Source organism: Streptomyces sp. NPDC041124 (assembly GCF_055592385.1).
In genome coordinates this window covers 169449-224578 of record NZ_JBVIYR010000004.1, presented here as the reverse complement: position 1 = coordinate 224578, position 55130 = coordinate 169449, and the positions used below count along the sequence as shown (strand labels likewise).

Genomic DNA, 55130 nt, shown 5'->3' with positions numbered 1-55130 from the left:
GTCGACGACCACCTCCCACTGCTTGCCGTGGTCGACGGGCACCACGAAGTCCAGCGGCTTGGGGGAGGCGTTGAACATCAGCAGGAAGGAGTCGTCGGTGATCCGCTCGCCCCTCTGCCCCGGCTCGGAGATCGCGTTTCCGTTGAGGAACACCGTCAGCGCCGACGCCCGCGCGGAGTCCCAGTCCCGCTGGGTCATCTCCGCGCCCTCGGGAGTGAACCAGGCGATGTCGGAGAGGTCGTCGTGGGTGCCCTCCACGGGCCGCCCGTGGAAGAAGCGGCGCCGCCGGAAGACCGGGTGGTCCTTGCGCAGCCACACCATCGCCCGGGTGAACTCCAGCAGCCGCCGGCGCGGGTCCTCCTCGCCGTCCTCGCCCTTGCCGGGACCGGGCCAGTCGAGCCAGGCCAGTTCGTTGTCCTGGCAGTAGGCGTTGTTGTTGCCGCGCTGGGTGCGGGCCATCTCGTCGCCGTGGCTGAGCATCGGCACGCCCTGGGAGAGCATCAGCGTGGCGATGAAGTTGCGCATCTGCCGGTCCCGCAGGCGCAGTACGTCCGGGTCGTCGGTCTCGCCCTCGGCCCCGCAGTTCCAGGACCGGTTGTGGCTCTCCCCGTCCCGGTTGTCCTCGCCGTTGGCGTCGTTGCGCTTGTCGTTGTACGACACCAGGTCGTGCAGGGTGAAGCCGTCGTGGCAGGTCACGAAGTTGATCGAGGCCAGCGGGCGCCGCCCGTCGTCCTGGTACAGGTCGGAGGAGCCGGTCAGCCGGGAGGCGAACTCCGCGAGCGTGCGCGGCTCGCCCCGCCACAGGTCCCGCACGGTGTCGCGGTACTTGCCGTTCCACTCGGTCCACAGCGGCGGGAAGTTGCCGACCTGGTAGCCGCCCTCGCCCACGTCCCACGGTTCGGCGATCAGCTTCACCTGGGAGACCACCGGGTCCTGCTGCACCAGGTCGAAGAACGACGACAGCCGGTCCACCTCGTGGAACTGCCGGGCCAGGGTCGCCGCGAGGTCGAAGCGGAACCCGTCGACGTGCATCTCGGTGACCCAGTACCGCAGCGAGTCCATGATCATCTGCAGGACGTGCGGGGACCGCATGAGCAGGCTGTTCCCGGTGCCCGTGGTGTCCATGTAGTAGCGGCGGTCGTCGGTCAGCCGGTAGTACGACGGATTGTCGATGCCCTTGAAGGACAGGGTGGGGCCCAGGTGGTTGCCCTCGGCGGTGTGGTTGTAGACCACGTCGAGGATCACCTCGATGCCCGCCTCGTGCAGCGCCTTCACCGCCGACTTGAACTCCAGCACCTGCTGACCCCGGTCGCCCCAGGACGCGTAGGCGTTGTGCGGGGCGAAGAAGCCGATGGTGTTGTAACCCCAGTAGTTGTTCAGGCCCATGTCCACCAGGCGGTGGTCGTTGACGAACTGGTGCACCGGCATCAGTTCGAGCGCCGTCACCCCCAGTTCGGTCAGGTGCTCGATCAGCGCGGGGTGCGCGAGGCCCGCGTAGGTGCCGCGCAGTTCCTCCGGCAGCCCCGGGTGGCGCATCGTCAGCCCCTTGACGTGCGCCTCGTAGATCACCGTGTGGTGGTACTCCGTACGGGGGAGCCGGTCGTCACCCCAGTCGAAGTACGGGTTGACCACGACGGAGGTCATCGTGTGCGGCGCCGAGTCGAGGTCGTTGCGCCGGTCGGGGTCGTCGAAGTGGTAGCCGTACACCTCCTCTCCCCACCGCACCGACCCGCTGATCGCGCGCGCGTACGGGTCGAGCAGCAGCTTCGCGGAATTGCACCGCAGCCCCCGCTCGGGCGCGTACGGCCCGTGCACACGGAACCCGTACCGCTGCCCGGGCATGATCCCGGGCACGTACGCGTGCCGCACGAACGCGTCGCTCTCGCGCAGTTCGATCGCGGTCTCAGAGCCGTCGTCGTGCAGCAGACACAGCTCTACTCGGTCCGCGGCCTCCGTGAAGACCGCGAAGTTCGTTCCGGCGCCGTCGTACGTGGCACCGAGCGGATACGCCTCGCCAGGCCAGACCTGCATGGATACGACTCTTTCAGGTGTACGGCGCCGGTGGGGCGCCTTGGCTCCGAGTGTTCCCGTGTCTCCCCGAAAGGCGGGAACAACCTTCTACCCACGCCCGGCCGCCGACGACCCGCGCACCCGCCGCACTCGCTATGAATCCGCTCACTCCCGGGCGACGGTCGGCGGGAACGGTCGCACGGATACGGGAAGTTGGGAAACGACCCTGTCCATCGGGCTGCACCGTGCGCCACTGGCGGAGTACTCTCCTTGATCGTCGGGACGGGGAGTGCTCGGGGGAGCGGAAGGCGGTGCGCGGGTGGGGTCGGGAGGGCTGGAACTGCCCCCTGGTGGCGAGGGTCACGAGGGGAGCGGCTCCACGGACGTCCCGCCCGGTGCGGTGTCCCTGGCACGGCCGATGGACGCGGGTTCGATCGGGCCGGAGCTGGACTGGGACGCGGACGCCTGGCGCGAGGTGCGCACCCGCGCGCAGCGGGCCGGCCGCGCCTACATCTGGCTGAACCTGGTGGAACAGCGGCTGCGCTCGGTCGTGGCCGCCGTGCTGCGCCCCGTCTACGAGCCGGTGCACGGCGACGACTGGGTGGTGGCCGCGGCCGGGCCCGCCGGACAGGAGTGGGTGCAGCGCGCGGTCGCCGTGCGCGAGGTCAGCCGCCGCAAGGGCTACCTGCTCGACCCGGCCGACGACAACGTGCTGTCCTTCCTCACCCTGCCGCAGCTGCGCGAGCTGATGGTCCAGCACTGGCCCTGCTTCGAGCCGTACTTCGACGACCGCAGGGACGTCGAACTCGCCCTGGACGAGCTGGAGGTCACCCGCAACGTGGTCTCCCGCAACCGAGCGCTGTCCGAGGCGGTGCTGAGCCAGGCCGAGCGGGCCTCCGCTCGGCTGCTGGAGATGCTCGGTGCGGGCGGCGACGTGCCGTCGGCGCGCCGGCTGCCGGTCGACGCGGTGGAGGACCTGGTCGGCGACCGGTACGCCGACGTCGTCGCCGTCCACCCCGACCGGGTGCGGCTGCTGCGCCGGTTCCCGGCCGAGGACATCTTCGGCGGGGCCCGCCGCCTGGACGCCCTCGGGATCGGGCTCAACCTGCTGGTGCAGAACTTCTCCGGACGCCGTCTGGTCCGGCTCGCCGAGTCCGGCTGCCGGGTGCGCCTGCTGTTCCTGAACCCCGCCTCCAGCGCGGTCAAGCGCCGGGAGCGCGAACTGGGCATCAAGCGCGGGGAGCTCGGCCGCGCCGTCGAGATGAACATCCTCCACATGCGGCGCGTCCGGTCCCGGCTGCGCGACCCGGGCGCCTTCGAGATCCAGGTCTACGACGAGACGCCCCGCTGCACCGCCTACCTGGTGGACGGGGACGGCTCGGACGGCATCGCGGTCGTGCAGAACCACCTGCGGCGCGCCCGGGGGATGGAGGCGCCCGTGCTGGTCCTGCGCAACGGGACCAAGGTGGTCAAGCCGGGCGAGGCCGAGGAGGGCGCCCTGTTCCCCACCTACCGCGAGGAGTTCGAGCTGATGTGGGCGGATTCGCGGCCCGTGTCGTGAACTGCCCGCACCCGGGCCGGATGCGGGGGGGGGCCGTCGCGGCCGGTAAGCGGAATGCGGTCCTCTGATTGTCAGTGGCGCGTGGCAGGGTGGAGATCACTGGGGGAACGCACCACACAGAAGGGGGGCAGCCATGGGCTGGCACCGGGAGCCGCTGATCGGCTTCGACCTGGAGACGACGGGTACCGACCCGCACGAGGCACGCATCGTCACGGGCGCCGTGATCGAGGTCAGGGCGGGGGAGCCGATGGGCCGCCGCGAATGGCTGGCCGACCCGGGCGTGCCGATCCCGGAGGACGCGGTGGCGGTGCACGGCATCAGCACCGAGCGGGCGGCCGCCGAGGGCCGCCCGGCCGACCAGGTCGCCGACGCCATCGCCGGCGTGCTCACCGACTACTGGAGGACGGGCGTCCCGGTCGTCGCCTACAACGCCGCCTTCGACCTCACCCTGCTCTCCGCCGAGCTGCGGCGCCACCGGCTGCCGTCCCTGCGGGACCGGCTCGGCGGGGCGGATCCCGCGCCGGTCATCGACCCGTACACCATCGACCGCTCCGTCGACCGCTACCGGCGCGGCAAGCGGAACCTCGAAGCGGTCTGCACGGAGTACGGAGTCGTCCTCGACGCGGCGCACGACGCGACCGCCGACGCCCTCGCCGCGGCCCGGCTGGCCTGCGCGATAGCCGTCCGCCACCCCAAGGTCGCGGCCCTCGGCCCGGCGGAACTGCACCGCCGGCAGATCGAGTGGTACGCGGCGTGGGCGGCGGACTTCCAGGCGTTCCTGCGCCGCAAGGGCGACGCGAGCGCGGTGATCGACGGCACCTGGCCGCTGCGGGAGCCGGCCGGGGAGCGGGTCTGAGCCGTCCGGTGGGGCCTCAGAAGGGGTACCAGCGGACCGTCTCGTCGCCGTCCCGCAGGGACGCCACCCGGCGTACGAACTCGGCCAGGGCCTGGGGATTGCCCGGCGCGTGCTGGGCGACCCAGGCGCAGCTGGCGGTCTCCCGCGCGCCCCGCAGCACCGAGCAGCCCTCCCAGGCGCGCACGTCCCAGCCGTAGGTCCCGGTGAAGGAGGCGTACGCCTCGTCCGCAAGCCCGTAGCGGTCGTGGGAGAGCGCCATCACCACCAGGTCGTGCTCGCGCAGATCCGACGAGAAGGTCTCCAGGTCGACCAGCACCGGCCCGTCCGGCCCGACGTGCACGTTGCGGGGCAGCGCGTCGCCGTGGATCGGCCCCGGTGGCAGCTCGGGCGTCAGTGCCGCCGCGGCCGCGGCGAAGCCGTCGCGCCGCTCGCGCAGATACGCCGCGTCCGCCGGATCGACCGTGTCGCCCGCCAGGCGCAGCCAGCGTTCCACCCCGCCCAGCAGCTCGCGGGGCGGCAGTGCGAAGGGCGGGGCGGGCAGCGCGTGGACCAGCCGCAGCAGTTCGGCCAGATCCTTCGGCTCCGTGGGCCGCACCGCTTCCGGCAGCCGGTGCCACACGGTCACCGGGTGACCCTCGACCAGCAGAGCCTCGGGCTCGGCCGCCCGCACCGCGGGCACCCCCTCCGCCGCCAGCCACTCCGCGATGTCCAGTTGCCGGCGGGCCCGCTCCAGCAGCTCCGGGTCGCGGCCCACCTTGACGACCAGACCGGCGGCGGCGAACACCGCGTTCTCGCCGAGGGCGAGGAGCCGCGCGTCGCCCGCCCCGCCGGGCAGCACTCCGGCCGCCGCGAGGACCTCCCGCGCCCGTGCCTCGTCCATTCGTCCCCTCCATGTCCGTCCGCGTGCGACCGCCGGGATCCGGCCATCCGTCGGTCAGTCTCGCATTCCCACAGGTGGGCGGCGTGCGCGGTGCCTTGACGAGGCGGACCGCCTTCACGACCATGACCGGGCCCACCCCCGCGCCGTGCAAAGGGGCTGATCGCTTGACATCGGTGACCGAGGCGAGGAGATCCACGCCCCGCGCACCCGACCCGGGTCGCCCACGGGGCCGCGCCGTCGACCACGGCCCGTGGTTCCTGGTGCTGCCCGCGCTGATCCCGGTCCTCGTGCTCAGCGTCGGTCCGCTGCTCTACGGCATCCTGCTGGCCTTCACCGACGCCCAGTCCGGCCGCACCGAGCCCACCCGGTGGATCGGCACGCTCAACTTCCGGGACCTGGTGCAGGACACGCTGTTCTGGGAGTCGTTCCGCATCGGCCTGGTCTGGGCGGTGGGGGTGACGGTCCCGCAGTTCCTGCTGGCCCTCGGCCTCGCCCTGCTGCTCAACCAGGACCTGGGACTGCGCTGGCTCGCCCGCGCCCTCGCGATCGTCCCGTGGGCGATGCCCGAGGTCGTCGTCGGCATCATGTGGCGGATCGTCTACAACCCGGACGCCGGCCTCCTCAACGAGACGCTGCGCGACATCGGCCTGGGCGACGGCCGGGACTGGCTCAGCGGGCTCGCCACCGCCCTGCCCGCGGTGATCGTCGTCGGTGTGTGGGCCGGAATGCCCCAGACCACGGTCGCGCTCCTCGCCGGGCTCCAGAACACCCCGCGCGAGCTGCACGAAGCGGCCGCCGTGGACGGCGCCGGCGCCTGGCGCCGTTTCCGTACGGTCACCTGGCCCGCCATCCGGCCCGTCGCCCTCGCGATCACCGCGCTCAACCTGATCTGGAACTTCAACTCCTTCGCCCTGGTCTACGTGCTGACCAACGGCGGCCCCGGCGGACGCACCCGGCTGCCCATGCTCTTCGCCTACGAAGAAGCCTTCCGCTACGGCCAGTTCGGCTACGCGGCGGCGATGGGCTGCGTCATGGTCGCCGCGGTCTCGATCGCACTGGCCGTCTTCCTCGCCGGCCGGCTCAGGGGAGGTGACAGGGCATGAGGACCTCCGCCGCCGCCCGCGCCGGCCAGTACGCCGCGCTGCTCGCCTACCTCGCCTTCCTGGCCTTCCCGTTGCTCTGGCTGGTCTCCACCGCGTTCAAGCCCCCGGCCGAGCTGGCCGCCCTGCACCCGACCTGGATCCCCCGGGACCCCACCCTCGCCAACTTCCGGCAGGCCTTCGACGAACAGCCACTGCTGCGGGCCGCCCTCAACTCCCTGCTCGCTGCCGTCTCGGCCGCCGTCGTCGCCGTCGTCGTCGCCACCCTGACGGCCTACGTGATGGCCCGGCACCGCACCGCGCTCGCCCGGGCCGCCACGGGCTGGGTGGTGGTCAGCCAGGCGTTCCCGTTCGTCCTGCTGATCATCCCGCTGTTCCTGGTGCTGAAGAACCTGCACCTGATCGACTCGCTCCCCGGCCTGGTGCTGGTCTACGTCGTCTGGGCGCTGCCCTTCGCCCTGTGGATGCTCACCGGCTACGTCCGCGCCGTACCGGCCGAGCTGGAGGAGGCGGCGGCCGTCGACGGGGCCGGCCGGCTGCGGATCCTGCTGTCGGTGACCGGGCCGCTCCTCGCACCGGGGATCGTGGCGACCGCGCTGTTCGCCTTCGTCACCGCGTGGAACGAGTTCTTCTTCGCCCTCGTCCTGCTCAAGTCCCCTCAGAGGCAGACCCTTCCGGTGGTCCTCACCCACTTCATCGGTGCCGAGGGAGTCGCCGACCTCGGCCCGCTGGCGGCCGCCGTGTTCCTCGCGACGCTGCCCTCCCTGGTCGTCTTCGCGATCATCCAGCGGCGGATCACGGGCGGCATGCTCGCCGGGGCGGTGAAGAGCTGATGCGGACGAGGTTCCTGGTGGCGGCCCTCGCCGTCGTCCTGCTCCTGGCGGGCTGCTCCTTCGGCGGCACCCGCGACGACGGCCGGATCGTCCTGCGCTTCCAGTCCCTGGCCTGGCAGGACGAGTCGGTCGAGGTGACCAGGGAACTGGTCCGGGAGTGGAACGCCGGCCACCCGGACGTCCGCGTGGAGTACATCCAGGGAAGCTGGGACAGCGTCCACGACCAGCTGCTCACCTCCTTCGAGGGCGGCGAGGCCCCCGACATCGTCCACGACGCCTCCGACGACCTCGCCGACTTCGCCTACGGCGGCTACCTGGCCGATCTGACCGACCTGCTGCCCGAGCGGCTGAAGTCCGACATCCCGGAGAGCAGTTGGGAGACCGTCACCTTCGACGGCGGCGTCTACGGCGTGCCCTTCCTCCAGGAACCGCGCGTGCTCGTCGCCGACGCGAACCGGCTGAAGGAGTCGGGAGTCCGCGTACCGACCCCGGAACACCCCTGGACGTGGGAGGAGTTCCGGCAGGTGACGAAGCGGCTCAGCGGCGGGGGGAGGTACGGGGTGGCCTGGCCGCTCAAGGAGCCCGTGTCCGCCACGCTCAACCTGTCCCTCTCCGCCGGCGGGAAGCTCTTCCACCGGGGCCCCGACGGCAAGGTGACCGTGCGGTTCGAGGAGGGCGACGAGGTCGTCCCGCGCACCGTCCACGCACAGGTGAACACCGACCGCAGCGCCTCGCCCACCACGCTCGGCAGCGGCGGCTCCGACACCCTGCCCGGCCTCTTCGCCGGGACGTACGCGATGGTGCCGCTCGGCTTCTCCTACCGTCAGCAGATCGCCCAGCAGGCCCCCGAGGGCTTCGACTGGCAGGTGCTGCCCGCCCCGGCCGGAGCGGACGGACTCACCCAGGGCGTCAGTCCGCAGACGCTCTCCGTCGCCGAGGACTGCCCGCACAAGAAGGAAGCCGCAGCGTTCCTCGACTTCCTGCTCCAGCCGGAGAACATGGTCCGCCTCGCCCTCGGGGACTGGATGCTGCCCACCGGCCGCCGGGCCCTCGCCGACCCGGCCCTGCACACCGACGAACACGGCTGGGCCACCGGCACCGCGCTGGCCGGCCGTCTGCGCCCGGCCCCCGCACAGACCGTGCGCGGCTACCCCGAGTGGAAGGACAAGGTGGCCACCCCGGCCTTCCAGGAGTACTACAGCGGCGCGATCGGCCTCGACGGACTGCGCGAGCGGCTGGAGGAGGACGGCAACCTGGTGCTCGCCCGCTACCAGCGCTGAGCGCGGCCGTCCGAAAACCCGTTGCCCGCCGTCACGGCGGTCACCTAGCGTCCTCGTCGTGGGAGCCTTCAACGCGATCTACCACGCCGGTCCCGGCCGGGGCTGCACGCACTCCATGCGGATGCGCCGCGGTCCCGGAGCCCTGACCGGCCCGGGGAGCCAGGCCCGCTGATCCAGCCGGGCCGCCGTCCGCACGCCTCCCCCTGCTTTCCGCCGTCCTCCGGTCAGGGCACTCGTCTGCCCTTTTTCCCACGGAAGACAAGGACCGCAGGCCATGGCCCGCCCCACCCCCACCTCGCGCGCTCTCTCGCAGAACTTCCTCGCCGATCGCGCCACCGCCCGGCGCTTCGCCCGCCTCGCCGTCCCGCACGGCGGGCCCGCCCCGCTGCTGCTCGAAGTCGGCGCGGGCAAAGGCGCGCTGACCGACGTCCTCGCCCCGCTCTGCCGGGAGCTGCACGCCTACGAGATCGACCCGCGGCTCGTGCCCGCGCTGCGCGGCCGTTTCTCCGCCGTACCCCACGTCCGCGTCGTCGGCGCCGACTTCCTCGCCGCGCGTCCGCCACGCACACCGTTCTCCGTCGCCGGGAACGTGCCGTTCTCCCGTACCGCGGCCGTCGTCGACTGGTGTCTGCGCGCACCCCGCCTCACCGACGCCACCCTCCTCACCCAGCTCGAGTACGCCCGCAAGCGCACCGGTGACTACGGCAGCTGGACCCGGCTCACGGTGCTGACCTGGCCCCGCCACGAATGGCGGCTGCTCGCGCGGGTCGGCCGTCACTCCTTCCGGCCCGTGCCCCGGGTCGACGCGGGTGTCGTCCGCATCGTGCGCCGTCCCGTGCCGCTGCTCGACGCCGCCGCGTCCGACAGCTGGCGGAGCCTGGTCGACCTGGGCTTCTCCGGGGCCGGCGGCTCGCTGCACGCCTCCCTGCGCCGGGCCCACTCCCGGCGGCGGGTGGACGCCGCGTTCCGGGCGGCGCGGCTGGACGCGGGGGTGCTGGTGGGGGAGGTGGCGCCGCAGCGGTGGCTGCGGCTGCACGAGGTGCTGGCGCCGTGACCGGAAACAAGTTGCACGAGACGTATCGTCTCGTCTACGGTGCCGGTATGACCACTCCCGCGCACATCGCCATGTTCTCCATCGCCGCCCACGGGCACGTGAACCCGAGCCTCGAGGTGATCCGCGAGCTCGTGGCGCGCGGGCACCGGGTGACCTACGCGATCCCGCCCCACTTCGCCGGCAAGGTCGCCGAGACGGGCGCCGAACCCAGGCTGTGGAACTCCACGCTGCCGGGCCCCGACGACGACCCCGAGGCCTGGGGCACCACGCTGCTGGACAACGTGGAGCCGTTCCTGGCCGACGCCGTCCAGGCGCTCCCGCAGCTCATCGAGGCGTACGAGGGGGACACCCCCGACCTCGTCCTGCACGACATCGCCTCCTACCCGGCGCGGGTGCTCGCCCACCGCTGGGGCGTGCCCGCCATCTCCCTCTCGCCCAACCTGGTCGCCTGGGACGGGTACGAGGAGGAGGTCGCCGAGCCGATGTGGGAGGAGCCGAGGAAGACCGAGCGGGGACGGGCCTACTACGCCCGGTTCCACGCCTGGCTGGAGGAGAACGGGATCACGCGGCACCCCGACGACTTCGTCGGCCGCCCCGCCCGTTCGATCGTCCTGATCCCCAAGGCGCTCCAGCCGAACGCCGGCCGGGTGGACGAGAGCGTGCACTCCTTCGTGGGCGCCTGCCAGGGCGACCGCCGCGCGGAGGGCGACTGGCAGCGGCCGGCCGGCGCGGAGAAGGTCGTGCTGGTGTCGCTCGGGTCGTCCTTCACCAAGCAGCCGGCCTTCTACCGTCATTGCGTGGAGGCGTTCGCCGGGCTGCCCGGCTGGCACCTGGTGCTCCAGGTCGGCAGGCACGTCGGCCTCGACGAACTGGGGGACGTGCCGGACAACGTCGAGGTGCGCTCCTGGGTGCCGCAGCTCGCCGTCCTCAAGCAGGCCGACCTGTTCGTCACCCACGCGGGTGCCGGCGGCAGCCAGGAGGGGCTGGCGACGGCCACGCCGATGATCGCCGTGCCGCAGGCGGTGGACCAGTTCGGCAACGCGGACATGCTGCAGGGACTGGGTGTGGCCCGGCACGTCCCGGCCGGGGAGGCGACCGCGGAGGTGCTGAGGGCGGCGGCCCTCGCCCTGGTCGACGACCCGGACGTGGCCCGGCGGCTGAAGGACATCGCCGCGGACACGGCGGGCGAGGGCGGCACGGCCCGTGCGGCCGACCTCATCGAGGCCGAGCTGCCCGAGCGGCGCTGACCCCCGCCGCCTGCACTGTCCCTCCGGTGCCGCGGGGCCCGGGAGGCACCATTGCCCCCCGCGCACGAGAAGGGCCCGGCGGTACTCCGCCGGGCCCCGGTGCCTCACCGGATCACACCGGCACGCGCTCACCCTTGCCGCCCCGGGCCCCCGGCGCGGCTGCCGCCACCGCCTCCGGCGACTCGTCGTGGGTCAGGTCCGGCATCCGGTGCAGCCACTTCGGCAGGTACCAGTTGCGCTCGCCCAGCAGCGCCATCACCGCGGGGAGCAGCACGCCCCGGATGATCGTCGCGTCGATCAGCACGGCCGCCGCCAGGCCGACGCCCATCTGCTTCATGGACTGCATGGACAGCGTCCCGAAGATCGCGAACACGGCGACCATGATGACCGCGGCGCTGGTGACCACACCGGCCGTGGTGACCACCCCGTGCTGGATCGCGTCCCGCGTGGTGCGGCCCCGCATCCGTGCCTCGCGGATCCGGGAGACGACGAACACGTGGTAGTCCATCGACAGGCCGAACAGGATCACGAACAGGAACAGCGGCAGCCAGGTGATGATCGCGCCGACGCCCTCCGCGCCCACCAGGGAAGCGCCCCAGCCGTGCTGGAAGACCGCCACGAGGATGCCGTACGCGGCGCCCACCGACAGCAGGTTGAGCACGATCGAGGTGATCGCGACCGTCAGGGAGCGGAACGACAGCAGCATCAGCAGGAAGGCGAAGACGACCACGAAGACGAAGACCGGGACCACGGACCCCACCAGCTGGTCGTTGAAGTCCTTCGAACCGGCGACCTGCCCGGTGATCGGTGCCTCGACACCGTCCACCGTGCCGAGTGTGGCGGGCCGTACCTCGTCACGCAGCGTGTCCAGGCTCGCGCCCGCCTTCTCCTGGTCGGAGCCGCCCACCAGCGGTACGTAGACGAAGGCGATGTTCTTCTCGTCGTGCAGCCTGATCTCGACCGGCCCGCGCGAGGCGCCCGATTTGACCGCCTGCTCGCGGAAGTCGGCGAGCGCGGCCTTCACCTCGGGGGCGTTGATGTCGTCCGCCCTGACGACCACCTCGGCCGGCTCGGAACCGCCGGGGAAGGCCTCGTTGACCCGGTTGTAGGTCTGCACGATCGGCAGCGAGTCACCGAACTCCTGGTCCAGCGTGAGGTTCTGGGTCTTCATGCCGATCGCCGGAGCGGCGACGGCGAGCAGCGCGCCGGTCGCCACCACGGCCGCGACCAGCGGCCTGGCGAGGACCCGCTTCAGCACCGCGGTCCAGAACCGGCTGTCGTTGCCGCCGTTCGCGCGCCGCTTGCGCAGGAACGGCAGGCGGCCCTTCTCGACCCGCTCGCCCAGCAGCGAAAGGAGCGCCGGGAGGACGGTGACCGACCCGACCATGGCGACCGCCACGACCATCAGCGAGGCCAGACCCATCGCCTCGAACTCGGCCAGCCCGGTGAACAGCATGCCCGCCATCGCCACGCACACGGTGACACCGGAGACGACGATCGCCCGGCCACTGGTCGCCGCGGCGATCCGCAGCGCCGTCTGCGCGTCCCGTCCGGCCGCCCGCTCCTCACGCTCACGGCGCAGGTAGAACAGGCAGTAGTCGACACCGACGGCCAGACCCACCAGCAGCATCACCGAGTTCGCGGTCTCGCTCATCGGCTGGAGGTGGCTGACCAGGCCCATCAGACCCATTGTCGCCATGATCGCGGTGATCGCCAGCGCCACCGGCAGCAGCGCCGCCACCAGCGCGCCGAACGCGATCAGCAGGATGCCGAGCGCCACCGGCACCGCCGAGTACTCGGCCTTCTTGAAGTCGGCGCCGAAGGCGTCGTCGAACGTCTTCATCATGCTGGCGCCGCCGATCTCCTCGATCCGCAGCGAGCCGTGGTCCTTCTGGACGTCCTCCACGGCCTTCAGCACCGGCTCGACACGGTCACCGGCCGTGTCGGAGTCGCCGCGCATGTCGAACTGGACGAGCGCGCTGCGCCCGTCCTGCGAGATGGTGTCGCTGTCGTACGGCGAGGTGACCTCGGTGACCTGGCCGGTCTTCTCGACGGCCGCGACGACCGCGGTGACCGCCGACCGGAACTCCTCGTCCGTGGCCGTGAGGCCCTCGTCCTTCGCCTGGACGAGCACGGTCTCACTGGCCGGCTCCTCGATGCCGGCGTCCTCGACGATGCGGGCGGCGGTGCTGGTCTCCCCCTTGAGCTGGTCGCTGTTGCCGACGTCGACGCGGCCCGCGGCCGAGCCGAGACCCATCGCCAGCACCACGAACAGCACCCAGATACCGACGGCCGCCCAGCGGTGCCGGGCGCTCCAGCCGCCGGCCCGGGCCGCGAGGCCCCGTACCCGCGAATCTCCGTTCCCCATGACGGGCTCGCTCCCTCGTGTTCGGCAGCGACCCCCTGCCGCCACCTGACCTTTCGAAGGTATGGGCCGCGTCAGCGTGTCTCGTCGTGCTGTCCGGTGAAGCTCGGGGGAGCGGAGTCATCCCATCGGCGTTCCCGCCCTCCCCACTGCGGAGGACAGCTGTCCCCTACATGTACCCCGACATGTGAGGGCCGGAGATCAGGGTCAGGACCGATGCGGATCACGCCACCCGGCTTCGTCACCGTTCTATCGTGTGGAGCATGGCGACGAGATACGCGGCGCTGCTGCGCGGCATCAACGTGGGCGGCGGCCGGAAGGTCCCGATGGCCGAACTGCGCACCCTCATGGAGGGCCTCGGCCATGACGAGGTGCGCACCCACCTCCAGAGCGGCCAGGCGGTGTTCGCCTCCGGCCGCGGGGACGAGGAGCCGATCGCCGCCGAACTGTCCGCGGCGATCGAACGCCGCTTCGGTTTCGCGGTGGACGTGATCGTCCGCGACCACGCCTACCTGAAGGCCGTCGCCGAGGCCTGCCCCTACCGGGCCGGCGAGCTGGAGCCCAAGCAGCTCCACGTCACCTTCTTCTCCGCGCCCGTCACACCCGACCGCTTCGCCGGGATCGACCCCGACGCCCACCGGCCCGAGGAGTTCAGCCTCGGCGACCGCGCCCTCTACCTCTACGCCCCCAACGGCCTCGGCCGCTCCAAGCTCGCCGAGCACCTGTCCAGACCGCGCCTCACCCGGGGCATCGTCGCCACCAGCCGCAACTGGAACACGGTGACGAAGCTCGTGGAGCTCACCGAGGGCTGACCGGCCGGGACCCGCCGCGATGGGACCAGTGACCGGGCCATGAAGTGGACCGATCCACGAGCACGGCACCGAGGACTTCGACGCCGTGATCGCCGCGTCGCTCACCGAGCTCGGCCTGCCCGGCGACCTGGCGGCGGCCGCACACGACCCCGCGGACGCCGACGCCGTGCGCCGCAGCCACGAGGCGGGCGCCGAGCCGGACACGGGCGCCTACGTGGGGACGCCCACCCTCCACCCCTCCACGTCGACGGCACGGTGTGGTCCGGGCCCGTCCTGCGGGCCGTACCCCGGGGCGAGCGGGCGGCCGCCCTCTTCGACGGTTTCCGGGTGCCGGCCGGCGACCCCGACCTCTTCGAGCTGAAGCGCACCCGCACCGGCGGCCTCTCCTTCGGCTGAACGGCGCGGCCGGCGGGTCAGGCGCCGACCGCGGCGAGCAGCGGCACCCGCGCCGCGTCGTACCGCTCCAGCAGCACCCGCGCCACCTCCGGCGCCGGACCCAGCACGTCCGCCAGGACGTCCGCCTCGGCCGCACCGCGGGCGATCCGGTCCGGCAGGCGGCCGGGAGCCAGGACGTACGGGGCGACGGCGACGCGTGCGCAGCCCAGGGCGCGCAGTTCGCGGACCGCCTGCTCGGTGCGGGGCAGGGATGCGGAGGCGAACGCAGGCCGCACGGCGCACCAACCGGTGTGCCGCCACTCCCGCGCGGTTTCTGCGATCACTGCGATCGCCTCCGGGTCGGAGGACCCCGCCGAGGCCAGCACGACCCCGGTCGAGGACTTGTCGGTGGGCGTCAGGCCCGCCTCGTACAGCCGCCGCTCCAGGGCCGCGAGCAGCAGCGGGGACGGGCCGAGCACCCCGGCCTGGCGGATCCGCAGCCGGGGCGGGGCCTCGGCCAGCACCGCCGGGATGTCCGACTTGGCGTGGAAGGCGCGGGTCAGCAGCAGCGGAAGGGCCACCACCTCACGGACCCCCTCGGCGTCCAGGGACTCCAGCACCCCCTGCACGGAGGGCACGTTGAAGTCCAGGAAGCCGGTCTCCACCCGCAGTCCCGGCCGCAGCGACCGCACCCGCCGCACCAGGTCGTGCACGGTCGCGGCGTGCCGCGGGTCGCGGCTGCCGTGGGCGACGACGAGAAGTACCGGACGGTGCATGGCGTGCCTCAGCTCTTCACCAGCAGACCACGGCTGCGCAGCACCCACCGCTCCAGGGGACTGAAGATCAGCAGGTCGATGGCGATACCGACGGTCAGGATCAGCCCGATGGCCTCGAAGACCATGGCCATGTCGCTGGCGTTGCGGCCGTTCTCCAGCAACTGGCCCAGGCCGATGCCGAGGTCCGGGAAGGACGCGATGATCTCCGCGGCCATCAGCGAACGCCAGGAGAACGCCCAGCCCTGCTTCAGACCGGCCACATAGCCGGGCAGCGCGGCCGGCAGCACGATGTGCCAGGTGCCCTTCAGTCCGGTCGCGCCCAGCGTGCGGCCGGCCCGCAGGAACAGCGGAGGCACCTGGTCGACGCCGGAGACCAGGCCGTTGGCGATCGAGGGAACCGCGCCGAGCAGGATGACGGCGTACATCATCTGGTTGTTCAGGCCCAGCCAGATCACCGCCGGCGGCACCCACGCCACCGACGGCAGCGACTGCAGACCGGACAGGATCGGCCCGATCGCCGCCCGCACGAACCTCACCCGCGCCACCAGCAGCCCGAGCGGGGTGCCGATCAGCAGCGCGAAGAAGAAGCCGAGCAGACCGCGCGAGACGCTGGTCCAGATGTAGCCGAGCAGCTCACCCTTGAGCCAGGCCTGCTGGAGGACCTCCCACACGGCGCCCGGTGAGGGCAGCTTGGTCGGATCGTCGACGATGCGGAAGGAGACCAGGGCCTGCCACACCGCCAGTACCAGGGCGATGGCGATGACCGGCGGCAGGATCTTCTCCACGAAGGTCTGCCGCAGCGGCTTGCGTCCGGTCTGCACCGTCTCCAGTGCGTCGAGGCCCGCCTCCAGACCGGCGAGGTCGCCCCCGTCCCGGTCCTTCGCGGTCGTCTCAGTGCTGGCCATGGCGGCGGATCTCCCCACGGAGTTCTTCGGTGATCTCGACGGACAGTTCCGCCACGGCGGTGTCCTCGATGCGGCGCGGATGCGGGATGTCCACGGTCCACTCGCGGGCGATCCGGCCCGGGCGGGAGGACAGCAGCACCACCCGCTGCGCGAGCCGGACGGCCTCGCGCACGTTGTGCGTGACGAACAGGACGGACAGCCGCGTCTCGCGCCAGATCCTGGTCAGCTCGTCGTGCAGCACGTCCCGCGTGATGGCGTCCAGTGCCGCGAACGGCTCGTCCATCAGCAGCAGCTTGCTCTCCTGGGCGATGGCCCGGGCCAGCGCCACCCGCTGCCGCATGCCGCCGGACAGCTCGTGCACCCGCTTGCCGTGCGCGCCCTTCAGCCGGACCAGCTCGAGCAGTTCCTCGGCCCGGCCGCGGCGCTCGTTCTTCGGCACACCCCGCAGCTTCAGGGCGAGTTCGATGTTCTTGCCCGCGGTCAGCCACGGGAAGAGCGCGTGTTCCTGGAACATCAGCGCCGGCCGGCCGTCCGTGCTGATCACGCCGGACGTGGGGCGGTCCAGCCCCGCGACCAGGTTGAGCAGCGTGGACTTGCCGCAGCCCGAGGCACCCAGGAGGGTGACGAACTCACCGGGCGCGACATCGAGGGTGATGTCGTCCAGCACGAGCTGCTGCCCGGCGGGGCCCGCGAACGACTTCGAGACGTGCTCGATGCGGGCGGCGTGGGTGGCCGCCTCGGTGCCGTCGGCGGCCTTGGCGAGGGTCGTGGCCATGGTCGTCACCTCCTGGGAATCTTCGTGATCCGGGCTTACTTGGCGCCGAGTCCTGCGTCGTCGACGGCCGGTCCGCCGGCGGCCTTCAGGACCTTGTTGAGCGGCGTGAGGTCGTAGATGCCGTTCAGGTCGGGCTGCTCCAGCAGACCCGCCTTGACGGCGTGCCCCGCCTGCGCGTCGAGCGTGGCGGCCAGCGGGTCGTCGGTGAACGTGATCGACTCCCACGCCGGGTCGAGCACCTCGGCGGGCAGCGCCTTGCCCGAGTCGGCCTCCAACTGCTCGTTGGCGGCGGCCTTCGCCTCGTCCGGGTTGGCGTTGATCCACTTGTTGGTCTCGACGGTCGCCCTCAGCACCGCCTCGACGGCCTTCGGGTGTTCCCTCAGAAACTCCTGGCGCACGATGACGTTCGTGATCACGAACTTCTCGTCCGGCCACAGGGACGCCTCGTCCAGCAGCACCTCGCCGCCCTCGGCGACCAGCTTCGAGGCGGTCGGCTCCGGCACCCACGCGCCGTCGACGGAACCGGCCTTGAAGGCGTCCGGGGTGACCTTGTTGTCGCTGCGGACGACCGTGACGTCACCCTTGCCGCTCTGCGCGTCGACCTTCCAGCCCTGCTCGGCCACCCAGTTGAGGAACGCCACGTCCTGGGTGTTGCCGAGCTGCGGGGTGGCGATCCGCTTGCCCTTGACGTCCTTCAGGGACGTCACCTTGTCCGGGTTCACCACGAGCTTGACCCCGCCGGACGCCGAACCGCCGATGATCCGCAGGTTCTTGCCGCCGGACTTGGTGTAGCCGTTGATGGCGGGGGAGGGGCCGATGAAGCCGATGTCGATGGAGCCGGAGTTGAGCGCCTCGATCTCCGACGGCCCCGCGTTGAAGGTCGCGTAGGTGGCCTTGGTGGCGCCGAGTTCCTTCTGGAACAGACCCCTCTTGTTCCCCACGAGGGCGGTGCCGTGGGTGAGGTTGCCGAAGTAGCCGATCCTGACGGAGTCGAGTCCGTCGATCTTCTTCGCCCCGGCGGCGACCTTCACGGAGTCGTCGTCCTCGGCCTGGGACCCGTAGCCGCAGGCGGCCAGGGAGAGCAGCGGGAGCACGGCTGTGACGGCGAGGGCACGGCGCAGGACGGATGTGGCAGGCACGGGAGGTGTTCCTCTCGGAGGCCCGGCGGTCACGGTCTCTCAGGTCGTGGCCGGGAAGTCGGCAGGTTTTCGTCTACGGCGGTGGGAGGTGAGGGCGCGCGAGCGGTGCGCGTACGTCATCGCACACATCGCCCCACTCCGCCCTGGCCGGCGCCGACGGCCCCGCTGCCGACACGGCCGCCCTCCTTCGCGAACCCGGTATAGAAATCCGTGGAGTTCATGGTCAGAAGTCCCACCCGTCGTCCCCGGCCTCGTCCCTGACCGGCTCGGGAGCCGCGAACGACTCGCCGACCATGCCCGCGGTCAGCGTGGTGCCGTCGCTGGGATCGATGAGGATGAACGACCCGGTGCGCCGCGAGTCCGCGTAGGAGTCGGCGGGGAGCGGCTCGGCGGTACGGATCTTCACCCGGCCGATGTCGTTGGCGACGAGCCGGCCCGGGTGCGGGTGCAGGGACAGGTCGTCCAGCGTGAGACGGGCCGGGATGTCCTTCACGATCGCCTTGACCGTGCGGGTGCCGTGCTTGAGCAGGACCCGGTGGCCGACGGTCAGCGGCTGGTCGGCGACGTGGCACACGGTGGCCTCGACGTCCTGCGAGGTGGCGGGCGCGTCCTTGCTGGGGACGATCAGGTCACCGCGGGAGATGTCGATGTCGTCGGCCAGCAGCAGCGTCACCGACTGCGGGGTCCAGGCGACGTCCACGGCCTCGCCCAGCAGGTCGATCCCGCTGACCGTCGTCGTCCGCCCGGACGGCAGCACGGTCACCTCGTCACCCACCCGGAAGGTGCCGGCGGCTATCTGGCCGGCGTAGCCCCGGTAGTCCGGGTGCTCGGCGCTCTGCGGCCGGATCACGTACTGCACGGGCAGCCGCGCGTGGCAGTGCGCCAGGTCGTGGCTGACCGGGACCGTCTCCAGGTGCTCCAGCACCGTCGGGCCGCCGTACCAGTCCATGTGCGCGGACGGGTCCACGACGTTGTCCCCGACCAGGGCGGAGATCGGGATCGCGGTGACCTCCGGGACCCCCAGCTCGGTCGCGTACGCCGTGAACTCCTCGGCTATGGACGCGAACACGGGCTCGGCGTAGTCGACCAGGTCCATCTTGTTGACGGCGAGCACGACGTGCGGGACGCGCAGCAGCGCGGCGATCGCGGCATGCCGGCGGGTCTGCTCGACGACGCCGTTGCGGGCGTCGACGAGGATCACCGTCAGCTCGGCGGTGGAGGCGCCGGTGACCATGTTCCGCGTGTACTGCACGTGCCCGGGGGTGTCGGCGAGGATGAACCGCCTCCGGGGCGTGGCGAAGTAGCGGTAGGCCACGTCGATGGTGATGCCCTGCTCCCGCTCGGCCCGCAGGCCGTCGGTGAGCAGCGCGAGGTCGGGCGCCTCCTGGCCCCGGCTCGCCGACGCCCGCTCCACGGCCTCCAGCTGGTCGGTGAGGACCGACTTGGAGTCGTGCAGCAGCCGGCCCACCAGGGTGGACTTGCCGTCGTCGACGGAACCGGCGGTGGCGAACCGCAGCAGGGTGGTCTCCGCGAGCGCCTCGCTCGTGATCGTGCTCATGTCTAGAAGTACCCCTCGCGCTTGCGGTCTTCCATCGCGGCCTCGGAGAGCTTGTCGTCGGCGCGGGTGGCACCGCGCTCGGTGAGCCGGGAGGCGGCGATCTCGGCGATCACCTTCTCGATGGTGTCGGCGTCGGACTCCACCGCGCCGGTGCAGGACATGTCGCCCACGGTGCGGTAGCGCACGAGCCGCTTCTCGATCCGCTCGCCGTCCTTGGGGCCGCCCCAGTCGCCGGCGGTGAGCCACATGCCGGAACGGGCGAAGACCTCCCGCTCGTGCGCGTAGTAGATCTCGGGCAGTTCGATGCCCTCGCGGGCGATGTACTGCCACACGTCCAGCTCGGTCCAGTTGGACAGCGGGAACACGCGGACGTGCTCACCGGGGGCGTGCCGGCCGTTGTACAGGTTCCACAGCTCGGGGCGCTGGCGGCGCGGGTCCCACTGGGAGAACTCGTCGCGCAGCGAGAACACCCGCTCCTTCGCGCGGGCCTTCTCCTCGTCGCGGCGCCCGCCGCCGAAGACCGCGTCGAACCGCTCGCTCTGGATCCTCTCGGTGAGCGGCAGGGTCTGCAGCGGGTTGCGGGTGCCGTCCGGGCGCTCCTTGAGCACCCCGCGGTCGATGTAGTCCTGGACGGACGCGACGTGCAGCCGCAGCCCGTGCCGGGCGACCGTGCGGTCCCGGTAGTCGAGCACCTCGGGGAAGTTGTGCCCGGTGTCCACGTGCAGCAGCGAGAACGGGACCGGCGCCGGGGTGAACGCCTTCAGCGCCAGGTGCAGCATCAGGATGGAGTCCTTGCCGCCGGAGAAGAGGATCACCGGCCGCTCGAACTCGCCCGCCACCTCGCGGAAGATGTGCACCGCCTCGGACTCGAGGGCGTCCAGGTGCGAGAGGGCGTACGGGCTGTCCGTCCCCTCCCGGACAGTGGCGGCGGTCGTCATGCCAGTCCCCTTTCGCTGAGCAGGGCGTCCACCGACGCCGCGGACTCCCGCACGGTCTGGTGCTGCGACTCGATCCGCAGATCGGGCGTCTCGGGCTCCTCGTACGGGTCGTCCACACCGGTCAGCCCGGTCAGTTCACCCGCGGCCTGCTTGGCGTACAGACCCTTCACGTCGCGTACGGAGCACACCTCGACCGGGGTCGCCACGTGCACCTCGACGTAGGGTGTGCCGCCCGCGGCGTGCCGCTTGCGGACCGCCTCCCGGCTGTCGGCGTACGGCGCGATCACCGGGACGAGCACGGTGACGCCGTTGCGGGCGAGCAGTTCGGCGACGAAGCCGATGCGCTGCACGTTGGTGTGCCGGTCCTCGCGGCTGAAGCCGAGGCCTGCCGAGATGAACTCGCGGATCTCGTCGCCGTCGAGCACCTCGACCCGCCGGCCCCGCTCGCGCAGCCGGGCGGCCAGCTCGTGGGCGATGGTGGTCTTGCCGGCGCTCGGCAGACCCGTGAGCCAGACGGTGGCTCCGGTCGTCACGTGATTCTCCTGGTTCGTCGAAGGCGCGGTCATGGTCAGCCGTGCAGCCCGCACTCGGTCTTGGAGCGGCCCGCCCAGCGGCCGGCGCGGGCGTCCTCGCCCTCCAGCACCCGGCGGGTGCAGGGCGCGCAGCCCACGGAGGCGTAACCGTCCGTCAGCAGCGGGTTGGTGAGGACGCCGTGCTCGGCGACGTAGGCGTCCACGTCGTCCTGGGTCCAGCGGGCGATGGGGGAGACCTTCACCTTCCGCCGCTTCTCGTCCCAGCCGACGACCGGGGTGTTCGCCCGGGTGGGGGACTCGTCGCGGCGCAGGCCGGTCGCCCAGGCCGCGTAGCCCTTCAGTCCCTCCTCCAGCGGCTGCACCTTGCGCAGCTTGCAGCACAGGTCGGGGTCGCGGTCGTGGAGCCTCGGGCCGTACTCCGCGTCCTGTTCGGCGACCGTCTGCCGCGGGGTCAGCGTGATGAGGTGGACGTCCATCACGGCCTCGACCGCGTCCCGGGTGCCGATGGTCTCCGGGAAGTGGTAGCCGGTGTCGAGGAACACCACGTCGACGCCGGGCATCACCCGGGAGGCGAGGTGGGCGACCACCGCGTCCTCCATCGAGGAGGTCACGCAGAACCGCTTGCCGAAGGTCTCGGCGGCCCACCGCAGGATGTCCGGCGCCAAGGCGTCCTCCAGGTCGCGGCCCGCCTGCTGGGCCAGCGCCTTCAACTCGTCTGTGTCCCGCTCTTCCTGAACAGCCGTCATGTCCGGTCCCCTCCCGTGTCGGATCGCTCGAGTCCCCGGGCGAGCAGCCCGAGGAACTTCAGCTGAAAGGCTCGGTTGCACGCGCCGCATTCCCAGGCCCCGTGGCTCTGTTCGCCCGGACGCAGGTCCTCGTCACCGCAGTAGGGGCAGTGGAACGGCGCCGCACGCTCGCTCACGACAGGGCCTCTTCGGAGGCGCGGCCGACCCAGGCCGCGAAGCGCTCGCCGTCCTCGCGCTCCTCCTGGAAACGTCCCAGGATCCGCTCGATGTAGTCGGGCAGTTCGTCCGCGGTGACCTTCAGGCCGCGCACCTTGCGGCCGAACCCGGCCTCCAGGCCGAGCGCGCCGCCCAGGTGCACCTGGTAGCCCTCGACCTGCTCGCCCCGCTCGTCGAGCATCAGCTGTCCCTTGAGACCGATGTCCGCCACCTGGATGCGGGCGCAGGCGTTCGGGCAGCCGTTGAGGTTGATGGTGATCGGCTCGTCGAAGTCCGGGATGCGGCGCTCGAGTTCGTCGATCAGCGAGGCGCCGCGCGCCTTGGTCTCGACGATGGCGAGCTTGCAGAACTCGATCCCGGTGCAGGCCATGGTGCCGCGCCGGAACGGCGAGGGCTTCGCGCTGAGGTCCAGCGCCTCCAGGGACTCCACGAGGGAGTCGACCCGGTCCTGCTCCACGTCGAGGATGATCATCTTCTGTTCGACGGTGGTCCGCACCCGGCCCGAGCCGTGGGCCTCCGCGAGGTCCGCGATCTTGGTGAGGGTGGTGCCGTCGACGCGGCCGACGCGCGGCGCGAACCCGACGTAGTAGCGGCCGTCCTTCTGGCGGTGCACGCCGATGTGGTCGCGCCACTGCTGTACCGGCTGCTCGGGCGCGGGCCCGTCGGTCAGCTTGCGCTTCAGGTACTCGTCCTCCAGCACCTGCCGGAACTTCTCCGCGCCCCAGTCGGCGACCAGGAACTTCAGCCGGGCGCGGTTGCGCAGCCGGCGGTAGCCGTAGTCGCGGAAGATCGACAGGACGCCCTCGTAGACGTCGGGGACGTCCTCGAGCGGCACCCAGGTGCCCAGCCGCACGCCCAGCTTGGGGTTGGTGGACAGGCCGCCGCCGACCCACAGGTCGAAGCCCGGCCCGTGCTCGGGGTGGCGGACGCCGACGAACGCCACGTCGTTGATCTCGTGCACCACGTCGAGGACGGGCGAGCCGGAGATGGCCGTCTTGAACTTGCGGGGCAGGTTGGAGTACGCCTTGTTGCCCAGGACGCGGCGCTTCATCTCCTCCAGCGCCGGGGTGCCGTCGATGATCTCGTCCTCGGCGATGCCGGCGACGGGGGAGGCGATCATCACGCGCGGGGTGTCGCCGCAGGCGGTGACCGTGGACAGGCCGACGCCCTCCAGGCGCTCCCAGATCGCGGGCACGTCCTCGATGCGGATCCAGTGGTACTGGACGTTCTGCCGGTCGGTGATGTCGGCGGTGCCGCGCGCGAACTCCTGCGAGACCTCACCGATCACCCGCAGCTGCTGGGTCGTCAGCGCCCCGCCGTCGATGCGCACCCGCAGCATGAAGTACGTGTCGTCCAGCTCCTCCGGCTCCAGGACCGCGGTCTTGCCGCCGTCGATGCCGGGCTTGCGCTGGGTGTAGAGACCCCACCAACGCATCCGCCCGCGCAGGTCGTTGGGGTCGATCGAGTCGAAGCCGCGCTGGGAGTAGATCGTCTCAATGCGTGTCCGCACGTTGAGACCGTCGTCGTCCTTCTTGAACTGCTCGTTGCCGTTGAGAGGGGTCAGGTGCCCCACGGCCCACTGGCCCTCTCCGCGGTGACGGCTCACCTTGCGGCGGGGGGTCGCGACGGCAGGCTTCTGCGGGGTGGCGGCCATGGCTGATACGTCCTTCGGGACAGCGACGGGTGGTGTCGGCGCGCAGCGCCGTCGGTGCGGGCGGCGGGAAAAAGGCTCTGACCTGCGCATAAGGGCGCACGGAGTGACGTGCGCGTCGTTGCGCGAGGGGTGAGGCGGGAAGGGGGTGCCGGGCGGTGCCGGGTGCTCCTAGCGCGCCGGACAGATGGCGCTGGACATGCGGCCGAGGTCGACGTGCCGCCGACTCACCAAGGCGATTCCAGTTCCGAACATGACGGAAGCCTGGCACGGAGATCTGGACACAGTCCAGCTTCGTCCAAAGTGCGGACACCCTTGTCTCGAAAGGAGAGATAAGGGTGTCCTTGGTCACAAGCGCCGCGAGCGGCCTTGCCGGTGCTGGTCAGGCCGGGTAGGCACCGGGCCACGGACCGGGAGTGGCCACTTCCGGCTCGTCCTCGACCTTGGTGTCGAAGAGGGTGAAGCCCCGGCGCAGGTAGTTGTCCATGGCGTGCTCGCCGTCCTTGCTGCACGTGTGCAGCCACACCCGCCGCGTCGGCTTGAGTCCCGGGTGCCGCGCGGCGAGGTCCCAGGCGCGCGCCGTGCCGTACGACAGCAGATGCCCGCCGATGCGGCGCCCGCGGAAGGCGGCGATCAGACCGAAGTAGACGATCTCGACGACCCCGTCCTCCTGCGCCTTCAACTCCACGTACCCGGCCGGCGTGCCGCGGTCGTAGGCGACCCACGTCTCCACCCCGGGCCGGTCCAGGTGCTCCGTCCACTGCGCGTACGTCCAGCCCAGCCGGTCGGTCCAGCGGATGTCACCGCCGACCGAGGAGTACAGGAAGCGGCTGAACTCGGGCGAGGGCACCTCGGAGCGGACCACCCGCACGTCCCCCTCGGGCACGGCGGCCGGGCGGAGGTCGGTGGGCGCCGTCTGCTCCAGGGACCAGGTGGTCACGGCGATGGTCGTCATGTCCGAAAGGGAACCATCCGCCACCCACGCCTGTCGAACGCCTGATTCACGGCGCGGACCGTGAGGCGGTCCGGACCGGACCTAGTCGTCGAGGGACCGGTCGACCGAGGCCAGCGGCAGGGCGAACAGCATCCGCCCGGACTGCGACCACACCTCGCCCGTCTCCTGCCAGTAGGACAGGGACGTCGCCTCGCCGCTCCAGCAGCGGTGCGTCTCGTCCGCCCCGCAGCGGGTGGGGCTGGCCCCGTCCGTGTCCTGCCGCCACAGCGTGCCGCGCTCGTCCGGCGTCCCGGTCATCCGGCCCAGGTACCACCCCGACCGGTACGACAGCACGCTGCGCACATGGGTCAGTTCGGTCTCGTACACCGCCACCGGATCCGCCTCGAGCAGTCCGGTCCGCTCCGGCCGGGCGCTGAACGCGTACCGCCACAGCCGGGTCGGCCCCTCCTCGTCCGCGGGCGTCGCCTCGTGCGCGACCAGACTGTCCGGCTCGGTGCTGCGGTCCAGGGCGATGCCGCCGGGCTGGGGGGCGCCGGCGCCGGTGGTCCGGTACGAGGCGACCGCCGGGAGGACGTAGCGCGCCCCGGCCGCCGACCAGCCGCCGGGCACCCGGCCGACGGAGGCACCCTCCACGGTCGCCCGCTGCATCCGGTCCAGGTCGTACACGTACAGGGCGCCGCCCTCGCCCCGGCCGGTCGTGACCAGCAGCTTGTCCTGGTACCAGACCATGCCCGACACGGTGGAGCCCAGCCCGCGGTAGTCGTGGCCCCCGTCCACCGGGACGGCGAGCAGCGCCCAGGTGTAGCGGAGTTCGCCGGCGTCCCCGGCGTTGACGAAGGCGACCCGGGCGAGCCCTTGTTCCGCCGCCGTGCCCGTGGTCCTGCTCCACCCGGAGAGGATCACCCGGTTCTCGCCCCAGCGGCCGTCCTCGTCCGCGTCCCCGGACGTGGTGACCGCGCCGGCCCGCCACCCGTCGGTGTCGTGGCCCGGCCAGCAGTAGGCCCGGGTGGCGGCGGGCTCGACGGGCAGGGCCCGCCGCTCGTCCTCCGTGCAGTCCGCCGCGTCGCGCAACGAGCCGTCGGGGTCGGCGAGTACGTCACCCACTCCGACGGGCGGGCCCATCCCCGCGGCGAGACGGCCGAGGGCGCCGGCCGGCACGCCCTCCTCCGCCAGCCGCAGCGGCGCGGTGTCGGCGGCCGCGGTCAGCGGCTTCAGTGCCCCGGGGTCGTCGGCGTCGGTGGCCTGCGAAGCGCTGATCAGGGTGGCGGCCGCGGTCAGCGCGAGCGCCGCCCCGGCGAGCCCGGCCCGCAGCGCCCTGCCCCGTCTGCGCCGGCGGTGTCTGCCGCGATGTCCCATAACGTCCTCCCGGGGCGGGCCAACTGCGTCGGGTGATCCGTGGGTTGACCGAGGAGCAGATGGGGTGGCCCGTACCGGGATGCTACGACAACCGGCCGCCGCACACGACGAAGACCCTGTGATTGCGCGGAATCCGCACTCCTCCCGGGCGACGGCCGGTACGCGGGGCGGCCCCACCGGGGCCGCCCCGCGCCGGCTCCAGTCGCTCCTCGCTCTCCGGCATGATCCGCCGGAGAAGGACCGGGCCCCGGGTCCGACACGGACCGGCGCCCGGATCCGGCCCGGGGTCCGACCGGACCCCGCAGGGCCCGGCGGTCAGGGGTGCGCGCGCGGTCCCGCGGCGTGCGCACGGGGGCCGTCCCGTGCCGGAGCCGTCGAGTGGGGGAGGAGGTCGTGGGGGCCGTCCGGGAGGAGGACGTCGACCTCCACGTTCTCCGCGAAACGGTACGGACGGTGGTCCAGCAGAGCGCCCAGATAGCGCCGTATCCGGGACATCTCCGCCCGCACCGTCACCGTACGGCCGGGATCGCCGAAGACGTCCCCGGCCAGGGAAGCCGCGCTGCGGCCGGTGCGGTGCACGGCCAGCAGATACAGCAACTCGGCGTGCCTCGGGCTCAGTTCACGAGACCACGAGCCCGCCCCGCCGGACACGTCCACCGTCCGGCGGCGTGGCTCGCGCAGGTCCAGCACGATCCGCGTCCCGGCCCGTGTCACCGGCTCGTCCGCCGCCCGCACCAGCCAGCCCTCCGCCAGCGGCTCCAGCGAGCACCGGCCCAGCGCCGGCAGCCACCGGGTGCCCGCCGACACCGACTTGGGCAGCGCCAGCCGTTCCGTGTACGGCATCCCGGTCACCGCCGCCGTCCACCCGTGCCGGTCCACCACCAGCGCGCGCCCGGCGGCGCGCGCCAGTACCGGCGCCGCCACCGCGCGCAGCCGCTCCAGCGACCGCAGATGCCGCTCCCGCAGCCGCGCCTCGGCCAGCTTCGCCACCGAGTCGACCCACGCCAGCGTGGCCGGGTGCATCGTCTCCAGCGGCCCGCTCACATCGACCACGCCGATCAGCCGCCCGTCACGGGGGTCGGTGATCGGCGCCCCGGCACACGTCCAGGAGGCGTGCGACCGTACGAAGTGTTCGGAGGCGAACACCTGCACGGGGCGCCCCGCCACCGCCGGCGTGCCCACCCCGTTGGTTCCGACGACGTCCTCGCGCCAGTCCGCGCCGATCTCGAAGCCCAGCCCGTCCGCCTTGCGCAGCACCGGCGCGCTGCCCTCCCGCCACAGCACCCGGCCCTCCTCGTCGGCCACCACCATGATGTGGTGCGCGACGTCCGCGACCGACAGCAAGCCCTCCCGCAGGACCGGCAGCACGTGCCGCAGCGTCGACGACGCCCGCCGCCGCTGCACCTCCTCCTGGGACAGCAGCCCGCTGCGGACGTCGTGGTCCGGGTCCACTCCGCCGCGCAGCATCCGTTCCCAGGACTGGCCGATCACCGGGCGGGGAGCCACCGGGGCACGTCGCCCGGACAGCGCGGCGGAACGGGCCTCGTCGAGCACCCGCGCCGCGCGTGCCGAGTCGACGGCGGCCAACTGTGTCACGTCCATGGGCGAGAGCGTCACCTGACCTCCCGGGAGAAGACCTGTCGGACCCATACTGCCGTCTGCCCGGGGTGCGGACGCTCAGTACCCTGACGGGAACCCTACGTTGCAACCCCCTGCAACCCTGGTGGACGGCCGGGGGCTGATCGAACATGGAGCGACGCCGTCCCGAGCGGCGTCCACGGCTCTCAAGGGGCCCGTGCGGCGGGGGTGGTGCCGTGTCGGCGCAGCACCACCCCCGCGTCGCCCGCTCAGGACACCGGCCGGGCCCGCTCCACCACCGACGCCAGGTCCAGCGTGTGCGGCAGCGTCCCGAACGACGCGCCCGCGTCGCCGCCCAGCCGTCCCGCGCAGAACGCGTCCGCCACCTCCGGCGGCGCGTACCGCACCAGCAGCGACCCCTGGAGCACCAGCGCCAGCCGCTCCACCAGCCGCCGCGCCCGCCCCTCGACACCCTCCAGGTCGGACAGTTCCGTCAGCAGGTTCTTGATCGCCGCGTCCAGCCGGTGATCCGCCCCGCGCGCCCGCCCGACCTCCCGCAGGTACGCGTCCAGCGCCGCCGGCTCCCGGCGCAGCGCCCGCAGCACGTCCAGCGCCTGCACGTTGCCGGCACCCTCCCAGACCGAGTTCAGCGGCGACTCCCGCACCAGCCGGGGCATGCCCGACTCCTCCACGTATCCGTTGCCGCCCAGGCACTCGGCCGCCTCGACCGCGACGGGCGCGCACCGCTTGGTCACCCAGTACTTCGCCGCCGGCACCGCGATCCGCAGCAGCGCCCGCTCCTGCTCACCGCCGTCGTCGTACGCCGCCGCCAGCCGCAGCGCCAGCGTGGTGGCCGCCTCCGACTCCACCGCCAGATCGGCCAGCACATTGCGCATCAGCGGCTGGTCGAGGAGCGTGCGGCCGAACGCCGCACGGTGCGTGCAGTGGTGCACCGCCTGCGCCACGGCCTGCCGCATCAGCCCGGCGGAGCCCAGCACGCAGTCCAGCCGGGTCGCCGCGACCATCCCGATGATGGTGCGCACCCCGGCCCCCTCGTCCCCGACCCGGCGCGCCCACGTCCCGTCGAACTCGACCTCGGCGGACGCGTTGGACCGGTTGCCCAGCTTGTCCTTGAGCCGCTGGATGAGGAACACGTTGCGCGTGCCGTCCTCCAGCACCCGCGGCACCAGGAAGCACGTGAGACCTCCGGGCGCCTGTGCCAGCACCAGGAATCCGTCCGACATGGGCGCCGAGCAGAACCACTTGTGCCCGGTCAGCTCGTACGCGCCGTCCTCGGCCAGGGGCCGCGCGGCCGTCGTGTTCGCCCGTACGTCACTGCCGCCCTGCTTCTCCGTCATGCCCATCCCGAACAGCGCGCCGGGCTTCTGGCCGGGCGGCCGCAGGGCCCGGTCGTAGACCGTCGACGTCAGCCGGGGTTCCCACTGCGCCGCCAGCCCCGGGTCGGCGCGCAGTGCCGGCACCGCCGCGTGGGTCATCGACAGCGGGCAGCCGTTGCCGGCCTCCGCCTGCGTCCACATCAGGAACGCCGCGGCCCGCCGTACGTGTCCGCCCGGCCGCCCCCACGCCGCCGTGAGCCCCGCGGAGACGCCCTTGCCGAGCAGCCGGTGCCAGGCGGGGTGGAAGTCGACCTCGTCGATCCGGTGACCGTAGCGGTCGTGGGTGCGCAGCCGGGGCGGGTTCTCGTTGGCCTGCACCCCCCACTCCTGCACCTGCGCGGAGCCGACCGTCCGCCCGAGCCCCGACAGTTCCGAGCGCCCCTCCTCCAGCACGTCCGCGGCCAGATGCCGCTCGACCGCCTCCACCAGGGCCCGGTCGGCGCCGAAGACGTCGTACTGCACCAGCGGGGGAGCCTGGTTGGTCACGGTGTGCGTGCTGCCTGCCATGTCCCGAACGTACCCCGTGGCAGTCCGCCCTCACCCGGCGACCGGGCCTCTGGGTGAGTGCGACCAGGCACGACGGATACCTTTAGGACGTGCAGCCAGCAAGTGAATCCCCAGACGCGCCCTCCGGCCGCCTCCACCGGGCCCGGGCCCTCTACCGGAACGTCTCCAAACGCAGGACGGCCTGGCTGCTGCTCAAGGACACCGTCAATTCCTGCATGGAGTACCGGATCCTGGGACTGGCGGCCGAGGCCGCGTTCTTCACGCTGCTGTCGGTGCCCCCGCTGCTGCTCAGCATGATCGGCCTGCTCGGCTACGTCGACGCCTGGACCGGCGCCGACACCATCCAGAGCCTGCAGCGCAACCTGCTCGACGCCTCCCGCACGGTGCTGTCCGACCGGGGCGTGAGCCAGATCGCGGAACCGATCCTGCGGGACGTGACGAAGGGCGGCCGGCCCGACGTCATCTCCCTCGGTTTCCTGATCGCCGTGTGGTCGGGCTCCCGCGCGGTGAACGTCTTCATCGAGACGATCACCGTCATGTACGGCCTCGACGGCGTCCGGGGCATCGTGAAGACCCGGCTGCTTGCCTTCCTGCTGTTCATCGTGGCCCTGCTGATCGGCTCGATCGCGCTGCCGCTGATGGTCGCGGGACCGGACGCGGTGGTGGAGATCGTGCCCTGGTCGACGACGCTCGTCCAGATCCTGTACTGGCCGGTCGTGATCGTGCTGTCCATCGTGTTCCTCACCACGCTGTACCACGTGTCCGTACCCGTGCGCTCCCCGTGGATCGAGGACGTGCCCGGTGCGCTGGTCGCCCTCGGCATGTGGGTGCTGGGCAGCTTCCTGCTGCGGATCTACCTGACCAACACCGTCGAGGGCCCCACCATCTACGGCTCCCTGGCCGCCCCCGTCGCCGTGCTCCTGTGGATCGGTGTGTCCGCGTTCGCCGTGCTCGTCGGCGCGGCCGTCAACGCGGCCATCGACCGGGTCTGGCCGGCCGCCGCGACCGCCGCCGCCCGCGAGGCAAACGAGCGGCTGCGGCAGGCGCAGGTCGCCGAGTACGTCGCCCGCACCGCCGCCACGGCGGACCACACCGGCGAGGCCGATCCCGACATGCCCTCCGAGTTCCCCGAACGCTGGTCACGCTTCCTCCCCCCGGAGGACGTCACGGCCCGCCTGCGCGCCCACGCGAAGACCATCCACCCGAAGAACGGCGAATCCCCGCCCCCCGAGGACAAGTAGCCCGTCCGGCGTTCGAGGACGAGGCCCGTTCAGGGCCGAAAACGGCATCTGGGGGCGAAGCCCTCAAGGACGGGGCGGCGGGGGCGAACCGACCCGGCAGCGCCCCGGCATCGGCTCACGCCTTCCACGTGCCGGCCGCCGCCTCCTCCCCGACGAACCCGGAGAAGTCCCGCGGCTCGCGCCCGAGCACCTGTCGCACCCCGTCCTCCACGTGCGCGTTGCGCCCGTCGAGCAGCGCCCCGAAGACCTCGGTGAGGAACGCGGCCTCCTCCGCCGGCACCCCCAGCCCCACCAGCGCCTCCGCGTAGTCGCGCACGGGCACCGGCCGGTACGTCAGTATCCGTCCCGTGGCCGCCGCGATCTCCGCCACCGCCTCCCGCCAGGTCAGCAGCCGGGGCCCGGTCACGGTGAGCGTCCGGCCCGCGTACCGTTCCTCGTCCGCCACCGCGGCCACCACCACCTCGGCGATGTCCCGCGCGTCCACGAACGGCTCCGCCACCTCACCCGCCGGGAACACCAACTCCCCGCGCCGCAGCTCGTCCACCAGCGGCCCCTCGCTGAAGTTCTGCGCGAACCAGGCGGCCCGTACGACCGTCCACTGCGCGCCCGACGCGCGCAGCGCCTCCTCGGCGGGCAGCGCCTGGTCCTCACCCCGCGCGGACAGCAGCACCAGCCGCCGCACCCCCAGCCCCACCGCCACCCCGGCCAGCTCTCCGACCGCCTCCGCGGTCCCGGGAGCCCCCACATCGACCGGGTGCGCCAGATACGCCGCGTCCGCCCCGCGCAGGGCCCGCTCCCACGTCGACCGGTCCCTCCAGTCGAACCCGGTCGCCCGCGACGCCGCCCGTACCGTCATCCCCGCCGCCTCCGCGGCCCGCGCCACCCGGCTCCCCGTACGCCCCGAGGCTCCCGTGACGACCAAGGTCATGTCCTTCGCGTTCTTCACGTCGTCCGTCATGGGATCGATTCAACTGCCGTGCCCGCGGGCGGACCATCGCCGAGCGGCTCACTCCCATACGCCCGCGTCTACGCTGACCCCATGGACGTACTCACCGGCCTGCTGGAAGGCCCCAGAGCTCGTGGCGCGTTCATGATCCGGGCGTGTTTCGACCCGCCGTGGGCGGTCCGCGTGGAGGACGGCGCCCCGCTGACGGTGATGGTCCTCGTGCGCGGCGACGCGTGGATCGTGCGGGACGGCGGACAGCGCCTGCGGCTGCGCCCCGGCGACCTCGCCCTCGCGCGCGGCCCCGCCCCGTACACCTGCGCCGACGCCCCCGGGACGGCCCCACAGGCGCTGATCCTCCCGGGCGGCGCGTGCCACTACCCCGACGGCCGCCCCCTGAACGGTGTGATGGACCTCGGCGTCCGCACCTGGGGCGACCGCCCCGACGGCGGCACGGTGATGCTGATCGGCACCTACCGGATGCGCGGCGAGATCGGCGGACGCCTGCTGGACGCGCTGCCCCCGCTGCTCTCCCTCACCGCCGACGCGTGGGACTGCCCGCTCCTGCCCTTCCTCCTGGAGGAGATCGTGCGGGAGGCCCCCGGACAGGAGGTCGTCCTGGACCGCCTGCTCGACCTGCTGGTCGTCGCGGCACTGCGCACCTGGTTCGACCGGCCCGAGGCGGCGCCGCCCGCCTGGTACGCGGCCCTGTCCGACCCCGTCGTCGGCCCCGTCCTGCGCCTGCTCCAGGACGGCCCCGCCCACCCGTGGACGGTCGCCGCCCTCGCCGCGAAGGCGGGCGTCTCCCGCGCCGCCCTGGCCCGCCGCTTCACCCGGCTCGTCGGCGAACCCCCGATGACCTACCTCACCGGCTGGCGCCTCGCCCTCGCCGCGGACCGCCTGCGCGACACCGACGACACCATCGGCGCCCTCGCCCGCCAGGTCGGCTACGGCAGCGCCTTCGCCCTGTCCACCGCCTTCAAACGGGCCTACGGGGTCAGCCCCCAGGAGTGGCGGACGCGCGCGGCGTAGCCTGGGCGACGTGTACAGGGAGCGGGCGTCCCGGCTGGCGGGCGCGGTCGTGTGGACCAACACCCCGTCCGGGAACGGGCAGGGCAGGGTGCTGCCCGACGGCTGCATGGACCTGCTCTGGCACGACGGACGCCTGCTGGTCGCCGGCCCGGACACCCGTGCCCACCTCACCGGGGGAGAGCCGAGCGCCTGGGCGGGCATCCGCTTCCCTCCCGGCACCGCGCCCGCCCTGCTGGGCGTCCCCGCCCACGAACTGCGCGACCGCCGCGTCGAACTGGCCGACCTGTGGCCCGCCGCGGAGGTACGGCGTCTCACCGCCCGGGTCGACGCCGCGGGCGACCCCGCGCTGGGCCTGGAGGACCTCGCCCTGCGCCGGGCGGTGGACACCGTCCCGCCCGACCCCCTGCTCACCCGCCTCGCGTCCGCCCTCGACGCGGGCCGCCCGGTCGCCGCGACCGCCGACGAACTCGGCCTGACAGCGCGTCAGGTGCACCGCCGTTCCCTCGCCGCCTTCGGCTACGGCCCCAAGACCCTGGCCCGCATCCTGCGTATGCGCCGCGCCCTCGACCTGGCCCGCGCGGGCGTCCCCTTCGCCGAGACGGCGGCCCGCGCCGGCTATGCCGACCAGCCCCATCTGGCCCGCGACGTGAGGGACTTGACGGGACTGCCGCTGGGTCGCCTACTCGCCCGCGGGTAGCGGAGCGAACAGGTCCACGCCGTTCCCGTCCGGGTCGAGGAGGACGGCGTAGCGCTGCCCCCACACCGCGTCGAACGGCTTCAGCTCGAACCGGCCCCCGGCGGCGGCCATCTCCCCGAACAGCGAGTCGACGTCCGCCGGACTGTCGCACCGCAGCGCGAGGGAGGTCCTGCCCTCGCCCGCCGCCGGCGGCCGCCACTCCGTGTGGAAGGAGCGGACCACCTCCTCCGTGTCCATCATGAACCGCAGCCCGCCCGGCAGTTCGGCTTCCACGTGTCCCTGCGTCTCGGCCCCCTCGGGGAAGGCGAACCCCAGCCGCCGGTAGAAGGCGACGGAGGCGGCCATGTCCGAGACGACCATCCCGATGGCATCGAATCGTGCACTCATGGGGCCCACCGTAGGGTCGCGCCCGCACGGCGGTCTTGAAGGAATCGGACACCCACCGGGGAAATGTCGGGCGCCCGCGCATAGGCTCCGGCGCATGGCCGCCCTCGCCCGCTCCGCGCTCCTGGTGTACACCCGCACCTCCGACTACCGGCACGACTCCATTCCGGCCGGTGTCGCCGCCCTGCGGGATCTCGGTGTCTTCGACGTCGAGGCCACCGAGGACCCGGCCGTCTTCGAGCGGCCGCTCGGCCGGTACGCCGCCGTGGTGTTCCTCTCCACCAGCGGCGAGGTCCTCACCCCGGCCGGGCGCGAGCGGCTGGCGGCGTACGTGGAGGGGGGCGGAGGGTTCGCCGGGGTGCACGCCGCCGCCTGCACGGAGTACGACTGGCCGTACTACGGCGAACTCCTCGGGGCCCGCTTCGACCGGCACCCGGCCCTCCAGCCGGGCCGCGTCGTGGTCGAGGACCACGGCCACCCGGCGACCCGGCACCTGCCGGCCGTCTGGGAGTTCACCGACGAGTGGTACGACTTCCGCACCAGCCCGCGTCCCGCCGCGCGGGTCCTCCTCCGCGCCGACGAGTCGTCGTACGAGGGCGGGGGGATGGGCCCCGACCACCCCCTGGCATGGTGCCGTGACCAGGGTGCGGGGCGGGTCTTCTACACCGCGCTGGGGCACGCCGCCGACGCCTACGGCGATCCCGCGTTCCTCGCTCACCTGCGCGGCGGGATCGGCTGGGCGGCCGGGGCGGGCGAGCGGGTCAGTCCTGGCGGCGGGCCGCCGTGACCCGGCCGTCCTCCACCGGGGCCCCGGCGGAGGAGGTGGTGATCACCTCGGAGCGGCGGTCGCCCCGGCTCAGCAGGCCGCCCGTGAGGGCGAGGCCCAGGCCGGCCACGGCGAGGACGGCGCCGACCAGGGCGGGGGAGGTCCAGCCCCAGCCGGCCGAGAGGGCGAGGCCGCCGAGCCAGGCGCCGCCCGCGTTGGCCAGGTTGAAGGCGGAGTGGTTGGAGGCCGCGGCCATGGTCGGGGCGTCCTTCGCCTTGGCCATGAGCAGCATCTGGACGGGCGTGGTGATGAGGGAGCCCAGCGCGCCGATGAAGGTGATCGTGACCAGGGCGGGCCAGGTGCTGTGCACGGTGAAGGAGAACGTCACCAGCGCCGCGGCGAGCAGGGCGAGTCCCGCGTACAGCGTCGGCCGCAGGGCGCGGTCCGTGAGCGGGCCCGCGACCAGCGTGCCGAGCGTCATGCCGACGCCGTAGAGCGCGAGCACCAGGGTGGTCGAGGACTCGGAGATGCCCGTCACGTTCGTCAGGATCGGCACCAGGTAGCTGTAGACGGCGAAGAAGCCGCCGAAGCCGACCACGGCGACGGCCAGGCCGATGGCGACCTGCCGGTTGCCCATCGCCCGCAGCTCGTGGCGGATGCCGGACTGTCCGGCACGGGGCTGGTGGGGGACGAAGAGGGCCAGCGCGGCGAGGGCGGCGAGCCCGATGACGGCGATCGCGAGGAAGGCGGACCGCCAGCCCAGCTGCTGGCCGAGGGCCGTGCCGGCCGGGACGCCGACGATGTTCGCGACGGTGAGTCCGAGGAACATGCGGGAGACGGCCCGCGCCGCCCGGTCGGGGGCGACCAGCCGGGAGGCCACGACGGCACCCACGCCGAACAGCGCCCCGTGCGGCAGCCCCGTCAGGAAGCGCGCGCCGAAGAGCGTGCCGTAGGTGGGCGCGAGCGCGGACGCCACGTTGCCGACGACGAACAGCCCGGTCAGGAGCAGCAGCAGCCGCTTGTGGGGCATGCGGGCACCGATGCCCGTCAGCACCGGCGCGCCGATGACGACACCGAGCGCGTAGGCGGAGACGAGGTTGCCGGCGTCCGGTACGGAGACGCCGACCCCGTCGGCGATCTGGGGCAGCAGCCCCATGGTGGCGAACTCGGTCGTGCCGAGGCCGAACGCGACGACGGCCAGGGCCAGCAGAGCCAGGGGCATGGTGCGGTGGAACCTTTCGAAGACAGCGGGCCGGATCGAGGGAGGGGAAGGACCGAGGTCGTCCCCGGCGCTCGTGGCCGGTCGCGCTGAGCACCGTTGCCCGGCGACCCCCGGAAGAGGGCAGGCCCATGGGCAGAGCGCGCCCACAAGGGGGGCAGCAAGCGCGGCGGGCCGCGCATTCCAAGATCCGGCCGTCTGTCTCCGTGAGCTGTGTCACGCCGTGTCCGCCCGGGCGCCGCCCCTCAGCCTCGACCGCCCGGACGCGAACCGGGAGGAGCCGTGGAGGCGCGTTCCACCAGCCGGGTCGACAGTTCCGTGCGGGTGCTCTCGGGACGGTGGCCGTCCTTCATGCGCAGCAGCAGCCGCAGGGCCGTCGCCGCCATCTCCGCCAGCGGCTGGCGGACGGTGGTCAGCGCCGGGGTCGGCCAGCGCGCCTCGGGGAGGTCGTCGAAGCCGACCACGCTCATGTCCTCCGGCACCCGCAGGCCCCGTTCGGCCAGCGCCTCGTACACCCCGAACGCCATCCGGTCCGAGCAGAGGAAGACGGCCGTGGGCGGCTCCGGCAGATCGAGGAGTTCCCGCATCCGGCGGCGGGCGGCCCTCTCGTCGGGCCCGGTGTGCCGCACGTACTCCGGGCGGTGGCTCAGCCCGGCCGTGGCCAGGGCCGAGCGGTAGCCGGCGACGCGCGCGGCCCCGGACATGGTGCGCCGGCGGCCGGCGATGACGGCGACGCGCTCGTGGCCCAGGGACAGCAGGTGCTCGGTCGCGGTCACCCCGCCCTGCCAGTTCGCCCCGCCCACCGAGACCGCGCCCGGCGGCGGCTCGTGCACCGGGTCGATCATCGCGAAGGGGACACGGTGCTGCTCCAGCCAGGCGTACTGCGGCGCGGCCGGCTCCACCAGGTGGAACAGCACACCCGCCGACCCGCGCAGCACCAGCTTGTCCAGCCAGGCCCGCTCCCGCTCCGGGCGCCCGGCCCGGTCCCGGGTGAGGGCCGCCGACACGACGATCTCCAGTCCGGCGTCGTGTGCCGCCTCCTCGGCGCCGTGCAGGACCGCGCCCGACACCGAGTCGCCGAGGGAGTGCACCACCAGGTCGACCAGGCGCGGGGACCGGGCCCCCTCGAACCGGGGCCGCCTGATGTAACCGAGCCGGTCCAGGGCCTCGGTGACGCGGCGACGGGTCTCCGGGGCCACGTCCTCACGGCCGTTGACGACCTTGGACGCGGTCGGCACGGACACACCCGCCTCGCGGGCCACGACGGCCAGCGTCGGCCCCGCCGTCATCCCGGCACCACCCGAACGGGCCATCGGCACACCCTCACCTTCCACCGGACGGACAGCACATAGAAAGCGCTTCCTACTGTAGGTCCGGTGGCTCGGGGCGGGAAGAACTCTCACAGACGACAGGAATACCGATGAGCGGTGTGGTGCTCTTGTGGTGATCGGTGTGCCCGGCCGGCAGCGGTCGGGCCGGAAGGGGGCCGGCGCGTCAGCGCGGCGCGGTGAAGGGCTGGTGGTCACGTGACGGCAGACCGAGCGAACCCCGTGGTCAGAACGCCGTACGGTGCCGTGCGCGGCCGCTGGGAGAGGGACGCCGCCGTGTTCCGGGGCATCCCCTACGCGGCACCCCCGTTCGGTCCCCGCCGCTTCCGCCCGCCCGTCCCCCCGGAGCCCTGGGACGGCGTGCGCGACGCCGGCGCCTTCGGCCCGACGGCACCGAAACCCCCGTACTCCGAGGCCTTCGCCCAGTACCTCTCCGACCCGGAGATCCCCGGCGACGACTGTCTCAACCTGAACGTGTGGACCCCGGACCCGTCCCCCGACGCCCGGCTCCCCGTCCTGGTGTGGCTCCACGGCGGCGCCCTGACCAGGGGATCCTCCGCCGTCCCCGTCTACGACGGTGGCACCTTCGCCCGCGACGGCGTCGTCTTCGTGTCCCTCAACTACCGTCTGGGCGTCGAGGGCTACGGCCTCTTCCCGGACGCCCCCGCCAACCCCGGCCTGCGCGACCAGCTGGCCGCCCTGCGGTGGGTCCACGACGCGATAGCCGCCTTCGGCGGCGACCCCGGCCGCGTCACCCTCGGCGGCCAGTCCGCCGGGGCCATCAGCGCGGGCGCCCTCGTCGCCGCCCCGCAGGCCCAGGGCCTGGTCCGCCGCGCGGTCCTGCAGAGCGGCCCGCCGGAGGGCACGGACCGCGACAAGGTGCGGCGCATGGTCCGCCGGATGGCGGCCCGCCTGAAGACACCCGCCACCGCCGAGGCGTTCGCCGCCGTCGACCGAGAGCTGCTGCTCCGGGTGCAGGCCGACATCGGCCGCCGCAGCAGCCCTGTCCTGGGCGGTCCCGCCTTCGGTGTCGTCGTCGACGGCGACCTCGTCCCGCGCGACCCCCTGGACGCCCTCACCGGCGGCGCCGCCCCCGGCGTCGGTCTCCTGACCGGCTGGACCCGCGACGAGTACCGCCTCTGGCTGGTCCCCGGCGGCCTCCTGGAACGCGTCGACCGCCTCGGCACGGTCGCCCTGGCCGGTGCGATGGCCCGCTGCCACTGCGGCAGCGAGGTACCGCGCGGCTACCGCACCCTGCACCCCGGCGCCGGTCCCGCCGAGACCGTCGGCCAGATGGTCACCGACCACCTGCTGCGCGCCCCGCTGCACCGCCTCGCCGACGGCCGCGAGGCCCCCTCGTACGTCTACGAGTTCGCCTGGCCCTCCCGCCGTCCCGGCATGGGCGCCTGCCACGCCCTGGAACTGGGCTTCGTCTTCGACAGCGGCGACGAGCCCGACGCCCGCAAACTCGCCGGCGAGGGCGCGCCGCAGGAGCTGTCCGACGCGATGCACGGCGCCTGGGTGCGGTTCGTGACCGACGGTTCTCCCGGATGGGAACGGTGGTACGACAGACACCCGGTGCGGGTGTTCGGGGACGGCGCCCCACACACCGCCCACGGCCCTCGTGACCGCGAACTCGCCCTGTGGACCGCCCCGGAGGCGCCCGTCAGCACCGCCCAGCCCCCCGAACTCCGCTCGGTCATCCGCCGCCTGCGCCGCACGGGCGCCCTGCGCCGCAACTGATCGTGCGGGCGGTCCCGTTACTGCCCGACCCGCCCGTCGACGCACTCGCGCAACAGGTCCGCGTGCCCGCAGTGACGCGCGTACTCCTCGACCCGGTGCACCAACAGCTCCCGCACCGCGATCCCTTCCTTCCCCAGCCGCACCCCGAGGTCCGCGTGCCCGTCCAACGCGGAGTCCGTCGCCGCCTGTTCACGCTCCAGATCCGCGTACGCCGCCTCGACCACGGCCGGATCACCGACCGCCCCGTCGAAGTCCCCGTCCCGCCTGCCGTACAGCTTCGGCAGCGGCTCCCCGTCGGTGATCCAGTTGCGCCAGTCCCGCTCCGCCTCGGCCAGGTGACGCACCAGCCCGAGCAGCGACATCGTCGACGGCGGCACCGACCGCCGCGCCAACTGCTCCGCGTCCAGCCCTTCGCACTTCATCCGCAGCGTCAGCCGGTAGTTCGTCAGCACGTCCACCAGCGTCGCGAGCTCCCCGTCCGGGGCGGGGCCGTCGTTGTTGCGGGGGTCCGCGTCGGGGTCGGCCCACATGTCGGGGTAGACGGTCGCCTCGGTCCAGCGCGCGGGTTCGTCAGTCATGGGACCCATGCTGGACGGGGCGGGCCCGGCCGCGCCATCGATTTTCCCGCCCGTGCCGCCCCGACGGGCCTACCCGCCCTGCCGCCGGCCCACCATCTCGCCGATCCACACCGGCGCGAACGGCGACGTGCAGCCCGGGGACACCGGGTAGTCCTTGAGCACCTCCAGCCGCTCACCGATGCCGATCGCCCGGGCGCGGTCCTCGGCGTGGTCGATGCCGATCCTGGCGAGGCAGTGGTTCATCGCCCACTGGAGACGGTCCGGGGCGCCCCTCATCTCCGACTCGACGACGTCTTCGGCGAGCCGACGGAGGCCAAGGACGCACGCGGCGAGATCACCCTCACCGAGTTCGACCGACTCGGTCGCACGACCGCCGTGACCCTGCCGGAATACACTCCGCCCGGTGTCGCAGCACCATTGACCGCCACCACCCGAACCGCCTACAACGCGCTCGGCCTGCCGCAGGCGGTCACCGACCCAGTGGGGCCGTGTCACCCGCTATGGCTACGACCAGTTCGGCCAGGTGACCAGCCAGACGGACCCTGCCGCCGGAGCGGCCGCCGCGCTGGCGGCCATGGAGAGCAGCGACCCCGACCTGCTTGGCTCTCCGAGCGCGGATGGCGGCGGCATCACCCGCTACACGTGGACTCCTACCGGCTCTCAGCTGTCGGTGACCGACCCCACCGGCGCCCGCACGGAGGCCACTTACGACGAACTCGGACGGCAACTCACCTCGACCACCGCCGAGCGATTCCCGAGCCCGCAGAACCTGATCACCCGGTACACCTGGAACGACGCGGATCAGCAGGTGGCGTCCACGACGCCGGGCGGTGTCACGACAACGGGCACCTACAACCCGGCAAGCGAACCGCTCACACTGACCGACCCTTCAGGCACCACGCGATTCGGTTACGACGGTCTGGGCCGCCTGACCGAGACCATCGACGCGACGAACCGACGCACGACCACCGCATACGACGCTCTCGGTAACACCACCGCGACGACGGAGTTCGGGACGGGAACCACGGCACTGCGCACCCGCACCAACGAGTACGACGCCGACGGCAACCTCACCGCGGTGATCTCCTCGGAGACCAAGGCCCGGACCGTCTACATGTACGACGCGCTGGGCCGGGTGACCCGCCAGGTCTCCGAAGTCGTAACAACGGTCGGCATACAGACGCCGTCGCTTGCGGCGGGGGCACCCCCGAGGACCCCAAATCGGCGAGACTGCATGCAGCAACGGCGGAGGCCTGGTGCGTCTTGCGCATGCGCTCCAGCAACGGGCTTGATCCACGCGGGTGGAAGACGACGAGCTTGCCGGAGATGACCCCGCTGCCGTAGGCGTTGAGAAACGTCTTTCAGTCGCTGGGCAGAGGGGAGCCTACGTGTTGCTCAACTTGGTTCCAGTCATCTGGGGTGGATTACTGGCGGGCGGGTTCGCCAAGCAGGGCCTGCAACTCATCCAACGAGGACACGCACTGCTCCCAAGCTTCAGCCGTTCAACCTTCAATGACGCGAACCTAGTGGCCATCAACCACCAGTGCCAATGCTCAGCCTTCGCTGTCCCGGATATCTCATTCTGAAATGATCAGTCAGTGGAGTCGACAACTGTCAACGCCCAGAGGGCATTGGAGGGAACATGCCGAGTCGAGGCCCTGGCAGGACGGCGATGTGGGCCAAAGTCTTCGGCGGGTTCGTTCTCCTCGTTCTGTTGCCCCTGGTGATCTACTTCATAATCTCTTTCCGCTGGGCAGCCGAGTGAGCGCGTGTGCCGTTACTCCGTCGACGGTACGGAGAGGAAGGCCGCCCAGGCCTCAGGGGTGACGGTGAGGTGGGGAGCGTCCGGGGTCTTGGAGTCGCGGATGTGGACGGCGGCGGGCTGGGGGGCGACTTCGAGGCAGTTGCCGCCTTCGCTGCCGCTGTAGCTCGACTTGAACCACCGAAGTGCGGTGCTGCTCATTGCTCTCCCAGGAGACGGTCCAGCAATTCTCTCGTGTCCTCGGGGGTGAGGGCCTGTGACCGCAGCATCGCACACTTCTGCGTGAGGATCGCCACCTCGTCGGGATCGGCGATCAGTTGGCTGCCGCGCTGATTCTCCGTGTAGGCAAGCCGCTGGTGTTCAGGGGTCTCCAGCAGCACGAACGGTCCGTCGAGTGAAGCGTGGCTAGCCCGGTCAAGGGGCAGGACCTGGAGCATGAGGCATGGCAGATCGGAGCACCTGCGCAGATGGCGAAGCTGCTCGCGCCAGACCTCCCTCCCGCCGATCGGAGCTCGCACCACCGGCTCCCACACCACGAAACATGTGATGGGCGCGGCCCTGTCGTGCAGAATCCCCTGGCGCTCGATGCGCGCTGCCGTCATCCGCGCGATGGTGTCCTCGTCGTAGAGCGGAACGCGACTGCGGAACACCGCCCGGGTGTAGGCCTCCGTCTGCAACAGTCCGGGCATTACCTGGTTCTCGTACGACGAGATGGCGATCGCCTCCCGCTCCCGGTCCAAGAACTCCTCCGCCCACAGCGGCACCAGGTCCACCTCCGGCATCCGGCTGAGCGCGACCGACAGGGCTCCCTTCGTGCCGAGGAGGTCGTCGAGCTGCTCGGCCAGGTCCGGCTTCAACGGGCGTCTGCCCTGTTCGATGGAGGCGATCTGCTGCTCGCCGATGACGAAGCGCTCGCCCAGGGACTTCTGGGTGTGGCCGGCTGACTGCCGGTACAGGGCGAGCAGCGCGCCCACCATCTTCATCGCCGAGGCGTTTCTCCGTGTCGTGGTGCCCATGAGGTGGAACTCCCCAGCCGTGCGCGTACGTTCACCGTCGCGCATCCGTACAGTCGGGCCGTACGGGTGCGCGGACTGTTCCATGGTGGACACGGACCCAGGTCCCCTGTCCCCGTGAGTGCTTCTTCCCTCGTGAACGGCGCTCCGTGCCCGGTGCGCGGGCGTTCGCGCGGCGGGTGCTGGAGGACTGGGGTGTGCACGCACCGCGGATCGACGACGTGCTGCTGTGCGTCAGTGAACTGGCGACCAACGCCCTGCTGCACGGAGTACCGCCCGGCCGGGGCCTTCTGCTGAGGCTGCTGCCGTACGCCGAATGTGTCCGTGTGGAGGTGCACGACAGTGGCGGAGGCGTGCCTGCTGTACCGCCCGGTGCACCCGACGAGAGCGGGCGCGGGTTGCTGCTCGTGGCCGGGCTGGCGGACAGGTGGGGGGTGAGGGAGAGGGGCCCGGGCAAGGTCGTGTGGTGCGAGTTCGCCACTACCGTCGTGCCGTCACGCGGCGCTGCCGCGCAGTTCGACCTTCGCCCGGATGGTCCTCCCGCCGACGCGATGGTGTGTCCCCCGGTGCCGGGTGAACGGGGCGACCAGCACGCCGGGGCCGCCCGGTCCGGGAGGTCATCGGCGTAGCCATCGAGCGGGACGGCGTCCACGTGTGATCACCACCCGTTCTGTCCTCGGGGCCGCCGGCGCCTCGGGCCGCCGAGGACACCGCCCGCGCCCGCGGACCGGCCGCCCCGCCGCGGTGGTCCGGGCACGGTGCTTCCGCACCGCCCGCGCCTCCTGCCGTGCCCGGCACATGCCCATCCCTTTCGTGTTCCTTAGCATGGTGTGAGCCGATTGTGGCGGGTGTGTCATCCGTCAGGGACGAGAACGCGGTGACGAGACAACAGCACGCCTCCGGGCTGCCCGGTGTCCAGGGAGCGGAGCGCGCCGACAGCCTGCCCTTCCACCCGCCCGCTCTGGCCGCCGTCCGCGCGGCGGCCGGGATCACGGCGCTGCTCGCCGCACTTCTGGGCCTGGTGGGCCTGACCGGGTGGATCCTCGACGTCGACGTGCTGAAGAGCGTGCTGCCCGGTGTCGCGGTGTCCATGAAGGCGAACACCGCCCTGGCCGTCGTGGCGCTCGGAGCCTCGCTGTTCCTCGTGGCGCGCGGTCCGGTGCACCACCCGTGGGTGACCACGGCGGCCCGCACGGCAGCGGCCCTGGCACTGGTGCTCGGCGCACTCACCCTGGCCGAGTACGTCACCGGGACCGGCCTCGGCGTCGACGAGGTCCTCTTCGAGGACGACACCGCGGGCGTCCAGACCGAGGCGCCGGGACGGATGGCGCCGAACACCGCCGTGGCCCTGACGCTTGCGGGCGCGGCGTCCCTGTGCGCGAGTACGCGCCGGCTCCCCGCGTGGATCAGCCAGGTCATGGGGCTGGTGGTCGGGGCCCTCGGCATGCTGCGGCTGTACGGGGCCGCCTACGAGGTGCCCGAGCTGGAGCGGTTCGGCGCCTACACGGGCATGGCGCTGCACACCGCGCCGGCGCTGGTCCTGCTGGGCGCGGCCGCGTTCCTGACCCGGCCGGACGAGGGGCTGACCGGGCTCGTCATGAACGCGGGCACGACGGGCGCGCTGGGGCGCCGCCTGCTCGTGACCGCCGTGGTCGTGCCGCCCCTGCTGGGCTGGGGCGTCCTGGCCGGCGAGAGCGCGGGGCTGTTCGGGCCGAGGCTGGCGACCGCCCTCCTGGTGTGGGGGCACGTCGCCGCCCTCACCGTGGTGATCTTCGCGGTCCTGGCGGTGGGCCGCCGCACCGAGGTGTCCCATGCCCGTCTCGCCTGGCAGGTGCGCCAGAACGAACTCTTGCAGGACTTCATGGACCACACGCCCGCGGCGGTGTTCATCAAGGACCTTCAGGGCCGCTTCCTCGCGGTCAACACGCAGTTCGAGGAGAGCCTGGGGGTGGACCGCGACCGGGTGCTGGGCCGCCGCGACCTGGATGTCATGCCGGCCGTCCTCGCCCGTCACGCGCGGGACGCCGACCTCGCGATGCTGGCCCGGGGCAGGCCCGTGCAGCGGGAGGAACAGCTCACCCTGCCCGACGGTCCGCGGGAGTGCCTGACCACCCTTTTCCCGCTCAACGACACGTCCGGTGCCGCCTACGCCGTGGGCGGTGTGGTCACCGACGTCACCGAGCGCGTCGCCGCCCAGCGCGAGGTGCAGCGGGCGCACCGGCGGTTCCGCGCACTGCTGGAGTCCGCGCCCGACGCCACGCTCATCACGGACGGCAGCGGCACCATCGTCATGGCCAACGCCCAGGTGGAGCGGGTGTTCGGCCGCTCGCCCGGCGCTCTCGTCGGCACCCGGGCCGCCGACCTGGCGCCCGCCTCGACACGCCGGCGGCAGGGCGCCCTCCTCGACGCCTACCTGCGCCGGCGCGACCCGCGGCCGGCGGTGGTGGAACGGAACCTGTACGGGCTGCGCGGGGACGGCTCCACCTTCCCCGTAGAGGTCAGCGTCAGCAGTCTCCAGACCGAGCGGGAGACCCTCGCCGTGCTGTTCGTGCGGGACATCACCGAGCGCCGGCGGGCGGAGGCCGAGCGCGCCGAACGCTACGAGCAGCACCGGCACATCGCCTACACCCTGCAGCACAGCCTGATGGGCGAGCCGCCCACCCTCGCCCACCTGCCCAGCGCGTACCGGTACCTGGCTTCTGTGCGGGACCCCGGGGTCGGCGGTGACTGGTTCGACATCATCCCCCTCGGAGGCCGCCGCACGGGCGTCGTCATCGGCGACGTGATGGGCCGGGGACTGGAGGCGGCGGCCGTCATGGGGCAACTGCGCGCCGCTTCCCACGCGCTGGCCCGTACGGGCGCGGCGCCCAGCCGGCTGATGACCTCACTGGACGCGTTCGTCGGCGACCTGCCCGGCCAGCTCGCCACCTGTCTCTACCTCGTCCTGGACCAGGACACGTACGAGGTCACCGTCTGCTCGGCGGGCCACCTGCCCGTCATCGTCCTGCCCCCCGGCTGGCCCCCCGGCCGGCTGGGGACACCGGTCGGCGTGCCCCTCGGAGTCAACGACCCGGGCGGAGGCGGGCTGCCCTTCGAGGAGACGACCGTGCCGCTGCCGCCGGGCAGCGTCCTCCTCCTCTACACCGACGGGCTGGTCGAACAGCCGGGCGCCGACATCGAGGCGCGGATCGACGTCCTCGCCCGCACCGCCGCCGTCGTGCTGGGAGGCACCCGCGCCGAACCGGAGATCCTCGACCGGGCGGCGGACCGGCTCATCACCACCCTCATCACCGCCCCGGCCGACCACGACGACGACGTGACCCTGCTCCTGCTCGGCGTGCCCGGGCGGGACGGGACGGACGGTCCGGACGGGGCGAATGGGGTGGACGACACCGGCCGCTGACAGGTGCGGGTGCGAAGGCCCTAGGAAGGCCGGAGCACCTCCGCCACCGACGCGATCGTCTCCGGCCCCACCCGGCAGCACCCGCCGATCAGCCGGGCCCCCGCCTCCCGCCACCCCGCGACGCGGGAGGCGGTGAACGTCGGACGGCCGGTCCACGCCCGCGCCCCCGCGTCCCACGTCTCACCGCTGTTGGGGTAGACCACGACCGGTTTGCCGGTGACGCGGGCGGCGAGGGCGACGGCGTGATCGGCGTCCTCGGGGGTGCAGCAGTTCACGCCGACCGCGATCACCTCGTCCGCCCGCGCGGCCAGGGCGAAGGCGTCCTCCAGCGGCCGGCCCGCCCGGGTGCGGCCGCCGGCCGCCGAGTACGACAGCCAGGCCGGTGTGCCGAGGCCGCGCAGCGCGCGCAGCAGTGCCTCGGCCTCGTCCGTGTCGGGGATCGTCTCCAGGGCCAGCACGTCCGGACCGGCGGCGGCCAGGACCTCCATCCGGGGGCGGTGGAAGCGCTCCAGCTCGCCGACCGACAGGCCGTACCGGCCCCGGTACTCGGAACCGTCCGCGAGCATCGCCCCGTACGGGCCGACCGAGGCCGCCACCCAGAGCGGACGGGACGCCCGGACCAGCCCGGCCGCCGTACGGGCGCACTCCACGCTCAGCGAGAGCAGGGAGGCCGCCTCGTCCCGGCCGATGCCACGCCGCGCGAAACCCTCGAACGTCGCCTGGTAGCTCGCCGTGATCGCCACGTCCGCACCCGCCTCGAAGTAGGCGCGGTGTGCCCCGGTCACCGCCTCCGGGGCTTCGGCGAGCAGCCGGGCGGACCACAGGGCGTCGCTCAGGTCGTGCCCCGCCGACGCGAGCTGGTTGGACATACCGCCGTCGAGGACGACCGTGCGGCCGTCGGCCAGCGCCTCGGCGAGGACGGGAGTGGTGGTACCGGTGCTCATGGCCCCGACGGTAGTGCGGGCACCGGTCACCGCGCGCCGTCCGGCCGCACTGCTGCGAAGCTGGGAGGGAGCACAGCCGTGGCCGGAGAGAACAGGGTCGGTGGGTGCCGTGACCGGAGTCGACGGACAGGCGGCGGACGCCTCCTCGCGGAGACGGTTCGTCGACCCGCACGGGGACCCGTTCTTGCGGACGAGGTTCGCCGTTCCGCCGCGTCCCGTGACGTTCCTGCCGCGCCCCCGGCTGACCGGGCACCTGGACGAGGCCCTGCGCACCCCGCTGACCATGGTCAACGGGGCGGCCGGAGCCGGGAAGAGCCTGCTGGTCGCCGACTGGGTGCGCCATCTCGACCGGCAGGGCGGACCGCCCGTCGCCTGGCTCACCACCGACGCGGTCGGGGACGCGGCCGGGATGTTCTGGGCGTACCTGTTGCATGCCCTGCGCGTCGCCGGTGTCCCGCCGGGTGCGGACATCGGGTTCCCGGCGGACGCCAACCGGCTGAGCCCCGGCCTGCGGTCCCGGCTCGCCGCCGGGCTCAGCGCCCGGGAGGAGCCCGTGGTCGTCGTGCTCGACGAGTTCGACCGGGTCACCTCCCCGCGGATCGCCGAGCAGCTGGAGTTCGTCCTGCACCACGCGGGGCCGGGACTGCGGCTGGTCCTCGTCACCCGCACGGAGCCGCTGCTGCCCCTGCACCGCTACCGGGCCGCCGGTGAGCTGACGGAGATCAGGGACGCCGAGCTGGCGTTCACCCCGCACGAGGCGGCCCGGCTGATGGAGCTGCACGGGCTGCGGCTGCCCCCGGCCGCGGTGCGCGGACTCGTGGAACGCACCCGGGGGTGGGCCGCCGGACTGCGGCTGTCCGCGCTGGCGGCGGGGCAGAGCCCGGACCCGGAGGCGTATGTGGCGGAGTTCGAGGCGGACCGGAGCGCCATCGCCGACTTCCTGCTGGCGGAGGTGCTGAAACGGCAGGACGCCGGGACACAGGAGCTGCTGCTGCGGGTGAGCGTGCTCGACCGGTTCTCTGCCGCACTGGCCGACGCGGTCACCGGGCGCGACGACGCCGCGGGCAGGCTGGCGCGGCTGAGCCGGGACAACGCCTTCGTCGAGCACGTCGGGCACGGCCTGTACCGCCTCCACCCCCTGTTCGCGGAGATCCTCCGCGCCCACCTGCGGATGCGGCGGCCCGGCCGGGAACCCGAGCTGCACCTGCGGGCCGCCGTGTGGCTGCGGCGCTCCGGGGAGCTCGCGGAGGCGCTCGGGCACGGGGCCGCCGCCGGTGACTGGGAGTTCACCGCCGGTGCCCTGGTCGACGACCTCGCCATCGGACAGTTCTTCACCGGGCTGCGCTCCGACGCGGTGACCGGGCTGTTCGCCCGGATGGGGCGGGAGAGCGCGGGGCCCGCCCCGGAACTGGTGCGGGCGGCCGGCCTGCTCGCCCGGTGCGAACTCGACGCGGGGCTGACCCATCTGCATCGCGCGCAGGACGCGCTGGGGGAGTACGACGGCACACCGGACGCGGCGCCCATCCGGTTGACCTGCGCCCTGCTGGAGGCGCTCGCCGCCCGGATGGCCGGCGCGCCGGACCGGGCGGAGGACGCCGCGCGGGCGGCCGGAAAGCTGTGGGGAGCGGTCCCCGAAGGGCTGCTGGACCGGCATCCGGAGCTCACCGCGCTGCTGATGGACCACCTGGGGTCGGCGCGGTTGTGGGCCGGGCACTTCGCGCAGGCGCGGGCGGCCCTCGCGGCGGTGGCGGACGCCGCCCCGGGCGCGGCCACGGCGCTCCCGCGGGAGGACTCGCTGGGCAGACTCGCCCTGATCGACTACCTGCACGGCTGGCCGGGCAGCGCCGAACACAAGGCCCGCGAGGCCCTCGCCGAGACGGAACGGTTCGGCCTGCCCCAGCCGTCCGGGTCCGGAGTGGAACGGCTCGTCCTGGCAGCCGTCGCCGTGGACCGCGACGAGCTGGGGCAGGCGCAGGCCCTGCTCGACACGTCGGCCGGGTCGCACCCCGCGCTGCGGGACCCCGTACTGCAGGCCGGACGCGCTCTGACGGCCGCCCGTCTGCACCTGGCGCGAGGCGACGCGGAGGCGGCGCTCAAGACGGTGCAGGCACAGGTGCCGGCCGAGGCGGCCTCGCCGTGGGCACGCGGGGAGACCGCGCTCGTCGCGGCCGCCGCGCATCTCGCCGCGGGCCGGACGGAGACGGCCGCGGAACTGCTGGAGGAGGTGCCCGACGAGCAGGTGGCGTGCGCGGTGGGGGCCGCGCGGCTCCACCTCGCCACCGGGCGGGCCGCCGAGGCCGTACGCCTGCTCGACCGGGTGCGCCCGGAGGAGAGGGCCGGTCCCGCGGTGACCGTCCGGGCCGCGCTGGTGCGGGCGCAGGCCGCGCACGGGGCCGGGGACGGCGCGACCGCACGGCGGCTGGTGGCGCGGGCCCTGGCCCAGGCGCGGCGGGAGCGGCTGCGCCGGCCCTTCCGCGAGGCCGGGCCGTGGATACGGCCGTACCTGGGCACGGCGTCGCCGCACTGGCTGGCGCCCGGCACCGGCCCCTCCCCGCGCCGGCCCGGGCCGGCGCCCCCGCTCGTCGAGGAACTCAGCGGGCGCGAGCGCGACGTGCTGCGGCGGCTGGCGATGACGATGTCCACCGAGGAGATCGCCGCCGACCTGTACGTGTCGGTGAACACGGTCAAGACCCACCTGAAGAGCGTCTACCGGAAACTGTCGGTCAACCGCCGCAACGAGGCGGTACGCCGCGCCCGTGACCTGGACCTGCTGTGACGAGGGAGATGCCGTGACGCACTGGCGGGCGCTGGCCGTCCTGGGGACCGCGCAGTTCCTGATGGTCCTCGACACCTCGGTCATGAACGTCTCCATCAGCCAACTCGTCGACGACTTCGACACCGAGGTCACCGCGATCCAGGCCGTCATCACGCTGTACGCGCTGGTCATGGCGGCCTTCATGATCATCGGCGGGCGGCTGGGGGACATCCTCGGACGGCGGCGCGTCTTCCTCGGCGGTCTGGTCGTCTACGCGACCGGCTCGGCGCTGACCGCCGTCGCGCCCACCCTGTGGGTGCTGGTCCTCGGCTGGTCCGTCATCGAGGGGCTCGGCGCCGCGCTGGTGCTGCCCGCGATGGCGGCGCTCGTCGCCGAGTCCTACCGCGGCCGGGACCGGGCCGTCGCCTACGGCGTCGTCGGCGGGCTGGCCGGTGCCGGGATCGCCGTGGGCCCCCTGCTCGGCGGCTGGGTGACCACGTACCTCACCTGGCGGCTGGTCTTCGCGGGCGAGGTCGTCGTCGTGCTGGCGATCCTCCTGCTGCGCGGCGCGATCACCGAGGCACCCAGGACGGCGGCACGCCCCCGGCTGGACGGGGTCGGTGCGGCGCTCTCCGCGGGGGGCCTGGCGCTCGGCGTGCTCGGTGTGCTGCAGAGCGGCACCTGGGGCTGGGTGCAGCCGCGCAATCCGCCCTTCACCGTCCTCGGCTTCGCGCCGACCCTGTTCGTCATCGGCGCAGGCGTGGCCGTCCTCGCGGCCTTCCGCCGGTGGGAGCACCGCCGGGACCGGCGCGGCGACGAACCGCTGGTGCACCTGTCCCTGCTGCGCAGGCCCGCGCTGGCCTCCGGCCTGATGTCCCTGGTCAGCCAGAACCTGATCCTGCTGGGGCTGTTCTTCACCATCCCGCTGTACCTCCAGGTCGTGCAGGGCTTCGACGCCTTCGAGACGGGGCTCAGACTGCTGCCGGTGTCCGCGGCCATGCTGGTGACCTCGCTCGGCGCGGCCCGGCCGGGACGCCTGGCGGGCCCCCGCCGGATCGTCCGGCTGGCCCTGGTCACCGTGGCGGCGGCCGTCGTGTGGCTGCTGGCCACCATCGACCCGGTCATCGACGACGCCCAGTTCGCCGGGGCGATGGCCCTGCTGGGCGTCGGCATGGGCCTGTTCGCCTCGCAGCTCGGCAACGTCGTCCAGTCCGCCGCGGGGGAGGAGGAACGCAGCGAGGTCGGCGGACTCCAGTACACGGCCCAGAACCTGGGCTCGGCCCTCGGCACGGCGCTGATCGGGTCGCTGCTCGTCGGCTCCCTGGCGCAGGCCTTCACCACGCAGGTGGAGGAGGACGCCCGGCTGTCGCAGGAGGCCCGGCAGGAGGTCGGTGTCGCCCTCGAGGCCGGCGTCACCTTCGTCCCCACCGGGCAGGTGCGCGAGGCCGCCGTCCGCGCCGGACTGCCGCCCCAGGAGGTGGACGCCGTGACGGACTCCTACGCGTCGGCGCAGCTCGACGGACTGAAGGCGGCGATCCTCGCCACCGGCGGCGTCACCCTCGCGAGCTTCCTGGTCACCTCCGGCCTTCCGGGGCCGGCACCCGGGCGCGCCGGGGGCCCGGCAGCGGAAGGCCGGGGCCCGGCCGGTCGGAGGGAGCCGTGATGTCCGACGCCGGACACGCGGCCGCGCACCCGCCCGCACCGGCCGCCGACCGCGGGACGCACGCCGACTACACGGGCGGCGTCTACGGTTCCCTGCTCGCGGCCTCGGTGATCGTCGGGGCGGGCACGCTCGGCTCGTTCCCGCGGGTGGAACTGGTGCTGCTGCTGTTGCTCACCGGTGGGGTGTTCTGGATCGCCCACGTGCACGCGCAGCTGTTCGGGGAGCGGCTGGCGCGGCACGGGCCGGACCGTCGTGCCGTCGGGCGGGTGTGCCGGGAGGAGTGGACGATCGTGAAGGCCGCCGTGCCGCCGGCGGTCGCGGTGGCCGTCAGTCCCGCGCTCGGCCTCGGTGTGCAGGGCACCCAGTGGTTCGCCCTGTCCGTCGCCGTGACGGGTCAGGTGGGCTGGTCGGTGGCGGCGTCCCGCCGGGCCGGTGCCGGGCGGCGCCTGATCGTCCTGTCGGCCGCGGTGAACCTCGTGCTCGGCCTCGTGATCCTCTCCTGCAAGCTTTGGCTCAAGCACTGAGCAGTGGGTGGGAAGCGCCCTCGTCCCCGGTCTCACCCGGGCCCTCACCCACGCTCTCTCACCTGTACGGGGTGAGTCCGCCCGGCGCCCGGAGGCGGACCATCGCAGGTACGGGGGGCGCGCGGCCCATGCCGGCCAGGCCATCCGGGGAGCAGCTCATGCGTTACGAGATCCGTGTCGAGGGACATCTCTCGGAACCGCTGATCAGGGTTTTCCCGGAACTCGAGCACGTGACGCTGTCGGGACAGACCCTGCTCTTCGGGCACGTCGTCGACGAGGCGCACTTCTACGGGCTGCTGGCCCGCTGCCAGTCCCTGGGCCTGCGGGTGCTGGAGATGCGCCAGGCGCCGGAGTGACCCCCGGCCGACCGGTCAGCGGCTCTCGGCGCGCACCCGCCCCGACCGGACGGCGGCGCCCAGCGCCTCGAAGTCCCGCTGGTTGAGGTCCGCGTAGTCCTGGGCGAACCCGGTGAGCGCCCGGTCGAAGCGGTCACCGCGGCCCAGGTAGGCGGCGATGGCGACGGGATCACCGGAGCGGGCGTGGGCGCGCGCCAGGCTCGCCCCGCACAGCCGCGCGAACAGCCCCATCAGCGCCGGGGTCATGGTGTCCGGGCGGGCGATGCCCTTCCAGTCGCGCAACTGCCGTACGTAGAAGTCCCGGGGCCTGCCGTCGAGGCCCACGGCGTGCGTCCAGCCGAGCAGGATGTCGCTGGTCGTCTGGATCAGCCGTTGCCCCGCCACCACACGGCGGCCCTGGTTGTCGTGGCGTTCACCGTCGGTGTGCGGGGCGAGCACCGACTCCTGCGCCTCCTTGGCCTGCAACAGCAGGGGATCGTCGTCGTCCCTGCCCAGCAGGAGCACGATCCAGCAGCGGGTGCCGACACTGCCGACGCCCACCACCTTCCGGGCGACGTCGACCAGGTGGTAGCGCCCCAGCAGGTGCCGGCGCTCCGAGGACAGCGAGCGCGCGTAGCCGTCGAGGACCTCGCGCAGCGCCTTCTCCTCCGCGGCGGGGCCGTCCGGCAGGTCCCGCAGCGGGGTGATCAACGGCGGGTCGGCGGCGATGCGCCGCCCCTCGGCCGTGGCGCGGGTGAGCTTCTCGAAGGCCTGGAGGTGGGTGCGGGTGCGGGCCTTGCCGGCCGCCTCGGCGGTACGGCGCCGGGCCTCACGGTCCATCGACGAGGCCATGAGCTCCCGCAGCCGGTCGGCGTCGTCCTGCGCGTACCAGATGTCGAGGGTGCGCATCCCGGCGAACTCCCGCATGCGCCGCCGGTACGCCTCCACGCAGGCGCGTACCGCGTCGTTCTGATCCGCGACCGGGAACCCGTTGGCCCGCCCGGCGATGGCGATGCTCGCCGCCAGCCGCTCGACGTCCCACTCGAAGGGGCCCGCGTGGGTCTCGTCGAAGTCGTTGAGGTCGAAGACGAGGTGGCGCTCCGGGGACGCCAGCAGCCGGAAGTTGAGCAGATGGGCGTCACCGCACAACTGCACCGTCAGACCGGTGTGGGGGAGCGGACCGAGATCCGCCGCCATGATGGCCGCCGCCCCCCGGTAGAAGCGGAACGGGGACTCCAGCATCCGGCCGTGACGGACCGGCACCAGCTCCGGCAGCCGGGTCGCGGACTGCCGCTCGATCACGTCGACGGGGTCCGGCCGGCCCGGGGCGGCCTCGAACGAGCCGTGGGACGAGCGGGGGACGCGCTTGCGGGCGTTCCTGCCGTGTGCGGCACGCTCGGCCGGGGACGGGAAGGCGTGGTACGGGCTCGGTACGGTCATCGCTGTCTCCCGCCTGCACCGCGAACCGCGAACGACGGCTGCTCGCCGTCATCCCATCGTCCCCCCGCCCCGGCCGGATCACCCGTCGAGGGTGACCCCGCGACGGGGCCCGGACGGAAGGCTGGCCGTGCGCCCGCGGGGCGCCCCCCGCGAGGGAAGGAGGAGTCATGTCCGTGACACGCGGTACGGCCCCCGGAGCCGGTCCGGAACCCCTGGCCGGCGGCCCCGCCGGGATCCTGGCGGCGCTCGGGCGCTCCTGGCAGTGGATCCTCGCCTCCGCGGTCGCCACCCTGGTGCCGGGCGTCATCGTGCTGGTGTGGCCGGACACCACCCTGCACGTCCTCGCCGTGCTCGTCGGCCTGTACCTGCTGGTGACGGGGGTCATCCGGTTCGTCGGCGTCCTCGGCCGCGAGGAGCAGGGCGAACGGCTGCCCGGGCTCCTCCTCGCCGTGCTGTTCGTGCTGGCCGGAGTGCTGTGCCTGCGCAACCCGCTGCAGACCGTCGCCGCCCTCTCCCTGATCGTCGGGGTGGTCTGGCTGGTGTCGGGGATGCTCACCCTCTTCACCGCCCTCGCCTCGCGCGACCTGCCGCACCGCGGTGTCGTCATCGGCGCCGCGCTGCTCGCCGTGGTGGCGGGCATCGTCGTCCTGGCCCTGCCCGCCGAATCGGCCCGGGCACTGACCCGGCTCCTGGGCCTGTGGCTCGTCCTCCTCGGACTGGTCGAGGCGGCCGTCGCCGTCGCCTGGCGCTCCGCCCTGTCCCGGGCCGGCGTCACGGGAACGGCCCGCGGCCCCGCCCGGACCGGCTGAACCCCGCTCCTCACCCGGGGCGGTTCACCCGCCCCGGGTGAGGCGGCACCCCCCTGCCGCGCACACCCTGAAGTCGGCACACGACGACGTCGGGCACGGACGGCCCGGAACGGAGGACGAGATGAGTGGGGCGACCTACCTCGCGTACGACTTTCCCCTGCTGAGCGCCTTCTGGACCCTGCTGGTGTTCTTCCTGTGGATCATGTGGTTCATCCTGCTCTTCCGGGTCGTCATGGACATCTTCCGCGACGACGACCTGAGCGGCTGGGGAAAGGCCGGCTGGCTGGCGTTCACGATCGTCCTGCCCTTCCTGGGCGTTCTGGTCTACGTGATCGCCCGCGGCAAGAACATGGGACGCCGTGAGATCGCGCAGGCGCGCGCCCAGCAGGACGCGCTGGACAGCTACGTCCGGGAGACCGCCAAGGGCGCGGCCGGACGGACCAGCAGCGTCGACGAACTCGCCCGGCTGTCCGAGATCAAGGCCCGCGGCGACATCTCGGACGACGAGTTCCGCAGGGCGAAGGAGCTGGTCCTCAGCGGCCACGGCTCGTCGGAGCACTCGAAGCCGTTCGCCTCGTCCACGGGGCGCTGACCGTACGCCCCCGGCCGCCGGACGAACCGGACGAACCGGGCGGACCGGATCGACCGTACGAACCGAATCGAGGCAACGGAATGGCAGCCACACACCCGACACACGGAGCGCACGGTGCGACCGGCGCCAAGGCGCCGCCGGCGCGGCGGCAGTGGGCGGAAGGGCTGACGGTCTTCGCCGCCGTCTCGCTCATGATCGTGGGAGTGCTGGACATCCTGCGGGGCATCATGGGCATCGCCGAGGACGACGTCTTCGTGTCGACACAGAACTACGTCTTCGAGTTCGACCTCACCACCTGGGGCTGGACCCATCTGGCGCTCGGCGCGCTGGCGGTGCTCGTCAGCCTCGGCCTGGTACGCGGAGCGATGTGGGCCCGGGTCGCCGGAGTGACGATCGCCGGTCTCCTCATCATCGCCAACTTCCTGTCCCTGCCGTACTACCCGGTGTGGTCCGTGGTGATGATCGCCTTCTCCGGGTTCATCATCTGGGCGCTGTGCGTGTCGCGTTCGGGTTCCCGGTCCGAGCGCTGAGCCGAAGGCGCCATGTCGCGGACCGT

General features: G+C 72.9%; 51 protein-coding genes and 2 pseudogenes (2 of these 53 cut by a window edge). 25 read left to right on the top strand and 28 right to left on the bottom strand.

Annotated elements, in window-relative coordinates; all coding sequences use genetic code 11:
• Positions 1 to 2031, bottom strand: the 5' portion of a protein-coding gene (gene glgX, locus ACZ6A9_RS12730; protein ID WP_468983542.1) for a glycogen debranching protein GlgX. Its footprint begins 108 nt before the window's first position; the window shows 2031 of its 2139 coding nt (coding positions 1-2031); the start codon lies at positions 2029 to 2031; its stop codon lies beyond the left edge, outside the window.
• 298 nt (positions 2032 to 2329) lie between these two features.
• Here glgX and ACZ6A9_RS12725 point away from each other — a divergent pair, with 298 nt between their 5' ends.
• The gene (locus ACZ6A9_RS12725; protein WP_468983540.1) at positions 2330 to 3571 is read left to right on the top strand and encodes an SAV2148 family HEPN domain-containing protein; all 1242 of its coding nucleotides are present in this window, start codon (positions 2330 to 2332) and stop codon (positions 3569 to 3571) included.
• 133 nt (positions 3572 to 3704) lie between these two features.
• Complete coding sequence (locus ACZ6A9_RS12720) at positions 3705 to 4427, top strand: exonuclease domain-containing protein (protein WP_468983537.1); 723 nt, start codon at positions 3705 to 3707, stop codon at positions 4425 to 4427.
• Between the two features lie 16 nt (positions 4428 to 4443).
• Here ACZ6A9_RS12720 and ACZ6A9_RS12715 read toward each other — a convergent pair whose 3' ends face one another.
• Positions 4444 to 5307: a phosphotransferase enzyme family protein gene (locus tag ACZ6A9_RS12715; RefSeq protein WP_468983535.1), complete on the bottom strand. Its 864-nt coding sequence runs from the start codon at positions 5305 to 5307 to the stop codon at positions 4444 to 4446.
• Between the two features lie 164 nt (positions 5308 to 5471).
• Between ACZ6A9_RS12715 and ACZ6A9_RS12710 the strand changes: the two genes are divergently transcribed.
• The 5 genes from ACZ6A9_RS12710 (at position 5472) to mgt (ending at position 10821) form a co-directional block, all read left to right on the top strand.
• Complete coding sequence (locus ACZ6A9_RS12710) at positions 5472 to 6410, top strand: carbohydrate ABC transporter permease (RefSeq protein ID WP_468983533.1); 939 nt, start codon at positions 5472 to 5474, stop codon at positions 6408 to 6410.
• A complete protein-coding gene (locus ACZ6A9_RS12705; protein WP_468983530.1) occupies positions 6407 to 7240 on the top strand; it encodes a carbohydrate ABC transporter permease in 834 nt (277 codons plus the stop codon). Before ACZ6A9_RS12710 ends, ACZ6A9_RS12705 begins: the two co-directional genes overlap by 4 nt.
• A complete protein-coding gene (locus tag ACZ6A9_RS12700) occupies positions 7240 to 8520 on the top strand; it encodes an ABC transporter substrate-binding protein (protein WP_468983528.1) in 1281 nt (426 codons plus the stop codon). Before ACZ6A9_RS12705 ends, ACZ6A9_RS12700 begins: the two co-directional genes overlap by 1 nt.
• 274 nt (positions 8521 to 8794) lie before the next feature.
• A complete protein-coding gene (erm, locus tag ACZ6A9_RS12695) occupies positions 8795 to 9574 on the top strand; it encodes an ErmE/ErmH/ErmO/ErmR family 23S rRNA (adenine(2058)-N(6))-methyltransferase (protein WP_468983524.1) in 780 nt (259 codons plus the stop codon).
• 47 nt (positions 9575 to 9621) lie between these two features.
• Positions 9622 to 10821, top strand: coding sequence for a macrolide-inactivating glycosyltransferase (mgt, locus tag ACZ6A9_RS12690; protein WP_468983521.1), 1200 nt, complete (start codon positions 9622 to 9624; stop codon positions 10819 to 10821).
• A gap of 112 nt (positions 10822 to 10933) precedes the next feature.
• On the opposite strand, the gene ACZ6A9_RS12685 is transcribed toward mgt, so the two are convergent.
• Positions 10934 to 13189 carry an MMPL family transporter gene (locus ACZ6A9_RS12685; RefSeq protein ID WP_468983519.1) on the bottom strand — a complete coding sequence of 752 codons (2256 nt, stop codon included), beginning with the start codon at positions 13187 to 13189 and terminating at the stop codon, positions 10934 to 10936.
• A gap of 260 nt (positions 13190 to 13449) precedes the next feature.
• On the opposite strand from ACZ6A9_RS12685, the gene ACZ6A9_RS12680 reads away from it, so the two are divergent.
• Positions 13450 to 13998, top strand: a complete 549-nt coding sequence (locus ACZ6A9_RS12680; protein ID WP_468983517.1) for a DUF1697 domain-containing protein — start codon at positions 13450 to 13452, stop codon at positions 13996 to 13998.
• 52 nt (positions 13999 to 14050) lie between these two features.
• Positions 14051 to 14394: pseudogene (locus ACZ6A9_RS12675) on the top strand (mycothiol-dependent nitroreductase Rv2466c family protein); the annotation flags it as partial.
• A 17-nt stretch (positions 14395 to 14411) separates the two neighbouring features.
• Here ACZ6A9_RS12675 and ACZ6A9_RS12670 read toward each other — a convergent pair.
• From ACZ6A9_RS12670 to ACZ6A9_RS12600, 15 genes are all read right to left on the bottom strand, one after another.
• Positions 14412 to 15149 (bottom strand): sirohydrochlorin chelatase, encoded by a 738-nt coding sequence (locus ACZ6A9_RS12670; RefSeq protein ID WP_468983514.1) that lies wholly within the window; start codon positions 15147 to 15149, stop codon positions 14412 to 14414.
• An 8-nt stretch (positions 15150 to 15157) separates the two neighbouring features.
• A complete protein-coding gene (locus tag ACZ6A9_RS12665) occupies positions 15158 to 16054 on the bottom strand; it encodes an ABC transporter permease (RefSeq protein WP_468983511.1) in 897 nt (298 codons plus the stop codon).
• A complete protein-coding gene (locus ACZ6A9_RS12660; RefSeq protein ID WP_468983509.1) occupies positions 16041 to 16829 on the bottom strand; it encodes an ABC transporter ATP-binding protein in 789 nt (262 codons plus the stop codon). Before ACZ6A9_RS12660 ends, ACZ6A9_RS12665 begins: the two co-directional genes overlap by 14 nt.
• 35 nt (positions 16830 to 16864) lie before the next feature.
• Positions 16865 to 17968, bottom strand: coding sequence for an aliphatic sulfonate ABC transporter substrate-binding protein (locus ACZ6A9_RS12655; protein WP_468983507.1), 1104 nt, complete (start codon positions 17966 to 17968; stop codon positions 16865 to 16867).
• A gap of 223 nt (positions 17969 to 18191) precedes the next feature.
• Positions 18192 to 19526: a sulfate adenylyltransferase subunit 1 gene (locus tag ACZ6A9_RS12650; protein WP_468983501.1), complete on the bottom strand. Its 1335-nt coding sequence runs from the start codon at positions 19524 to 19526 to the stop codon at positions 18192 to 18194.
• Between the two features lie 2 nt (positions 19527 to 19528).
• Entirely contained in the window at positions 19529 to 20464 is a 936-nt protein-coding gene (gene cysD / locus ACZ6A9_RS12645; protein WP_468983496.1) for a sulfate adenylyltransferase subunit CysD, read from the bottom strand.
• Positions 20461 to 21030 (bottom strand): adenylyl-sulfate kinase, encoded by a 570-nt coding sequence (cysC, locus tag ACZ6A9_RS12640; RefSeq protein WP_468983494.1) that lies wholly within the window; start codon positions 21028 to 21030, stop codon positions 20461 to 20463. The genes cysD and cysC overlap by 4 nt, the downstream gene beginning before the upstream one ends.
• Before the next feature lie 2 nt (positions 21031 to 21032).
• On the bottom strand, positions 21033 to 21743 hold the full coding sequence (locus ACZ6A9_RS12635; protein WP_468983492.1) for a phosphoadenylyl-sulfate reductase: 711 nt from the start codon (positions 21741 to 21743) through the stop codon (positions 21033 to 21035).
• Complete coding sequence (locus tag ACZ6A9_RS12630) at positions 21740 to 21919, bottom strand: hypothetical protein (protein ID WP_468983489.1); 180 nt, start codon at positions 21917 to 21919, stop codon at positions 21740 to 21742. The genes ACZ6A9_RS12635 and ACZ6A9_RS12630 overlap by 4 nt, the downstream gene beginning before the upstream one ends.
• Positions 21916 to 23613, bottom strand: coding sequence for a nitrite/sulfite reductase (locus ACZ6A9_RS12625; RefSeq protein WP_468983484.1), 1698 nt, complete (start codon positions 23611 to 23613; stop codon positions 21916 to 21918). Before ACZ6A9_RS12625 ends, ACZ6A9_RS12630 begins: the two co-directional genes overlap by 4 nt.
• 168 nt (positions 23614 to 23781) lie before the next feature.
• Positions 23782 to 23865, bottom strand: coding sequence for a putative leader peptide (locus ACZ6A9_RS12620; protein ID WP_351804716.1), 84 nt, complete (start codon positions 23863 to 23865; stop codon positions 23782 to 23784).
• A gap of 127 nt (positions 23866 to 23992) precedes the next feature.
• Positions 23993 to 24565: a GNAT family N-acetyltransferase gene (locus ACZ6A9_RS12615; protein WP_468983482.1), complete on the bottom strand. Its 573-nt coding sequence runs from the start codon at positions 24563 to 24565 to the stop codon at positions 23993 to 23995.
• An 81-nt stretch (positions 24566 to 24646) separates the two neighbouring features.
• A complete protein-coding gene (locus tag ACZ6A9_RS12610) occupies positions 24647 to 25921 on the bottom strand; it encodes a hypothetical protein (protein WP_468983480.1) in 1275 nt (424 codons plus the stop codon).
• A 315-nt stretch (positions 25922 to 26236) separates the two neighbouring features.
• A complete protein-coding gene (locus ACZ6A9_RS12605; RefSeq protein WP_468983478.1) occupies positions 26237 to 27523 on the bottom strand; it encodes a helix-turn-helix domain-containing protein in 1287 nt (428 codons plus the stop codon).
• Positions 27524 to 27768: 245 nt separating this feature from the next.
• Positions 27769 to 29403 (bottom strand): acyl-CoA dehydrogenase family protein, encoded by a 1635-nt coding sequence (locus ACZ6A9_RS12600; RefSeq protein WP_468983475.1) that lies wholly within the window; start codon positions 29401 to 29403, stop codon positions 27769 to 27771.
• A gap of 89 nt (positions 29404 to 29492) precedes the next feature.
• Between ACZ6A9_RS12600 and ACZ6A9_RS12595 the strand changes: the two genes are divergently transcribed.
• On the top strand, positions 29493 to 30644 hold the full coding sequence (locus tag ACZ6A9_RS12595; protein ID WP_466426637.1) for a YihY/virulence factor BrkB family protein: 1152 nt from the start codon (positions 29493 to 29495) through the stop codon (positions 30642 to 30644).
• Between the two features lie 115 nt (positions 30645 to 30759).
• Here the strand turns inward: ACZ6A9_RS12595 and ACZ6A9_RS12590 are convergent, their stop codons facing one another.
• The gene (locus tag ACZ6A9_RS12590; protein WP_468983470.1) at positions 30760 to 31602 is read right to left on the bottom strand and encodes an NmrA family NAD(P)-binding protein; all 843 of its coding nucleotides are present in this window, start codon (positions 31600 to 31602) and stop codon (positions 30760 to 30762) included.
• A gap of 81 nt (positions 31603 to 31683) precedes the next feature.
• Here ACZ6A9_RS12590 and ACZ6A9_RS12585 point away from each other — a divergent pair, with 81 nt between their 5' ends.
• Together ACZ6A9_RS12585 and ACZ6A9_RS12580 are read left to right on the top strand one after the other, a co-directional pair.
• On the top strand, positions 31684 to 32619 hold the full coding sequence (locus ACZ6A9_RS12585) for an AraC family transcriptional regulator (RefSeq protein ID WP_468983468.1): 936 nt from the start codon (positions 31684 to 31686) through the stop codon (positions 32617 to 32619).
• Between the two features lie 10 nt (positions 32620 to 32629).
• A complete protein-coding gene (locus tag ACZ6A9_RS12580; protein ID WP_468983465.1) occupies positions 32630 to 33316 on the top strand; it encodes a helix-turn-helix domain-containing protein in 687 nt (228 codons plus the stop codon).
• On the opposite strand, the gene ACZ6A9_RS12575 is transcribed toward ACZ6A9_RS12580, so the two are convergent.
• Positions 33299 to 33703 carry a VOC family protein gene (locus ACZ6A9_RS12575; RefSeq protein WP_468983463.1) on the bottom strand — a complete coding sequence of 135 codons (405 nt, stop codon included), beginning with the start codon at positions 33701 to 33703 and terminating at the stop codon, positions 33299 to 33301. The genes ACZ6A9_RS12580 and ACZ6A9_RS12575 overlap by 18 nt on opposite strands.
• Before the next feature lie 94 nt (positions 33704 to 33797).
• Between ACZ6A9_RS12575 and ACZ6A9_RS12570 the strand changes: the two genes are divergently transcribed.
• A complete protein-coding gene (locus tag ACZ6A9_RS12570; protein ID WP_468983461.1) occupies positions 33798 to 34487 on the top strand; it encodes a ThuA domain-containing protein in 690 nt (229 codons plus the stop codon).
• Here the strand turns inward: ACZ6A9_RS12570 and ACZ6A9_RS12565 are convergent.
• Together ACZ6A9_RS12565 and ACZ6A9_RS12560 are read right to left on the bottom strand one after the other, a co-directional pair.
• The gene (locus ACZ6A9_RS12565) at positions 34462 to 35688 is read right to left on the bottom strand and encodes an MFS transporter (protein ID WP_468983458.1); all 1227 of its coding nucleotides are present in this window, start codon (positions 35686 to 35688) and stop codon (positions 34462 to 34464) included. The genes ACZ6A9_RS12570 and ACZ6A9_RS12565 overlap by 26 nt on opposite strands.
• A 242-nt stretch (positions 35689 to 35930) precedes the next feature.
• Positions 35931 to 36998: a LacI family DNA-binding transcriptional regulator gene (locus tag ACZ6A9_RS12560; RefSeq protein ID WP_468983455.1), complete on the bottom strand. Its 1068-nt coding sequence runs from the start codon at positions 36996 to 36998 to the stop codon at positions 35931 to 35933.
• A gap of 213 nt (positions 36999 to 37211) precedes the next feature.
• Here ACZ6A9_RS12560 and ACZ6A9_RS12555 point away from each other — a divergent pair, with 213 nt between their 5' ends.
• Entirely contained in the window at positions 37212 to 38756 is a 1545-nt protein-coding gene (locus ACZ6A9_RS12555; RefSeq protein ID WP_468983452.1) for a carboxylesterase/lipase family protein, read from the top strand.
• 17 nt (positions 38757 to 38773) lie between these two features.
• Here the strand turns inward: ACZ6A9_RS12555 and ACZ6A9_RS12550 are convergent, their stop codons facing one another.
• Together ACZ6A9_RS12550 and ACZ6A9_RS12545 are read right to left on the bottom strand one after the other, a co-directional pair.
• Positions 38774 to 39334 carry a DinB family protein gene (locus tag ACZ6A9_RS12550; protein WP_468983448.1) on the bottom strand — a complete coding sequence of 187 codons (561 nt, stop codon included), beginning with the start codon at positions 39332 to 39334 and terminating at the stop codon, positions 38774 to 38776.
• A 69-nt stretch (positions 39335 to 39403) separates the two neighbouring features.
• Positions 39404 to 39628 (bottom strand): annotated as a pseudogene (locus ACZ6A9_RS12545) (DNA alkylation repair protein); the annotation flags it as partial.
• Positions 39629 to 39857: 229 nt separating this feature from the next.
• On the opposite strand from ACZ6A9_RS12545, the gene ACZ6A9_RS12540 reads away from it, so the two are divergent.
• A complete protein-coding gene (locus tag ACZ6A9_RS12540) occupies positions 39858 to 40664 on the top strand; it encodes a hypothetical protein (protein ID WP_468983445.1) in 807 nt (268 codons plus the stop codon).
• A gap of 447 nt (positions 40665 to 41111) precedes the next feature.
• On the opposite strand, the gene ACZ6A9_RS12535 is transcribed toward ACZ6A9_RS12540, so the two are convergent.
• Positions 41112 to 41297, bottom strand: coding sequence for a DUF397 domain-containing protein (locus ACZ6A9_RS12535; protein WP_468983443.1), 186 nt, complete (start codon positions 41295 to 41297; stop codon positions 41112 to 41114).
• Complete coding sequence (locus ACZ6A9_RS12530) at positions 41294 to 42112, bottom strand: helix-turn-helix domain-containing protein (protein ID WP_468983441.1); 819 nt, start codon at positions 42110 to 42112, stop codon at positions 41294 to 41296. Before ACZ6A9_RS12530 ends, ACZ6A9_RS12535 begins: the two co-directional genes overlap by 4 nt.
• Before the next feature lie 146 nt (positions 42113 to 42258).
• Between ACZ6A9_RS12530 and ACZ6A9_RS12525 the strand changes: the two genes are divergently transcribed.
• On the top strand, positions 42259 to 42738 hold the full coding sequence (locus tag ACZ6A9_RS12525; RefSeq protein WP_468983439.1) for an ATP-binding protein: 480 nt from the start codon (positions 42259 to 42261) through the stop codon (positions 42736 to 42738).
• A 221-nt stretch (positions 42739 to 42959) separates the two neighbouring features.
• Positions 42960 to 45512 carry a SpoIIE family protein phosphatase gene (locus ACZ6A9_RS12520; protein ID WP_468983437.1) on the top strand — a complete coding sequence of 851 codons (2553 nt, stop codon included), beginning with the start codon at positions 42960 to 42962 and terminating at the stop codon, positions 45510 to 45512.
• A 20-nt stretch (positions 45513 to 45532) separates the two neighbouring features.
• Here the strand turns inward: ACZ6A9_RS12520 and mmuM are convergent, their stop codons facing one another.
• Positions 45533 to 46456: a homocysteine S-methyltransferase gene (mmuM, locus tag ACZ6A9_RS12515; RefSeq protein WP_468983435.1), complete on the bottom strand. Its 924-nt coding sequence runs from the start codon at positions 46454 to 46456 to the stop codon at positions 45533 to 45535.
• Positions 46457 to 46565: 109 nt separating this feature from the next.
• On the opposite strand from mmuM, the gene ACZ6A9_RS12510 reads away from it, so the two are divergent.
• From ACZ6A9_RS12510 to ACZ6A9_RS12495, 4 genes are all read left to right on the top strand, one after another.
• A complete protein-coding gene (locus tag ACZ6A9_RS12510) occupies positions 46566 to 49232 on the top strand; it encodes a winged helix-turn-helix domain-containing protein (protein WP_468983433.1) in 2667 nt (888 codons plus the stop codon).
• Between the two features lie 13 nt (positions 49233 to 49245).
• Positions 49246 to 50874: an MFS transporter gene (locus ACZ6A9_RS12505; protein ID WP_468983430.1), complete on the top strand. Its 1629-nt coding sequence runs from the start codon at positions 49246 to 49248 to the stop codon at positions 50872 to 50874.
• Positions 50874 to 51398, top strand: a complete 525-nt coding sequence (locus ACZ6A9_RS12500) for a hypothetical protein (RefSeq protein WP_468983427.1) — start codon at positions 50874 to 50876, stop codon at positions 51396 to 51398. The genes ACZ6A9_RS12505 and ACZ6A9_RS12500 overlap by 1 nt, the downstream gene beginning before the upstream one ends.
• Positions 51399 to 51556: 158 nt before the next feature.
• Positions 51557 to 51754, top strand: a complete 198-nt coding sequence (locus ACZ6A9_RS12495; RefSeq protein ID WP_466426614.1) for a hypothetical protein — start codon at positions 51557 to 51559, stop codon at positions 51752 to 51754.
• A 15-nt stretch (positions 51755 to 51769) separates the two neighbouring features.
• Here the strand turns inward: ACZ6A9_RS12495 and ACZ6A9_RS12490 are convergent, their stop codons facing one another.
• Entirely contained in the window at positions 51770 to 53173 is a 1404-nt protein-coding gene (locus ACZ6A9_RS12490; RefSeq protein WP_468983424.1) for a DUF2252 domain-containing protein, read from the bottom strand.
• Between the two features lie 167 nt (positions 53174 to 53340).
• Between ACZ6A9_RS12490 and ACZ6A9_RS12485 the strand changes: the two genes are divergently transcribed.
• From ACZ6A9_RS12485 to ACZ6A9_RS12470, 4 genes are all read left to right on the top strand, one after another.
• Entirely contained in the window at positions 53341 to 53982 is a 642-nt protein-coding gene (locus ACZ6A9_RS12485; RefSeq protein ID WP_468983421.1) for an HdeD family acid-resistance protein, read from the top strand.
• A gap of 121 nt (positions 53983 to 54103) precedes the next feature.
• A complete protein-coding gene (locus tag ACZ6A9_RS12480; RefSeq protein WP_468983419.1) occupies positions 54104 to 54574 on the top strand; it encodes an SHOCT domain-containing protein in 471 nt (156 codons plus the stop codon).
• 80 nt (positions 54575 to 54654) lie between these two features.
• A complete protein-coding gene (locus ACZ6A9_RS12475) occupies positions 54655 to 55104 on the top strand; it encodes a DUF7144 family membrane protein (RefSeq protein ID WP_468983417.1) in 450 nt (149 codons plus the stop codon).
• 12 nt (positions 55105 to 55116) lie between these two features.
• Positions 55117 to 55130, top strand: the 5' end (the start) of a protein-coding gene (locus ACZ6A9_RS12470) for a diacylglycerol/lipid kinase family protein (RefSeq protein WP_468983414.1). 1291 nt of this gene lie beyond the right edge of the window; 14 of the gene's 1305 nt are visible here — the first part of the coding sequence; it begins with the start codon at positions 55117 to 55119; its stop codon lies off the right edge, out of view.

What these genes read in the sequence shown, in the direction of transcription:
- ACZ6A9_RS12720 (WP_468983537.1), top strand. Translation starts at nt 3,705, where the DNA reads ATGGGCTGGCACCGGGAGCCGCTGATCGGCTTCGACCTGGAGACGACG.
- ACZ6A9_RS12715 (WP_468983535.1), bottom strand. Translation starts at nt 5,307, where the DNA reads ATGGACGAGGCACGGGCGCGGGAGGTCCTCGCGGCGGCCGGAGTGCTG.
- ACZ6A9_RS12705 (WP_468983530.1), top strand. Translation starts at nt 6,407, where the DNA reads ATGAGGACCTCCGCCGCCGCCCGCGCCGGCCAGTACGCCGCGCTGCTC.
- ACZ6A9_RS12700 (WP_468983528.1), top strand. Translation starts at nt 7,240, where the DNA reads ATGCGGACGAGGTTCCTGGTGGCGGCCCTCGCCGTCGTCCTGCTCCTG.
- erm (WP_468983524.1), top strand. Translation starts at nt 8,795, where the DNA reads ATGGCCCGCCCCACCCCCACCTCGCGCGCTCTCTCGCAGAACTTCCTC.
- mgt (WP_468983521.1), top strand. Translation starts at nt 9,622, where the DNA reads ATGACCACTCCCGCGCACATCGCCATGTTCTCCATCGCCGCCCACGGG.
- ACZ6A9_RS12685 (WP_468983519.1), bottom strand. Translation starts at nt 13,189, where the DNA reads ATGGGGAACGGAGATTCGCGGGTACGGGGCCTCGCGGCCCGGGCCGGC.
- ACZ6A9_RS12680 (WP_468983517.1), top strand. Translation starts at nt 13,450, where the DNA reads ATGGCGACGAGATACGCGGCGCTGCTGCGCGGCATCAACGTGGGCGGC.
- ACZ6A9_RS12670 (WP_468983514.1), bottom strand. Translation starts at nt 15,149, where the DNA reads ATGCACCGTCCGGTACTTCTCGTCGTCGCCCACGGCAGCCGCGACCCG.
- ACZ6A9_RS12665 (WP_468983511.1), bottom strand. Translation starts at nt 16,054, where the DNA reads ATGGCCAGCACTGAGACGACCGCGAAGGACCGGGACGGGGGCGACCTC.
- ACZ6A9_RS12660 (WP_468983509.1), bottom strand. Translation starts at nt 16,829, where the DNA reads ATGGCCACGACCCTCGCCAAGGCCGCCGACGGCACCGAGGCGGCCACC.
- ACZ6A9_RS12650 (WP_468983501.1), bottom strand. Translation starts at nt 19,526, where the DNA reads ATGAGCACGATCACGAGCGAGGCGCTCGCGGAGACCACCCTGCTGCGG.
- cysD (WP_468983496.1), bottom strand. Translation starts at nt 20,464, where the DNA reads ATGACGACCGCCGCCACTGTCCGGGAGGGGACGGACAGCCCGTACGCC.
- cysC (WP_468983494.1), bottom strand. Translation starts at nt 21,030, where the DNA reads ATGACCGCGCCTTCGACGAACCAGGAGAATCACGTGACGACCGGAGCC.
- ACZ6A9_RS12635 (WP_468983492.1), bottom strand. Translation starts at nt 21,743, where the DNA reads ATGACGGCTGTTCAGGAAGAGCGGGACACAGACGAGTTGAAGGCGCTG.
- ACZ6A9_RS12625 (WP_468983484.1), bottom strand. Translation starts at nt 23,613, where the DNA reads ATGGCCGCCACCCCGCAGAAGCCTGCCGTCGCGACCCCCCGCCGCAAG.
- ACZ6A9_RS12620 (WP_351804716.1), bottom strand. Translation starts at nt 23,865, where the DNA reads ATGTTCGGAACTGGAATCGCCTTGGTGAGTCGGCGGCACGTCGACCTC.
- ACZ6A9_RS12615 (WP_468983482.1), bottom strand. Translation starts at nt 24,565, where the DNA reads ATGACGACCATCGCCGTGACCACCTGGTCCCTGGAGCAGACGGCGCCC.
- ACZ6A9_RS12610 (WP_468983480.1), bottom strand. Translation starts at nt 25,921, where the DNA reads ATGGGACATCGCGGCAGACACCGCCGGCGCAGACGGGGCAGGGCGCTG.
- ACZ6A9_RS12605 (WP_468983478.1), bottom strand. Translation starts at nt 27,523, where the DNA reads ATGGACGTGACACAGTTGGCCGCCGTCGACTCGGCACGCGCGGCGCGG.
- ACZ6A9_RS12600 (WP_468983475.1), bottom strand. Translation starts at nt 29,403, where the DNA reads ATGGCAGGCAGCACGCACACCGTGACCAACCAGGCTCCCCCGCTGGTG.
- ACZ6A9_RS12590 (WP_468983470.1), bottom strand. Translation starts at nt 31,602, where the DNA reads ATGACGGACGACGTGAAGAACGCGAAGGACATGACCTTGGTCGTCACG.
- ACZ6A9_RS12585 (WP_468983468.1), top strand. Translation starts at nt 31,684, where the DNA reads ATGGACGTACTCACCGGCCTGCTGGAAGGCCCCAGAGCTCGTGGCGCG.
- ACZ6A9_RS12575 (WP_468983463.1), bottom strand. Translation starts at nt 33,703, where the DNA reads ATGAGTGCACGATTCGATGCCATCGGGATGGTCGTCTCGGACATGGCC.
- ACZ6A9_RS12570 (WP_468983461.1), top strand. Translation starts at nt 33,798, where the DNA reads ATGGCCGCCCTCGCCCGCTCCGCGCTCCTGGTGTACACCCGCACCTCC.
- ACZ6A9_RS12565 (WP_468983458.1), bottom strand. Translation starts at nt 35,688, where the DNA reads ATGCCCCTGGCTCTGCTGGCCCTGGCCGTCGTCGCGTTCGGCCTCGGC.
- ACZ6A9_RS12560 (WP_468983455.1), bottom strand. Translation starts at nt 36,998, where the DNA reads ATGGCCCGTTCGGGTGGTGCCGGGATGACGGCGGGGCCGACGCTGGCC.
- ACZ6A9_RS12550 (WP_468983448.1), bottom strand. Translation starts at nt 39,334, where the DNA reads ATGACTGACGAACCCGCGCGCTGGACCGAGGCGACCGTCTACCCCGAC.
- ACZ6A9_RS12535 (WP_468983443.1), bottom strand. Translation starts at nt 41,297, where the DNA reads ATGAGCAGCACCGCACTTCGGTGGTTCAAGTCGAGCTACAGCGGCAGC.
- ACZ6A9_RS12530 (WP_468983441.1), bottom strand. Translation starts at nt 42,112, where the DNA reads ATGGGCACCACGACACGGAGAAACGCCTCGGCGATGAAGATGGTGGGC.
- mmuM (WP_468983435.1), bottom strand. Translation starts at nt 46,456, where the DNA reads ATGAGCACCGGTACCACCACTCCCGTCCTCGCCGAGGCGCTGGCCGAC.
- ACZ6A9_RS12500 (WP_468983427.1), top strand. Translation starts at nt 50,874, where the DNA reads ATGTCCGACGCCGGACACGCGGCCGCGCACCCGCCCGCACCGGCCGCC.
- ACZ6A9_RS12495 (WP_466426614.1), top strand. Translation starts at nt 51,557, where the DNA reads ATGCGTTACGAGATCCGTGTCGAGGGACATCTCTCGGAACCGCTGATC.
- ACZ6A9_RS12490 (WP_468983424.1), bottom strand. Translation starts at nt 53,173, where the DNA reads ATGACCGTACCGAGCCCGTACCACGCCTTCCCGTCCCCGGCCGAGCGT.
- ACZ6A9_RS12485 (WP_468983421.1), top strand. Translation starts at nt 53,341, where the DNA reads ATGTCCGTGACACGCGGTACGGCCCCCGGAGCCGGTCCGGAACCCCTG.
- ACZ6A9_RS12480 (WP_468983419.1), top strand. Translation starts at nt 54,104, where the DNA reads ATGAGTGGGGCGACCTACCTCGCGTACGACTTTCCCCTGCTGAGCGCC.
- ACZ6A9_RS12475 (WP_468983417.1), top strand. Translation starts at nt 54,655, where the DNA reads ATGGCAGCCACACACCCGACACACGGAGCGCACGGTGCGACCGGCGCC.